The following is a 45,735-nucleotide window of genomic DNA, read 5'->3' as shown; positions in this document are numbered from 1 at the left end:
CGAGGGCGCGTCAGACCGAGCCGCTTGGCGGCTTCCTCCTGAGGAATGTCCCAACGCTGGACTGCCTTACGGATTTCGTAGAGCAGCGCCGAGCGCGCCTTGAGATTTGCTGCCTCTTGTTCGGTGTCCGCCAGGGCGTCCCAGACGTTCTCATAGATTTCTACGTTCATCGTTCTGCCTTCCATCGTTTTAGCCGTTGAGCCGCCAGATCGAGGTCTTTTTTGGATGTGGCCTGTGCCTTCTTGTGGAACGCATGAAGCACCAAAACGCGGTCCTCCAGGGTTGCCAGATAGATGACGCGGAACGCTTCCGATGCCTCCCGGACTCTGATTTCCCTGACGCCGGCCCCCACGATCTGGATAGGCTTCCAGTCGTCGGGATCGTCGCCGCGCTGGACAAGTTCGAGCTGCCAGCCGGCCTCTATCCGCGCATCGTCAGGAAACGCTCGAACATCCGCCCTACTGCTTCCAAGCCATTCAATCACCTTCATCGAGGTGCACTGTATCGGTTTTGATACAGGTTGGCTAGAGTGAAAATCAATCGCATTTTACGGACCAGCAATCAGCTCACGTCCCACCAAGAACCGGGAGGCGCAACGAAACGGTTCGATGCGCCCGCCATCGGATTAGGGGCGCTTCGTCTCGTTCTCACACTCGACATAGGCACCGAAGGCACAAATCGCTCATTTGTATTCAACCGAATTTCACGTCCTAGCGATCGCCGTGCCGTCTAATTTGATCCTGCAGCGCCTCAACAGCGGCTGACGGTGCCCCTTCGACAGCTTCGCTATCCACTGACGGTGACAGGGAACGAGCGCCCGCCTCCACTTCCTGATCGAGCGATGCGAGCAGCGCGGCGATCGACGTGGACTTGTTTCCCGGCCGGACTTGGAATTGCAAGACACTCGCCTTGCCTTCAGACGCACTCGGGTCGGACGTCTTTGATGCTGCCTGCGCCGATCGCCGGCCAAGGGTGGGAAGCGGCCGCGGCGCATCATCGGCCGTCTGATCGGTCCGCTTCGGCTTCAACTCCGGAACTTCAGCGGCGACCTCGCTCTTTGCTTCAGCCTCACCGCCTGTTGGAAGGCCTGAGCTTGGCAGCGCCTGTGGTGCGTCCGCGCTGTCGCTCTTTACTTTCGGCTTTAACGCGATGGGATCAACCCTTTCAGCCGCCGCACAAGTCGCAGGCGGCACCGCATCGGCATGGGCTGTATCGCCTGAAACCGGCGCTTCGACGGTATCGGGTTCCCCCAACTCGAAAGGTGCCGCTGGCGCGGTGTTAGCCGCCGCTTCGACGTCCGCCATCGAGCGCAGCGGAAGATCCTGCCATCGTGAGAGAGGGGGAACCTTCAAGCGCCGGTGCCGAAATTCCCGGTAGGTCGCCTTATAGGGAGCGTCCTTATAATAGGTGATCTTGCGCACCAGGAAACCAGGGGAGCTTGAGACCAGAACCACGGCCTGATTCGCCGGCATTTGCCGCAGCTCCGCCGCCGTCCGGAATGGCCTTTCCTGATAACTTAAACTCTTGTCTCGGCCCCCAAATATACCTTGACCAGCCCTGATGATCGGTGTGGCCACCTCGATCGTGGTCGGTCCCAGCATTACAGAGACATGTTCCGAGGTCTCCACGTCGTTCATGCGGATGAAAAGCTTCACCTGACACGCGGACACCGTGGTCTGCCGCGTCGCTTTTCCATAGACTTCGTCAAGCTGGGCAAGATCCTGCAGGATCAGGACCATGCGAAAGCCATAGCCCGCGTTGATCGCCAGCTTGGAAACGATAGACTCCATTTTGCCGAGCTGGCGAAACTCGTCGATCATCACCAGGACCTGATAGGGCTCGTCCGGGCCTGGCGAGGAAGCCATCAGCACATCATGGATTTGCTGAACCAGGAGTTTGATGATGGGCCGGAACACGTCGAGCTGCGCCACCGAGCAGCCGATGAAGAGAGCCGTCGGGTCCTTGCGAAACTTCGAGATATCGAAATCGGTCGACGCCGTAGCGGCTGCAACGAGATCGTTGGTCCAGGGGCTGAGAGCCGCCGTCATGTTGAAGTAGGCCGAGTTTCGCGTTTCCTTTTCCAGCGCAATGAACTGGTTGAGCCCGTGCACGACCCACGAAGGCAGATATTTTTCCTCGTCATTGCGGATATTCGTCAGCACCCTGAGAAAATCCACGCCGGTCGAAAGAAGCATCGCGACGGCGCGCAAATGACGCTGCCCCTCATAGCGTGGTGACGTCAGCACATAGCCGATCATGGCCGAAAGCAGCTGCCGGCCGGCGCGCGCCCAGATCTCGGAACTTCCTGTCGCCTCGGGGATGATGAAGGAGGAGACCACCGCGCAGTCCGTCGGCATGCGCGCATCGCGCCGGATGAAATCCAGCGGATTATAGCGATGCGAATCCTGCTCGCCGGGCGAAAAGAAAAAGACCTTGTCGCCGAGAGCCTGCCGGTGTGCACCGAACGCCTCGAAGTTCTCCCGCTTCGGATCGAACCACACCGAGGATCCTCGCCACATATAACCGTTCGGAATGACAAAGCTGACGCCCTTGCCGGATCGGGTCGGCCCGACCACCAAGACGTGCGCGGGATCGTCCGAGCGGATCGTCGCCCCACCCATCTTGCCGAGGATCAAGCCTTGCTTTGCCAGCAGGTTTTTCCTTTCGGCGTCCATGATCGTGCCGAACCGCGCATCGCCGTAGTGCTTTGGCTTGCGGTTGATCAAGCTTGCAAAGATCAGGCCGACGCCGATCGCCACGACAGCCGCGACCGCGATCGCGCCCCGAATGATCGTCTCGCCCTGCGTGGGATGATAGGCCAGGCGCTGGCTGAAATGCTGCCAGGCAACGAACAGGCCGCTTAGGCTGCGTTGCGCGTTCTGGTATTTTAAAAGCCCCCAGCGCGAGGCGCCTTCAGAGGGGAGGGCGGGGTTCCACCGCCATGTCGCCACCATCTCGTAGGCTAGGCTCCAAAGGGCAAAGAAGGCGGCAAGGCCGATGAGGCCGAGGAGAAGCCTATAAGCGAATACGCGAGACATGGGGAACCTTTCTGGCGGCTCTCCATTCGGTCATGCGGTTGAACCAGATCGCCGAAGTTCCGCGCCAGCCGCCCCGGCGCGTTTGTTGGATCACAATCGGCAGGACCGACCGCACGTAATCGATGATCTCTGCCTTGCTCAGCCCGAGCCCAGCCTGCATGACCATCAATGCCAGCTGCTCAAACGCACCGGTCGGGCTGTCCGCATGGATCGTCGTGATCGATCCGGGATGACCTGTGTTGACGGCGCGCAAGAACGAATAGGCTTCCGCTCCCCGGATCTCGCCCAGGAAGATTCGATCCGGCCGCAATCGCATGGCGGCTTGCAGCAGCGTTTCAACGGTCACGTGCGCCAGGCCCTGGTCGCCCTTTGATGCGACGAGGGGCAGATAGTTGGGCTGGTGTGGTTTAACCTCTCGCGTATCCTCAATGGTGAGGATCCGCTCATCCGAAGGCACCTCGTGCAAAATCGCGTTCAGAAACGTCGTTTTGCCCGACGATGTGCCTCCTGAAAGCAAGATCGAATACCGTTCCCGCACGGCCAGGCGGAGGAAATCCTCGATCTTGCCGGCGTCGAGATATTCGCAAAGGGCGCTGTCGGTCTCGCTCAATTCGCCGGGATCCTGGACGGAGATCGTATCGAACGACCCCCGCTTCCGGTAATCATCAAGGCGCATATCCTTCACGACCTGCTTGCGGATCGCGAAGGCGCCTCCTGTCGGCGTCGCCGGCGCAAGCACGCCCTGGAAGCGTTCGCCGCCGGGGAGGGCGGCTGAAAGCAAGGGATTTTCCTCGCTGATCGATTGCGAGGATGACGCCGCTATACGTTCCATGAGGTAAGTGATCGCGGCGCGGTCGAGCTCGGGGACGTCGAAGGGCTCCATATGTGTCGAGCCAACAATTTCGACCCACACAAGTCCAGGCCCGTTTGCACAGATTTCGACCACGCGATCGTCGTCGAGCCAGCGCCGCACCGGCGCCAGTGCCTTATTTAGGAAGACGGTTCTTTGCTGCCCGCTCACGTCGTATCTCCGTCAACGCCTCGCGTACCGGGTCCGGATAGAACTCCGAAAAATCGAGGTCCCGGCGGACGAACACCATGATGCGCGACCCCTGATCGACATGGATCGTGGGCGCGATATTGATCGAATTGCGAAGCGCCTCTTCGGCAATGCGGTTGAGGCTTTGCGAGACCTGTTGCGCGCCGATCTGACGGGCGCTCTGCAGGTATTGGTTGGGCTGCGTCTGGTTTGTCACCGTCTGTCCGGTCTGCGGGTCCGTGTAGGTCTGGTTGGTGTTCGACCCATTCTGGTCGTTGCCGAGGTTGGCGATGAATTGCGTCGCACCGCCCACGACACTTAGAAGGATCGCCGAGCCGAACCGCTCGAAATAATGGTTGTCGACCTCGCCCGGCATGCCGCTGCGACCGAGCTCGTCGGTGCCCGTCGAACCGAGCTGCACCGACATGCCGTCCGATCGAAGCAGGCGTGTCCACACTATGAACACTCGCGTTTGGCCGGTTGCGAGGCCACTGCGATATTCACCGATAAGGCGGGAGCCAGCGGGGATCAAAACCCTGCGACCGTCGAAGGACCACACATCCTCCGACACGACGGCCCGAACCATACCGGCAAGATCGCTCTGGATCGCGGTCTCGAGTACGCCCTTGATCATCGTCCCTTGGGCGACCAGAGCGTCCGTGCGCGGGTTCATCGTGGCCTTCGATGTATCCGCTCCGCTCTGGCTCGCCCTTGCCAAAAAACGCCGATTGGGGTCCTCCTCGCCCTCGCCTGCGTTTCCGGCCGCCGCTGCATCCGTACCATTGCCGCCCAATGCTGACGCACTGCCAAGCGCATCGCCGCTATCGACGACGAGCTGCTTGGCGCGCAAGCGCTCCCATTTGCGGCGCTCCTCTTCTTCTTGCCTGCGCCGTTCTTCCTCAGCCAGACGAGGGGCCTCGGAATCATCCTGCACCTGTGGTGGAGCTGCAGGCGGTTGCAAGGCTGGTGGAGGGGGAGGCGGAGCCTCGACGGTCGACGGCGGCTGTGCCGGCGTCGCCGGCGGCTCTTCGGGAGCTGTCGGAATTTTCAGGGTGCCGTTATCAAGCTGGGGGCGCGGCGTATCGAGCCCCGGTGCGGGAAACTGTGTGGTGTGAAACTCCTCGCCATCCGACGCCGTCAACAGCGGCTTGTCTGGCGCACGCGTCGCCGCATAGATCATCCAGCCGGCGAAGACCACCGCACCCAGCGGAACCGCGATCTTGAAGAATGTGCTTGCCCCGAATTTTGGCGCGGCGACCGCCGTGCCTTCCTCAGCGAGCATTCTGTACTCATTGGGAGATGGCATCGGGTCCCCTCACTTTCCGAACAGTCCCACCGCCGACACGCTGCGGTTCGTAAGGTTCAAGCCCGGTCGGTTCGTTCACATTGTTCAGTCTCAGATTGAAGACGCAGGTTGCTTCGGTGCCGTTGCGCAGGGTCCATTGGTAATTGACCTTGTCGACGACGATGTACGGGCCCTCGCGGCGATAATTCACAAGGGTCTCATTGCGCTCGCTATCAACGACATGGATCGCCGGCACTTCCCTTGCTGGATCGAAGCGGAACCAGGTCTTCACACCGTCGTCGTAGATCACGAGCGGCTTATTTGCCGACGACCCCTTATAGGCATAGGACGAGTTGGCGTTTTCGGCCTTGAAACCCTGCCGGTTCGGCTGCGCCGCCCGAGCCCGGGCTTCGTCCATCAGCGCCGCGTCCGACGCCTCTTCGGGATAGCGAAACTTGATCACATAGACCTGTTGTGCAACCGGCCGAAACTCGCCGTTGAGGAAGAACACATAGCTGCGCTTGTTCGTCAGGACATTGAGATTCCCGCCCGCATTCTTCTCGATCGGCTTCACAAAGAGCACATTGCCCTTCTTGTTGGGTTCGATGCTCCAGGCCGGGACGTCGCCAGCGCCGAGGGTTTCGATTTTCTCGTCATCGCCGAATTCGATCATCGTCGAGGCGCCATAGCTGGCCGGCACCGACACCACATCGTCCTTCTGATACCAGACGAAGCGAATGCGACTGTCACGAGATCCCGCCCGAGGGGTCTGTTCGGCAAGGGCCGACTGAACCGCGCAAATGCCGAGCCCGATTGCCATCAGGATGCCGGCGACCTTCATTGCGGTGTCTCCGCGGTGGGTGCCGGCGCCGTCTCCTGATCGCGCCGATATTCGAGTACCTGGAAGCCGAGCGGGTTTTCAAAGCGGATCTCGTTTTTTGCCGGCACGCCGGTGTAGCGGAACCGGATCAACGACACCCAATGCCGCTGCACGGTGTTCGCCTGGCTCTTTTCCTCCGTCATGAACCGGACCAGGGCGGTCCTTTGATTGGGAAATGTCACGGACTTCACGGTCACGGCCACGACGGTGTTTCGCCCGTAGAGCACGACGGGGTTCGTCACTTTGTTCGCCGGGCTGAAAAGCTCGACGAGCTCCCTCGAGGCATCGCCGGCGCTCAGCAATTGCGCGAGATCGAAGTTGTCCTTCAGCGCCTTCGGATCGTAGGTCTCGCGAGCCTTCACATAACGGACGATATCGAACATCCCCATCGACTCGTCCTGCTGCAAAGGACCGTCGGCCAGCGGCCGCTTGACCTCGACAAACCCGGTGGATTTGTCGACCACCACCATGTAGGGCTCATAAGTCTTGAGCGGCAGCGCAAGGATCAGCGCGCCCACGGCTGCAACGGCAATGACCGAGGCGACGCTTGCCACGCACCACGCCAGAGATCGCGACCAGCGATTGCGTCGCGCGATATCTTTTTCCCAGATTGCCGCATCCACGTAGTAGGGCAAGGGGGACTCGGTTTTCTTCGCCGGTCGCCCAGCGCTTTCCTTCACATCGCTCATTGGTGCCCCAAACCTATCCGGGATCCGTCAGCTTTCGGGAAAGCCGTGCATATTCCGCTGAATTCTCATACCTTCTCTGTGCGAGGCTCACGCGCGCCCGCTCGCGACCCGCCAGGCGTTCCTGCCGCGTGCTCCAGCCCAAGCGTCCCATCAGCCTGCGCTGACCGGCTTGGCCCATCGCTGCGAAGGCGCCGCCGTAGAAGCGCCCAAACGAAGGTGTTCCAATACCAATTCCGCCCGCGAGCGAGGCGGCAACGTTGGTGATCTGCGACAGCAGCAGCACACCGACGAGGCAGATCAGGATCAGCGGCGCGGCTTCGGTCAAGGTCGTTGTCGCAGCACCATTCGACCGGTTGACCGCGTCGAAATAGGTCTGGGTGATCGAGATGAAGAAGGCACAGAAGGCGTAGACCAGAATCTGCACGCACATGTACTGGACGATCGCGGTTACCCAGCCGGCGAAGAACCGGGTCGTGTAGCCGAACAGCATAAGAATGATGAACACTGGGGCGAGTGCCAGCAAAAGCCAAAGAAAGATCTTCGACAGGATGATGAGGAAGATCGCATAGCCGATGAGCAGCGCGCCGACGACAAGGATGATCGCCGCCAGTACGTAGCCGCCGAAGTTCAACACGCCAAGGCTCTTGATAAAGGCGGCGGTGGAATTGGCGAGCGAATCCCAGATGTTTTGCAGGGCCGTCTGCACGGAGTTGACGGAGTTCAGCCCGGCCGATGTCCCGGTCACATTGGCCGAAACGCTCGTGAGAAGGCTGTTCCCAATCGCGGCAGGTGTCTCATTCGCGAACGAATAGGCATATGTTTGAAAGTCCCCCCAGCTCGTCGCCAGAGCGTAGATGACGAAGGCGCGGAACAGGCGCCAGATCATCTCTTTTCCCGATCCCGTCGAGGTTCCCTGCCAGATGCTGATGGCCCAGACTATCACGTACAGCGTCAGCATCAGGCCGGCGACGCCCCCCTGTCCGCCGCCGGTCAGGGCCGACGCCAGGTTCTGGTAGGCTTGCGATACATAGTTATTGCCGAACTTGTCGACCTGTTGCAGAAGCGTGGTGATATTGAAGTTCATTTTTTCGACGTCCCACCTGGAAACAAAGATGGATCGCTATTGAGTGCCTTCATCGGACCGCACTCGAATGGCTTCTTCGCTTCTGTTCCTGGTTCGTGCGCCGCGAACGCCATCGGCTGCATCGGTCCCTCGTCGCGCGAGCATGGAGCCTTGAGCGGCTTGTGGCCACACCCCGAGGTCGCGACAGCGCCAATGATGGCGGCCGTTGATAGAAGAAAGCGCACCGTCATCGGCCGGACTTGTATTCGAGCCCCCGCGAGGCCTGCGTGATCAGGTTCATACGATCGATGTTTTCCTGATTGGCGGCCGCCGTAGCGGTATTCACCGCGCCGATCAGTTCGTTCACGGTCAGACCCGTTTGCACCATGATCTGGCTGTTCTGATCGATCGAGCCCTTGATGTCCTGCGCCGTGCCGATCCGTTGAGCGCCCGACTGAAAAGCGCTGGAACGGGTCTTCACCCCATTTTGCGAGGAGTCCACCAGCCCGGTAACAGTGGCCGCGACGTTCACCAGGGCGCTGTAGTTCTTATCCATCTGCGTCGTCTGGCCATTGATCAGGCCCGAAATGGTTTTCACCAGCTGCAAGCCATTGATCATGTTCGAAACGATGCCCTGCGATCCATTGCCGAGGCCGGCGAACGACAACGAGCCGCCCGAGATCACGCTACCAAGCGAAGGCGCGTCCCCCATGGAGAAGCCGCCATTGCCCAAGGCCATCTGCGCGAGCTGGCCGGCCTGGCTCGACCGGTCGCCCGTGACGGCCTGCAGCGTCTTTTGGGTATAGTTCATGATGTTGCGGTCGGTGCTGAGGATCTCGCTCGTGGCCGATGCAATCTGCCGAGCCTGTTCCAGATTAGCCTCGTCGATCGTAGGCACTTGCGCAAAGGCGATACCGCCAAGGCCAAGCAAGAGTGCCGCTGTTAACGGAATTCCACGCATAGCGCTTTCTCCTATTGAGCCTGATATTGCTTGACAGCCGACATCAGTTCGTCGGTCGTCATTGTGACGGGGGCGCTGTTGGCGTCCCTTTGGATTTGCGAAAGCACGGGCGAGACGTTTTCAACCGTGTCGGTCGTGCGCGGCGCCGTGCATGCGCCGTCCGTCGACGGGCAGCATGGGTTGCCGGCCGTGCCGCCGCCGCTTGTAGCCCCGGGACAGCTTGTCGAGCCACCCGAGCCAGGCGGCGGGCCCGAGCCAGGCGGCGGGGACGCGGGAGTGGGCACCACCAGGCCGGAGGATCCCCGACTTGTCAGTGTGGCAGTGCCGATGTTCCGCACGTTGAAAGCTTGGGCGAAGAACCCTGTCGCCTGGATCACCTCGTTGAAGGTCAGCCCGCCTTGGGCGCGGATTGCGCTGTTGCTGTCGAAGGCTTCCATGACCGTTTTGTCAGTCCCGATATCCTGACCCATGGTCTCGAAGGACTGCTTATTGGGAGCCACCGTTGACATGCTGCCATTCATGCCCCCTAGAATCTGACTGGTGATATCCAACTGGCCCCTTTCACCGGCATTGCCGCCGACAGCGCCAGATCCCGACCCGGTCGAGGCGAACGCCGAAAAGCCCTTGATGTCCGGATTGGCCTGTTCCAAGGACGCCTGGCCACTCGCCGGATCGACCGAAGCCTTCGGGCTCTTCACGTTCTGCGCCTTTTTGGGCGTCGTCACCGAGCAATTGACGCCCTGCGTGGCGGACTTCGTGTCCTCCTGGATGAGCTTGATCTGAACCTTGTCGGCCTTGTCCTCGCTCCGCTGCGACAAGATCGGGCTGTCAGAAACCGGCACGGCCGCCATCGCCGTCGATCCCGGGAAAATCGTCACAAGGGCGGCCATCGCGCCCATAATGGTCTTCATTCCGGGTCCCTCCCAAGAAAGATTGGCAACCAAACCTGCGGATCGTCGCCGACGCGCGCGCGCAGCGCGTCGAGCTCCTGAACCGTCTCAATTCGACCGGAGAGGATCTTGATCGCGTCAGGCATCGCGCCCAGATTGAGGCGCGCAATGACGCTGTCCTGATCATGCTTGATCAGGAATTTGCGTGCTTCGGGCGGGGTTTCGCGGATCCATTTGATCTCGCGCTCAGACAGCCCGAACGCCCTGTGCGATTCCTCGTCGGCCTTCGGGTTGGGGAAAAAAATATTGGTCGGCGTCTGTTCGATCAGCGTGTTGGCAATCGACGACTTCACAATATCCGCCGCAGACTGCGTGCCGAAGCCGATGATGCCATTCAGCTTACGAATGGTTTTCAGCTTGTCCTTGATGAAGTAGCTGAAAATATCATTGTCCAGGAGCTTCCAGCCTTCATCGAGGAAGATCATGACCGGTTGCCCGTCAAGCAGCTCCTCGATGCGATGGAAGATATAGAGCAAGGCCGCCGTGCTGGTCGTTGCGTCGCTCAACACGCTCGTCATGTCGAAGCCGAAAATGGACGACATCGAAAACGAGTCTTCCGCGTTGTTGAACAACCAACCGCGCTGATCCGGCCTCATCCATGGCTGCAAGCGCGAATAGAGATCGTCATCGCCGGCGCGCATCGCACCGCGCAACAGCTCGGCGAACTCCTCCATGGTTCGACCTTCGGGCGGCGCGCTCGCCACCTGGGCGATCGCGTTGCGGATGACTTGCTCCTCGCGCGTCGAGTGGGCGTGTCCGTCGGATCGACGCAGCATGAAGCTGAAAAGCTGGAAGAGGAATTCGCGATTGCGCGGCGTATCGGGCAGGCGCAACGGATTGAAGCCGGAAGGCTCCCCGGCCTTCAGAACCTCATAGCGGCCGCCAAGCGACCGCACGAAGATATCCAGGCCACGATCCTTGTCGATCATCACCAGCTTGGGGCGCGGCGTAATGCGCTGCGCCTGTGCCGCGAGAAAGCCGAGCAGCACCGTCTTGCCCGAGCCCGAGGGACCGTTCAGGGTGAAGTTGCCGAGGTCTCGAACATGGAAGTTGAAGAAGTAGGCCGTTTGCGACGTCGTCTCCAGGACGCTTATCGGCGTTCCCCAATGGACCCCGCCAGTCCGGCCGCTCGGATAGTTATGGAAGGCCGAGAAGCCCGCCATGTTCTTCGATGAGATCATCGACTTGCGCGCCACATAGGCGAAATTGCCAGGCAGGGTGGCCCAGAACGCAGGTTCACAATTCAGGTCCTCGCGAACCCACAGGGCGGACACCTCCGTCAGCGCCGTGCCGACATCGGTCACGCAGCGCGCCACGTCGTCCATGGTTTTCCCGAGGCACAGCACCGTCAGATGATGCAAGCCATAGAGCGCGTCCGAGGACAGAAGCTCATCGCGCGCTTCACCGAGTTGATCGGCCACGATCGAGCCGGCTTCATCCGACATGTCGATCTTGCGCCCGACCCGCTCCATCTGGGTCAGCGCCTGGGGCTTGTCGATGATGGCGAAGGATTGCGTCACGATGAATTCGTGCGGCACCTTCAGCATGGGGTTGAGCATCCCTGGTCCCGTAATGGAGGGGTACTCGCCGACCGAAATGATGGCGCCGTATCGCGTTTCGCCAGGGAACGCCCCGCGAATTTCCAGCGCATTCGGGCCAAAGAACAGCCGCTTCGTCGCTAGCGCCTCCGCGAGTTTCATGCGCGGCAGTGCCATCGGCCGCGGCAATCCGCCATTGACGAGCTGCACCAGGAATTCCAGCGGTTCGGAATGCCAAACGTCACTGCGCTTGACGACGGTGAGAACCCGCGCGCCATACGCCTGCAGGCTCTCTCGGACGGCTTTCATCACGTCCGTGAGTTCGATCAGCGCCCGCTCCTCGCTCGAAGAGCGACCGTCCGCAGCCCTTCGTCCCGAAAGCTTGCGGATCACGAGATCCGCGGTCCCGACCGTGCCTTGCAGCTCGCGCCGCACGATCGTCAGGTAGATGTCGTTCACAAACATGCGCTGGGTGCGCAGGGCCGCCGTGTAGCGCTGGTCCAGCTCTTGGCAGAACTTATTCTCGAAGCTCGACTCGATCGCCGGCTTCACCTCGCGGCGCAGGATATGCGAGTAGATCGCATAGCGGGAGTTCGCCAACCCCCGAATGAGATCGTTGCGGCCGAGCAGGCGCGAATTGATCTCGGCGATATCGATCGTCTCGAAGCACAGTCCGCTCATGTGAACGAAGGACATCAACATGCCGTCCTGCGTCTTGATCACCTCGTCGGACATATGCCGCGAATAGGGTATGTGGGCCGAAACCGGATTCTCCCGACGAGACACGGCCCCGAAACTCAGTTCATCGCGAAGAGCCCGTGCGATCGCCACATCACACCCGGTAACTGCGCGCCCCCCAGAAGCTGGCGCTCCGGGGCGGCATCTTTCGTGAACGGATGAACATGATCTCGATGAACATGGGATCGCGCATGATCGCGATCCTGGTAACCGCATAGAGCGGCACGCAGATACAGAGCATGATCAGATTATGGGTTGCAAGGAACACGACAGCGGTCAGCACGCCGATGAACCCCGCTAGCTCGTAGGGGATGCCGAGCACCGTCGGCGCTCGGGTCAAGCCCTTGACCAGCGGAGTGATCAACAGTCTGGGCTCGCCAGGATCGATCCGGCCGTCTGCCATGCCGATCACCTTCCGACCGCGGATTGAAAGAATTCGACGATCTGGGCCGAGCCGAAGACCAGCACGATACCCAAGACCCAGCTTCCGGCCACAAACCATGACAGGCGTGCCGCCCAGGCCATGAAGCCCATGAAAATGCAGAACAGAACCGCCAAAGCCGTCGCGATCGGCCCGGTCAAGGTCTGCACCAACGTCTGCAGCGTGCTTTGCACCGGCTGGAGATTTCCGCCCCCAGCCATCGCCTGCGTTGCCAAGAGCATGAGCGGCATCGCCACACCAGTGCTGCGTGCAGCAAACATCTTCCACAAGGTCATCAAAGCTTCTCCTCAGTCAAAGTTTTGCACCATCCCGCCTTGCCAGGCCGGCGCCGTCGCTTCGCGAGACGTCATTGTGCTGCCATTGCGGGAGTTGGTGCGGGATGTCGGATCATTTCGTTGATCGGCCGCGGCGGCCGCAGCCGGTTGAACGCCGGCCAGGTCAAGGCTCACCGGCCCGGCGGGCATCACTGCCTCAGACCCGACCGATGGCCATTGGTAGAAATCGTTGATGACGTTGGCGACGTAGCCAACCGTCTCGGGGTAGGGCGGCACGCCCTTATATTTGAGAACCGCGATCTCGCCGGCATTGTAGGCGGCGAGCATGTATATCGGGTTCGGAAATTTGCGATGCAGATCCCGCAGAAAGCCGATCCCACCTTTAACATTGTCCGCTGGATCGCAGATATTGACACCGTAGCTTACCGCCGTGGACGGCAGAAGTTGCATCAGGCCATAGGCCCCTTTGGGCGATAGCGCGCCGGAATTGAAGCGGCTTTCGGCCCGGGCAACCGCGAGGACGAGGGGCGGGGCAAAGCCTTGCTGGCGCGCGACCGCTTCGACGATCCGCTGTCCTTCTTCCTTCGACAGGGCAGCGACGCCGGGGCATGGGTTGTCAGCCAAGGTCGATGTCACCGTAGCGGCCGCGCGGTCAGCACCTCCCGCCGCACCGATCCGCTGCACGGCCTGGCTTTCAACCTGGTAGGCCGGCATCACCCGGCCATTCACGTCGACGGCAGCATTAACGCTGCGCGTGGCAGGTGCCGTAACTCGGTCCTGGAATTTCTGCGAAGCTTCCTGTGCAGACGCCGCTTGGCACGTCGCCAGGATCGCACCCGCTGCAAGTGCCGTTTTGCGGGATCGAATCATTAAAATAATCCTGCACCGTTGCCGATTCTCTTATGCTGAATTAATACAATGAATCGATGAACTGCAATCGCGAAATTGAGGCAGGCACAATGAAAATGAGCAAGGTTCTTCCCGTCGTGGCGTTTTTGCCGACCTTGGCGGCTCTGTCGCCGGCGCCGGCCCATGCTGATGATTTTGGCTGCAAGGTCTTGCTGTGCATCCTCAACCCGCAGGGTTGGGCGAGCGTCGGGGAATGTGTGCCTCCGGTCGAGCGCGCTTTCCGTATGGTCGCGCATGGGGAGCCCTGGCCCCAGTGCCCCGAGGCCGGCAGTTCCGGTCGTATCGGATATGAGAAATTCAAACCCTGCCCAGACGGCACGATCGCCGTCTCGCCCGAGACGGAATCAAGCGGGAGCGACAACAGCTCTCGCTCGCAAACTGTCTACAAGCCCGACAGTAACGGCGCTTTCTGTGCTGCGCGGAATGCAACGAATGCCTCTTGGGGCACGAACCCGAGAGGTTCGGGTTACGGTGCGCGTCCAACATCGGCCGTGACGCGGCGCGAGCAGAGGACGGAGCCAAACTATCTCGATCTCACGACGACCGACGGCAAACAGCGGTTCTGGTTCAATCTGAGCAGGTATCAATAATGAAACCCGGCTTCGCCGCCGCCGGCATTCTCGCGGCCGTCCTCGCCAGTGTTCCGGCACTGGCCGAGGACAAATCCAATCCCTGGTTTCCGATCCCCGCCACAGCATCGTTCAGCACCGGCGACAGCTGGACCTATGCCGGTGAGACCCACCGTCTCTACGGCGTTCAAGCCTGCCTGCGAGGCACATATTTCACAAATAGGGCAGGGGGGCATGTCGATTGCGGGGAGGCAAGCCTTGCAATGCTCGTCTCTCTCATCCGGGATCTCAAACCTCAATGCTACACGGCCGCCTGGCAGGCCGCGACCAAAACGCGCTTCGTCGTTTGCGTCGCGCAGCCTACTTCAGGATCCGCGGCCGGTTCTCGCATCGATCTCGGCACGGCGCTGATCTCGACCGGCTGGGCGTTCGCGGCTGTCACTCCGAACGGCGCTCCGGTCCATGCTCCCTATATCGTCGCGCAGGAGGTCGCTAAAAAGCAGCACCTTGGTCTGTGGCAGTTTGACGACGTGCCCGATCCGAATTCCATCATCCTCCGCGATATCCGAAACGCATCTAACCAGGCTGGTCAGTCTTCGAATCCGCCTGCAAATCGATAACCGGTCCCCGGCGCGTTGGATCATACTGTACATTCTGCGGAGGCCATCGCCGGACCACGAACGCGACGGCAAGCGCAATCGCCGAAATCAATCCGAGACCAATAGCCGCGATCAGCCCCGGCTCTCGCCAAAACGATAGACTGTCCCACTGGTTCAAAAGCCGGGCGCCGGACAGCACCAAAATGAGGACTGTTGCGATGACAATGCCCGTTCCCGGATCCATGTCGAATTTCTTCAGTATCGCTTTCTCCTTTTCGCACTCCCTGGTCACGGCCCCGATCAACGATCGCTTCCAGCGCAAACGCCGGCGCCAGGCGCAAGCCCCCAGGCGAAGCCTGCCCTACGGGTGCGCCAGCCGTCGCCCGCGCTTCGTCGCTCTCACGGACCCTCGCCAACCGCATCCAATGATTGCCGTTATCTTGTCTTTCGCTTGTTCACGAGTTTTGTTTCCTGGCTTGGTCCGATTACAGCGGCAGCCTCGCACGCACTTCGGCTTTTCAGTTGTTCGGTCGATATTCCAAAGCCCGCCTGCCGGTCGGAGGCGAAAGCCGCTGCTGTTTGCCGGGTAGCGCCGGCCGGGGGCCGCTTGCGTCCCAGCGCCAGGTCTCGAGCTCGCAGCTTGAAATCAGATGGTCGAATTCCGCCCGTACCGCCTCCTTGGCATCGTGCGGTACGACAAAAAGCGCGGTTCCCTGTTGGTCAACGTCGGTCAGAAGACCGAAAGCCATCGGCACCGCCGGCTGCACGTTGTAGCGCAACGTTTTCACAAACCGCCGATGCTCCCCGGTCAGGACCTCGATCAATTCCTTTTCGTCGTTGTGCTGAAACGGAATCCAATTCTCCGTCACGTTCATAAAGCCGATTTCGTCGATCGACAGAATGCCGGACGGCATCTGCATGACCGTTGCGATGGTGATCAGGCGCGAATTTTCGTGCAGTCGCCACAGGTCTAATTCAGCTGCAAAGCGCTTCGGCACTGCATTGAACATTTTCTCATCCAGGAAGAGCGGCGCGTCGGGCATATGCTTGATCGACAGCTTGCCACCAAACCGGGCGGGATCCAGCGATTTCACAATTCCGATCACGATCTTCTTGTGCTTCGCCCTAGCTGCCGCCGCGAAAGCCCGCTCCCGGTCCGCTGCCAGGCGATCCTTGAGTTCAGGCGAGTACATTGCCGGCATAAACAGCAGCTCGCGCAACTGGAACTTCTGGCTCGACTTTGCATCGGCCGCGCCCCAAAGAAATTTCCGGACCAACCCCCAATTTCTTTTTCCCACAAAGCCAGGCGCCATTAATGTCAGCTCCGCCTCTTCCCAGAGATAGTCAAGCAAGCCTCGCAGCGTGAGCTTCTTCGGATCGGCTTTCACGGTGTGGCGCGCAGTCCCCTCGCCGGATGGTCCCTGTCGCGCCTTGCCTTGTGTCAGTGCGAAAGCCAGCTTCAGCCGCGCCGTCTCCGATGCAGGATCCTCAATGATCGCTTGACCCAGGATCTCCGCCTTTCCTGACAGGACAAGGGGCAGTTCATAGCGATCACAGTCTATCGCATGGTCCTTGCCGGTGTTCGGCATGCGCTTGACGATCAATTCCTCGCTGACGGTGGCAATGTACATCGGCGCTCCGGGATGGCGACACAAACACAAGACACGGGCCTGCTTGTCCCGCGCCTGACGCAAGAGCGTCTGAATTTCCGGATGCTGTGGGCCAACCGTTCGACCCAGAATAGCAAAGTCACTCATAAGGATGCCATCCGACTTTAGATCGTGTACCCTATGATTAAATCATTGAACCGATGTCTCATTCAACCCCTTGGGTATCAACGCTGCTTCCCATGGATTGACGTGGTTAAGGCGGGGTCGTCGCCGCGTCAGAGGGACCGTCCATTCCACCGCCTCGCTTTCGCTCCGAACAAAGCGACGCTCATGGACTGCGCGGGCCTAACAACCCGTATTCGACCCCAGAGATGGGGTGGTTGCCGCGCTCCCCAGACGGTAAATTACCGGTCTCCCTCAACCCGTCGGGCCGTATCGCCGACAGGTTGGCGGTCTGCAAATCCTCTTGGCGAAGATGCACGAAGTAGCGGCCGTCTCGACTGCCAGGCGCCAGTGGTCGTAGACGATGAGCTGGCAGTGGTATTGGGCGCACGAAGCCTTTTGGAACTCGGGACGTCGCCTTGCGCAAAGGCGTCTAATCATTTGCGTTACCGTATCAGGCGGATCGCAGACCTGATGAAACCGGCGGACGGTCTGTGCGCGTGATTTAGCGGTTGCTGGCGCGTTGGGACTGTTAGAGTTTGAAGCGGCCAAGGCGCCGATCGTTGAGGCGGTACTGCCAGATGAGGTTCGGATCCTTGGGGTTGACGCCGGATGTCGACCAAGGGGAGCGATCGGGCTTTGCAGCGTCATGTAAAGGAAGATCGTCATCACAGCGCGACAGCTGTAACGAGGAGGGAAGACGATAACGTCCGAGTTTGCGCGTCAGAAACGCGATGACACAGACGGCGGTGAGGGACAGGATCAAGAAAGCAGTGGAAAAGCTGAGCATGCGAAGGCCGGCTTCCCGATCGGGCAGGGCGAAGAAAGCGAGCACGCCGCCGGCGAAAATTGCGAACGCGAACCTCATGAACATGAGAGAGAGAGCCTCCTATTTCGGTGTTGATCATTATAATATCACAGATCAGGCGTCATTATAATGATCAATAGAGATAGGATGGCCCCTCATGGATCAAGCGTCTTTCGACGGCGGGCGTCATGGTGCCGCTTTTGGCGGTACCGGCTTCAGACTGCGGCGGATTACCCGTCGCCTTTTCCAGCTCGAACAGGGATAGAGATTGGATCCTCGCCGGCTCCGCGGGGCCAAGCCTTGCCGTTGGTTTTGAGCGTAATCGGCAAATGCAAATCGTGAGCTGCGCAGCCGCCTAATATCGTTACATAGCCGGGAAATCATCCACGCTCTTGAAACAGCGGCGTCGAGGTTTCGCTTCTGGTCGACCTGAACCAGGTCACTCGAAATGGTATGGGGCAACAATTGCAGGGCCTGCCTGCCGAGGGGGCAGAGACAGGGTTGTCCCTCCGCATGATCATTTAATTATTCATTTTCAACAGGGGCATGCAGATCGAAATGCTATCGTGTTTGGAATGATTTTAGCGGCGGCCAAAAGCTATACGCCGTCACTTTACGGGAGTATGGGGCGATGCGCGACACTTTAATATGCTAATGAGTCATCGTTTCGGCTAACAGCTTGAGCACTAGACATTTTACAAAAAATGGCCGTCATATTCCGACCGATAAGCAGGAGTGCAACCGTGCCGATATTTAAAAACAAGACAGAAGACAGCGATGGTTGGCTTTCGATCCTGCTCGCGCTGCGACTTCGCCAAATCGAGAACGAGTACCCGGACTATGCGAGTTTTGCCGACGCTACGGGGCTATCGCGCGGCACGCTCTACCAGTTGCGGACGGGGAAGGGGAACCCGACATTCGTCACCCTGGAGCGGCTGGCACGGCATCTGAAGGTCCCGGTGTGGACGCTCATTGGTCGGACTGGTGACGACGACAGCGTGAAGCGGGACATCGAGACGTTCGGCTTCAACTTCAACGAGATTGCGCGGCATATCGAGGCCACGCGTGCTGTGAAGCGCTCGATGACGGAGTTCAGTGGTGTACCTTCTTTGAAAGAGGCAGCCAGCCTCGCTGGGGCAACCTCCGAGAAGAAGCGGCTGCCTCCGGCCAAAAAGGGACGAAGGACAAGCCAGTAGCATATAAGAAAGTAGAAGCTGCTAAACTACCAGCGTAGATTCATTTGCTACGATAGGCAGAAAATATATCTTATATTTCTTTGACTCGCATCAGGAAATCCGCCAGCGTCGATGTAATGTTATCATTTTGCTGAAGGGTCCACGATGCAAGCGAATATCTGGCAAGTCGTAGGAGACGACGCGCTTTATAGGGAGGCGGCAGCGTTCGTCGATTGCCACCCGAAACCATGGGTGGAAGAGGTTTCGGAATTTCTGCGGAAGAAAGGCAAGCCCGAGGCGATCACGTTGGTGATCGGACAGTTCATCGTGGCGGCTCTGTTCGAAGGACGATACGCGGATCTGCTGTACTGGTCGCTGGTTGCGGCCGAAGTGAACTGCGTTGTGATGGAGCAATGGCCTGATGATGTGCGCCAGGAGCTGGCGAGCCATCTGAAACGGGGATTTGGAAAGCTCTCGTCGCGAAATCTCTCCCATTGAAGGCGGCGGGCCGACGGCGTGGCCTTCAACGAGAAGATGGGGTTACACCTGACCAGAGGCGACATTGATATCGTTGCCGGTCGGGCCTGGAGCGGCAGAGGCGAGTTTTGTGTCGCCTCCTGTATTGAAATCCCCCGGCCCCAGGCACGCGGCCGTGTCACCTTCTTGGCAGCTGGCGTCGGCCATGGAGCGTGCGTTCTTCGCCATATCGCAGATCGTTGTCCCGTTGATATCGGAGAATCCGCTACAGCGGCCTGAGCGAACCATCTGCTGGCAATTGCCAGTCCCCAATTGAATACAGGCCGCAATAAATGAGCCATCGACCTTCTGACCGTCGAAGGTCCCCATCTGGATGAGCTGCTTGACGGGCGCGGAGTTATAGCCGTCGTTTGTAAGCTTGGCCCAGGTTTCGACCTGAAACTGGAGGGATTGGCAGCCAAACTCGGAACGCGACATGCCTGCGTAGTTTTTGATGTTGGTGTTGTTCAGCTGGAAAATGCCGGTGCAGCAAGAGCCATTGTAGACGCCTTTGTTGCCGCCGGATTCGAAGCGACCGAGGCCGCCAAGGCTGCACGATGTGGTTTTCAGCTCGTCGTGCAGGGACGAATTCTTGACGGCATCTGTGATGTCCTGTGCGGAGTAGTCGGTGCGCTCGCAATATTGTGCGCCGGCTGCATATGCTGCCGTCACCGAATTGCAGACTAGAAGGCCGGCCGCAAGGACGCTGCTGAGTTTGGAGTAGAGACGATACATAGGAATGCACCTCATGGAAGCTTGGCGCTGGTTGTGCATCGAGACCACTCCTTGCCGCCGACGAAGGAACGAAAATGGATCTCTTTGGCGTTCGCTTTGACGTCGATTTCGGTTCGATCGTTACGGTTGGCCTGGGGTCGATCGTCATCGGACAGATCGACGTAGCAGGCTTCCGCGCGTGCAACGATTTTGCCGCTGTCTGGATCAATGATGCGCGCCTCGCATAGGTCAGGCTCTATGGAAGAGCCGGCGTTGTTTGCGCCGGTCTCGCATTTGCGGGTCGAGGCGATCGAGACGATGAAGGTATGCGATCCGACTTTGATGGGCTTCGACAGGATATCCAGTGGCGGTATCTGCCCGGCCGGAATGGTTCTGTGCAGCTCGTCACGCCAATAGGCGGCATTCGAGGCGATGATATCGGACCATGCGGTCTGTATGGCCGGCTGCGCGTCTGTGGTCGTGAGCGACTGGTAGCCTAGAGGCTCCCATGCGTGTGCGGAGATGGCAGACATTGGGATAATCGCGAGGGCGGCAAGCGTGGACATGGTAAACCTCCTGACACCGCCGTGGCCGCCGCCAGGAGCCCCGGTCAAGGCCGCGCATCGCGCGTCGTGAGGGAAGCCTTGATCCGCTGGCGATGGCCGGTGGCAGGCTGGTGTACTGACTAAGGTCAGGTTTTCCATGTCGATCATGGTTGCGCTCCTTCCGAGTATCGAGGTTGCCGGAAACACGCCGGGCATCGCGACTTCCCCTAGGGTTGCGGGACAGGGACCCGGAATTGGCATTCCGGGGCGATTTCACCTTGGAATACGATGCCGGCGCGAATGCTTTTGGCCTGAACATCATATGCACCCATCGCACCATTCCGAGCGAGGTCGGGGCGCACGTTGTTCGGTTGCGCGCCATATTCGATGAAACAGCCGGAGCCAGCATCAGCGACCGTTGATCGGCCGTTCTGGTAGATCGCCAAGCGCATGGGGCATCGTTTCAGCGTGGCGTTGCCGACAGGATCGGCGCGGATCGGCGAGCAGCCGGTGAGCGTGTGCAGGACCGAGAGGACGACGGTTTTGGTCGGGCTGCGAACGACGATGTGACTCTCGGAAGCCGGCGCGTTGGCGACCGCAAAGCGCGTATCGCCTTTGGCCGTGTAGGCGTCGTTGTTCTTCTTCAGTCGGTCGGCCCATAGGGAGGCGTAGGGCACAGCCTCCGAGTTCGGGAGCTCGAGATCGGCGTAGGCGACGGCGCGCCAGGCGTTCGGATCATGCGTGAGCGACTGAGCCGAAGCGTCGGACGCCAATTTAAGGGCAGCCGCGACTGCGATAAATGTCAGGCGTCCATGCATTCCTTGCCTCGCTTTTACGCCCTATGATTAAATCAATGTTGTGATGATTGTCGAGCGTGATATTTGGATGCGACAAGAAGCCCGGCTATCGGGGCTGGATGAATTGCGAGGCCTGGCGATCGGGCTGGTGGTGCTGTCGCATGTCGGGCCGGTCTTCGGAGAAGGCGGGACGGCCGCGGCTCTGCTGTTTGCGCCGGCATGGAGCGTTGGGGTCGACCTGTTCTTTGTGATTTCCGGCCTGGTGGTGGAACGCTCATTGCGAAGCCTGCGCCTCGAGCGGGGAGCGCTCGAGGCGGCCTTCGCCTTCTATGTCAGGCGTGCTATGCGCATCGTGCCGCTGGCCTGGTGCGTCGGCGCCATCCTCTCGATCGGGTTGATCCTGCCGGGAAGCGGCGTTGAGCCTGCAGACGCGAAGGCGGCATTCGCCTTCATCTCGAATGCGCATTGGGCGCCCTGTTTCGGGGGCGCCACAGGATGCGGGAACGCCTTTGCGTTTGGGCCATTCTGGTCGATCGCCGCCGAAATGCAATTTTATCTACTGGCTCCGCTCCTGGTGTTCTTGCTACCGCGGTGGGCGCTCGTCGCGCTAGCCGGACTCGTTCTCGTGGTCGGGACGTTCACGCTGCGGCCATGGGGCGGGACGCTTTGGACGTTCCGCATCGATGCAATCGCGGTCGGGCTGGCGATCGGAGCAACCATGGGCACAAGCGCATGGCCATGGCTGGCGGAAAACCTGCAGGCGATCGGTAACATGGAAGCGGCGTTCTGGATGACGGTCGGGGCCTTCATGCTGGCGATCTTGCCGCCGGCGACACATGGCGTGGCGACTGCCGCACTGGCGCTGACGTGCGGGTGGATCGTGACAAGGGCGACCTTGCGGAATGGTTCTGTAAACTGGCCAGGGCGGGTTCTGCGCCGCCTGGGAGACATTTCGTATGCGCTCTATCTGTTCCATCTGCCGGTGCTGGCGCTGTTCAACTGGTCCCTTGGCCAATTCCTGGGCGCTCCGGCGACGGCAACGTTCTCGATCGCGATTGCGATCGGGCTGTCTCATGTACTGACAGCGGCGATCGGAGATCCGCTCCGCCAGCTTGGCCGCCGATGGTCAAATCGAACAGTCCGGGAGGTGTCGCCGTGACGGAAGAAAATCGTCAGTGGTCGCTTGGTGGTGAAGATGTCAATCAGATTCCGCGAGGAGCGAGGGCGCTGGCGGAGCAGCTATTGACCGAGACCGACGGCGATGCCGTGGCAGCGCTCGTCGCGGCATGCTGCGTCATTGGAGCCATGCGCTCGGCGGTATCGAGGGGTATGGTGCGCAACGGATCGCCGTCAGGGATCAATATCGCGCAAGTGCTGGACGTTTTCGTACGAAACGAGCCCCCTGCAGAAGAGCAGAGCCTAACCGATAGATGACCTCGACCGTGAAGTGGCTGCGATGTTGGGAGGCTGTGCGGCCCGCCGCTCGCTCCCCCAGAATGCTGAACGCACGATACCAGCAGAATCTTCGTGGGCGACCGTCGGCAATGCCGAGCACTAACACTGATTTCGCCAGGAAAGAGATTGAACTAGAGCCTTGCGAAACGCTTTGGCCGAACGACAGATCGATCTCGCATAGCGAGTGCCTTTGAAATAGTCGCTCGCCTGGCCTGTTCTTCCTAAAAGAAAAGTGCGGGAAGCATGATTTTGGCCGGTGAGCGATGCGGCCTCCGTGCTGAAGGTCGCCATGACTGCTGGCGCGACCACACGCAATACGCTCGAAGTCGCCGAAGACGGCCGTCGCCATCTTCGAACTGGGATCTGCACAAAAGAGGCGTGGTGGTGAATCGGCAGGCTGGGTGACGACACATCCGGAGCGTCGTAAAAGCCGCTCGCAGCGTACCTCTCATACGCCGCGGACAATCTTGCCGATGCCGGCGCCTTGCCGTTGGTTTGGCCGTCGGCTTCTGTGCGCGTCTGGCCAGCCGACACGCGGCAGTGTGACGGCCGCCGCTTAGTAGCGGTTGCCGAACCAGCCCTTGCTCTTGGGTGGCGAGGGTTCCTGATAAGCCCACGGGACGGATTTGTAGGACGGCCTCGGGTCTTGGACGCGCCAAGCCTTCTGCCAGTAGTAGAAATTGAGGGGTACTCGGGCGAGCACGCGACCATCGGCAGACAGGAGGTCGGAAGCGCAGGCGACGACGGGGCCGTCGTAGTGTTGCACGCGGCCGGTATAGCCGTTGAGCGCTCCGGGCCGGCACGCAAAGACACGAACGCCTGCAGCGATCGTGTCCGGGGCTTCCGCAGGGACGGAGATCGTCTTGATGCCTTCCTCGGTGATGAGCGTGCGCACAGGCACGGAACTCCAATGCGAGCGGCGCAAGGCGTTATTCGCCTGAGCTTCGGTCGGGTAGCCGGTTCGCTGGGTAATGACCGGCGGGAAGCGGCCCCAGTTGGGCGCATATTCTTGCCGGCCGCGACTGACCCGATCGGGCTTCCAATAGGAGTCCGTAACCGAAACGGGGCCGGCCGAATGTGAAGCATCCGGCACTCGCTCGGCGCAACCGGCGAGCAAGGCCGCGGATGCGACGAGGTGGAGGATGTGACGAAAAGAACGCATGTCGTGCTCGGAGGTCATGGGTTTGCAGGTGAGGATTTCCGGCGGAGCCAAGGCATCTGGAAGGTGCTGGCCCAAATGCGGTGCACGAAGCAAAAGTTGATTGCTGGTTCCCATGGGTCACTCCTCTTCAGATTCATTGAGTCAGTAAACTATCTTGCAAATCGCTGTGCAAGTGTCTCTGACTCATATCCCGCGAGGGAAGAGGGTGCCCGTATCCGGATCCGCGCCCGAGGGGCCGGGTAGGGCCTCTGTGTCGAGTTGACGCGGGGCCGTCAGGCAATCGATACTCTGAATGCGCGCTATGCCACGGCGGTCGCAGCGGCATCCGCTGGACGAACTCAGCGGCTTCGTGGGCGGCCTTGCCTGATGTCGCTGCGAGCCTTTCGAAGCCGCTGTTCGAGCGCCAAATAGCGAGCCGTGATCGAGTTCAGCTTTGTGAAAAACTGCCTGCTCTGCGCAGGGTTGCCCGGCGCAGGCGGAGGGAAGAAAGCAAATAGAGCTTCCCGGTCAGCGTCCAATTGTTCTAGCTCCGAGCAGAGACGCCAAATTTCGTGGTCGTCCGTTGCGGAACGCTGATGTGATGCACGGCGGTTGGCACGTGTGGAGTTAGTCTGCCGAGCCACATCGTTTGAGGAAGGTACAATCGTATCCAAGGCGTTTCCTCCACGCCGGGTTGTGGTCATCCAATCTGGAATAATGCGGGTTGCAACCTATGTATACTGGCGGTTTTGCCTGTCACTTTTGACAGGTCGTGAGACGCCGGAATCCAGCGAGGAGCAACCTAGTTGGATAGCCGCGCGATTGGCTTGGAGAGGCACGTCGATAGCAAGAAGGTAAGCTGGATATGGCGCAATTTGACTCAAATTTTCACGACATGACGGAGGGTATTCGCGCAGTTGCCTCTCCTGCGGACGCAGCGGACCTTCTGAACACAATTGTCGAGAGTTACGGCCTTGAGACGGCGGCCTTTCTTACCGTCAGGCCGGTTTACGAGGAACCGAGTAAGCCGTTCTATGTGACCACCTATTCGCCTGAGTGGGTGAAACGCTACATCGAGAAGGATTTTTTCGAGATCGATCCCGTGCTTCGCTACGGGCTGCGTGCTGTGACATTGGTTGATTGGAAGGAGATCCACCTATCGGACAAAGCCGTGCGCACGTTCTTTGGTGAAGCGAGGGAACATGGTGTCGGGAAGCATGGCGTCACGTTCCCGGTTAGGGGTGTCGACGGCGACCGCGGCATTCTGAGCGTGACGAGCAACGAGAACGCAGCGGCGTGGCAGGCGTTCCTCAAATCCGAGGTTCGCGACCTCCAGCATCTCGCCGGCGAATTTCACAACGCTATCGGTCGAATCCAAGGAAGGCGACTCCATCAGACGGTCTGCTCCGATAGAGAGATCGAGTGCCTGAAATGGTACGCGAGGGGAGAGAAGGTCAAACGGACCGCAGAGATACTGTCGCTATCCCCTCGCACGGTCCGATTTCATCTTGATCTGGCACGGGCCAAGCTGGGTGCCAAAAGCTTGGCCCATGCGGTTGCGATCGCGGCCGAGCGCGGCCTTTTCTTTCAAAGACTGTTCTGATCGGTAGCCAAGCGCTTCGCGGAAGCCGCCGGCAAACTCGTTCCGTTTCGTGAAGCTGGGAATGATAGAATGACTGGATCATGGGAAAGAAGGGAGACGTCGCTCTGGACAACCTGATCAGGAAGGCACCGCAGGGGGAGAATGCTGGCCAAACCAAGTGTCCTATTCGCAAACCACACGATACCGCTTGCCGGGCTCGCTGATGTTCTTGCAGACAAGCGGCTTGTGTGGCTCGGAAGAAGAGAGCGGAGGACTTGCGGCCGGCGATGCCCGTCGGTTTGATGTCTTGAGACTAGCCGTACGGCGCGGTTTGAGCCCTTCCGGCTCCTGTGGTGCAACCGGAAACACGCTGGTTTCGATCTGTTGCCGCCGCAGGCGTAGCGGCTCTTTGTCAAAGAATCGCCTGGCATCAAGCGATCTCGGAATAATCACCGTACCATCATCGCTGTGCGCACAGCCGCTGCCCAACAGTAAGGCCAGCCCCAGGAAAACAGGCAGTATCCGTCCAAACATAAGCATAACCCTTGGCGGGCAAACCCCGGCTTGCGGGTCGCCGACAACCGGCGCAATGGACACGAAGAAAGGGCGGCATCGATGCCGCCCTTTCCGTATCTGAGGGCTGAATGGGTTGGATTAGAAATCCATACCACCCATACCACCCATGCCGCCGCCGCCCATGCCGCCCGGCATGCCGCCGGCGCCAGAGTCCTTCTTCGGAGCCTCCGCGATCATGGCTTCGGTCGTGACCAGCAGGCCGGCGACCGAGGCCGCGTCCTGGAGAGCGGTGCGCACGACCTTCATCGGATCGACGATACCCATGGCGATCATGTCGCCGTATTCACCGGTCTGGGCGTTGTAGCCGAAGGTCGCGTCCTTGTTCTCGAGGATCCTGCCGGCAACGATCGAGGCTTCAGCTCCGGCGTTGGCCGCGATCTGACGGGCCGGAGCCTGCAGCGCGCGGCGCACGATGGCGATGCCAGCGGTCTGGTCGGAGTTGGCGCCGACCGCCTTGATGCTCAGCGAAGCGCGCAGCAGAGCGACGCCGCCGCCGGCAACGATGCCTTCTTCCACGGCCGCGCGGGTCGCGTTCAGGGCGTCATCAACGCGGTCCTTCTTTTCCTTGACTTCGACTTCCGTCGCACCGCCGACGCGGATCACGGCAACGCCGCCGGCGAGCTTCGCCAGACGTTCCTGCAGCTTCTCCTTGTCGTAGTCCGACGTGGTCTCTTCGATCTGCTGCTTGATCTGGGCAACGCGGCCCTGGATCTCGGCCTTCTTGCCGGCGCCGTCGACGATGGTGGTGTTCTCCTTGGAGATCGACACCTTCTTGGCGCGGCCGAGCATGTTGAGGCCGACGTTCTCGAGCTTGATGCCGAGGTCTTCCGAGATGACCTGACCACCGGTCAGGATGGCGATGTCTTCCAGCATGGCCTTGCGGCGATCGCCGAAGCCCGGCGCCTTGACAGCGGCGATCTTCAGGCCACCACGCAGCTTGTTGACGACCAGCGTGGCCAGAGCCTCGCCTTCGACGTCTTCCGAGATGATGAGCAGCGGCTTCGAGGTCTGCACGACGGCTTCGAGAACCGGCAGCATGGCCTGGAGGTTGGAGAGCTTCTTCTCGTGCAGGAGGATGTAGACGTCCTCGAGCTCGGCAACCATCTTGTCGGCGTTGGTGACGAAGTAGGGCGAGAGGTAGCCGCGGTCGAACTGCATGCCTTCGACGACTTCGAGTTCGGTCTCGGCGGTCTTGGCTTCCTCAACCGTGATGACGCCCTCGTTGCCGACCTTCTTCATCGCTTCGGCGATCATCTTGCCGACCGACTCGTCGCCATTGCCGGCGATGGTGCCGACCTGGGCGACTTCTTCGGAGGTCTTGATCTTCTTGGCGTTCTTGGTGAGGTGGGCGACGACTTCGGTGACGGCCAGATCGATGCCGCGCTTCAGGTCCATCGGGTTCATGCCGGCGGCAACCGCCTTGTGGCCTTCCTGGACGATCGACTGCGCCAGAACGGTCGCGGTCGTGGTGCCGTCGCCGGCGATGTCGTTGGTCTTCGAAGCAACTTCGCGGACCATCTGCGCGCCCATGTTCTCGAACTTGTCAGCAAGCTCGATTTCCTTGGCGACGGTGACGCCGTCCTTGGTGATGCGCGGGGCGCCGAACGACTTGTCGATGACGACGTTGCGGCCCTTGGGGCCGAGGGTGACCTTCACCGCGTCGGCGAGGATGTTGACGCCGCGCAGCATGCGCTCGCGGGCATCACGGGAGAATTTTACGTCTTTGGCAGCCATGTTTTACTCCTGGGCGTTTCGCCCGAAATTCAGATTGGATGGTGCGGATGAAAGGCGGCGGCGTGTCAGCCGATGATGCCCATGATGTCGGATTCCTTCATGATCAGAAGGTCTTCGCCATTGAGCTTGACTTCGGTGCCCGACCACTTGCCGAACAGGATGCGGTCGCCTTTCCTGACGTCCAGCGGAACCAGCTTGCCGGCTTCGTCGCGGGCGCCGGAACCGACGGCGATGATCTCGCCTTCCTGCGGCTTTTCCTTTGCCGTATCCGGGATGATGATCCCGCCGGCGGTCTTGGATTCGGATTCGACCCGACGAACGACCACGCGGTCATGAAGCGGGCGGAACTTCGACTTTGCCATTTTTACTTCCTCGATGAGAATGGTGAGAACAGTTCCTCCGTCCGGCGGCGCCGGACAAACCAATAGCTGCCCAGCGATGCCGGACCAACTTAGCACTCACCTATGGCGAGTGCTAACAGCGCGGGGGATAGGCTCCTGGCATAGGAGAGTCAAGACGCTCGTGAGGCGATTGCAGCAGCCGGTACGATGATTTGCCCGGCTGTCCTATCGCCGCCGAGGCGACCGCACCGCCAGCAGCGGCCATCGTTCGGCGAGCCCGTAGCTGCCGGTCAGCTCGAGACCGAGATCACCGAAAGATTTTGGCGTCACAGATCGGTCGAAAAACGGCGTTTCTGCGAAGCAGCAAACCGAGCCAGCCGGCGGCTTGGCAGCCCCATGACTGAAATGGGGTGCGGGCGGAACACACTACTCAGCCGCCCGGATCGATGATGCGAAAACAGGCCTAATATTCCGTAAACAGGAAGGCTAGCGACGCCTCGTGGATGTTAACCGTCTGCATGTCGTTCACCATTTGACCTTAGTCCGATGAACTTAGTTATCTTACCCTCTTCTACACTGGGGATGGGAGCTCGAAGTCTCCGCGCCGGAGCGAGCACTCTGCGAGCTTCTTGACCTTCTCCCATTCCGGGAGACCTTCCATCAAGCGGACGTTCTAACGGAGTCGTTTCGCACTCTGAGCCTGAAGCGGGTTCAGGCAGTGCTGGAAGCATGCGGCTCCGTGAAGGTGAAGAGACTGTTTCTCTGGTTCGCCGAGCGGCACGCCCATCCGTGCTTCGGCCGGCTCGATCTCAAACGTATCGACCTTGGTCGTGGCAAGCGCCAGATCGTGGTCGGGGGCGGCTGGACAGCAAGTATCAGATCACTGTACCGGAAACACTCGATGCCGGCGTCTGAGGCTCTTACCGCGCGCAAGTCAGCCTCCTCGTTCGGGTCCTGCCACTGATTGCTGAGGAAGCTGTCTTTGCATTGAAGGGTGGCACGGCCATCAATCTCTTCGTCAGAAACCTTCCGCGCCTGTCAGTCTGATATCGATCTGGCCTATCTGCCGGTCGAGGATCGCGCGACTTCCCTCGCCAATATCGACGCTGCGATACGACGCATTGCTGCTCGAATAGGGAAGAATGTGCCGCGTAGCCGCACCCAGGTTGTGCCGTTGCACAGTGAAGGCGCTGCCACAAAGGTGCTGATTGCCTCCCTCCGACGGTGTACAGATCAAGATCGAGGTGACGCCTGTCATTCGTGGCTGCGTTTACGCGCTTCAGCTTTTCGGCAATGGCATTAAGAATCACGGCGCAGAACCCCAACAATCGGAGCGCCCTTTCATCATCCAAATCTCAAATCGTAGTTAACACGAAAAGTTTGCGACAAGCGCTAGTCTTCGACATAGGCCTCATTCGGCACGTCGTCTTTCGGTCAAACCATCCTCAATCGCTTGCCGGATCGGTCCGGCCGCATCTCGAATATCGGATTGCATGGCAGCAGCTGCAATTTCCGGGTTTCGCTTTCTAAACCCACTGACGACTTCCAAATGGCGAGTATGGCCTGACTTTGACAGAACGCCACTTCTGACGATGTTCAGCATCGGGCCGTAACGCATCCAGAGCAGTTCTATGAGATCGATAAGTTCCGCGTTGCCGCAGCTTTGATAGACGAGGAAATGAAACTTTTGATTGAGGCGGAGGTAAGCCTTGATGTCTTCATGCGGCACCTTCGCGTCCATCTCTGCGTTAATCGCTTCCAGCTCCGCTACCAGTTCGGTTCCCTTTGCCTCTACAGCCAAACGCGTGGCTTCCCCCTCAAGCAGTAGCCGCAAGGGGAGAAGTGCATCCATCCGTTCAGTTGTCGCATCCGGCACACAGAGCGTGCGGCGGGGCGGTGCTTCCAAGGCGCGCGCGGAAAGCAGTCTGTTCGTCGCCTCCCTGATCGGCATCTGACTGGTACCGAATGCCGCCGCGAGTGTCGGCAACGTCAGTTTCTGACCAGGCACGAATTCACCAATCATAAATAATTGCTTGAGTTCCTTGTAGATGAAATCGTCATCTTGAACCGGTCGTCTTTCCACGAAACTTGGAAGGCCTGCGCTAGTAGGGGCCATTTGATTTCCTGTCAGTTTTATTGGCCGCCCGAACGGCGAGTAGCCACTAGTTTCAATGTCGCTTGACCACCGAGTTTGTATACCGCCTGCCACCACAACCAGGCGACCTAAAGACCAGGTCAGTCGTTCTGTGGCACGGCCTGACCGCCGCCGATCCAAAAAATAATTTCTTCCCTCCATCGAGTCAACTCTTGATCAGATATCAGTAACATGATCTGATCAGATATCATATTAGCTGAAAGGTGCCTTTTGCCTGACCCGAACGTGCAGATTGAAACGCCTATAAAGACTGTGGCGATTTTGGGCGCCGGCCTGATTGGATGCAGCTGGGCCGCCATGTTTGCGGCATCGGGGCGGCGGATACATCTCTACGACAGCCACACAGATGCTGGGGCCAAGTTCGCCGAGTTTTGGGAAGCGGTTAAGGATACGCTGGGCGAGATCGGGCTGAAAAAAACGACGACGGCGCCCGAATGGCTGGTCTTCAATTCGGCGGCGGACGCTGTGGCCGGCGCCGATTTTGTTCAGGAGTGCATTCCCGAGAGGCTGGGTGCGAAGCGCCAGCTCTATGCCGAGATCGAGCCGGCACTGCAGCCCGGAACGGTTGTCGCCACGAGTTCGTCCGGCCTGAAGCTTTCGGACCTGCAATCGGGCTGGCTGGATCCCCGCAACCTGATCATCGCCCATCCGTTCAACCCGCCGCACATCATCCCGTTGGTCGAGCTCTACGGCAATGATGCGACGATGCCGGAAGCATTGAGTATCGCGCGCACCCTGTATGAGAGTTCCGGGAAAAAGACGATCACGCTCAAGCGCGAGATCATGGGCCATGTCGCCAATCGCCTTCAGGCGGCCCTATGGCGCGAGGCGATCCATCTCGTGGCCGAGGACGTCGTCAGCGTCAGGGATGTCGATACCGCCATCAGCGCGGGACCCGGCATGCGGTGGGCGGTGATGGGGCCGCACATGCTTTTGAATCTGGGCGGCGGCCCGGCGGGCATCCGCGCCTATTGCGAACAATTCCGTGAAAGCTATGCGCTCTGGTGGGAGGATCTGGGCAAGCCGGAGCTTACCCAGGAGACGATCGGCAAGCTGATCGACGGACTGAAGGAAGAGATTGGCTCGCGCGACTACGACGCTCTGCGAAAAGAGCGCGATGCGAAGCTTGTCGCGCTCCTGAGCGCCATCAACAAGGTCGATGCCGGGCATAGCGAAATAGCGGCTGCCTGAGCCGGAACTCGAATTTTGGCGCTCGGAAACGGCACTTTGGAGCAAAGATGAAGCGTAAAGTTATAGTGACCTGTGCAGTGACCGGCGATGGTCCAATCCATCCGCGGTATACGAATTACCCGGTTACCCCTCAGCAGATCGCCGACGCTTGCCTTGAGGCGGCGCAAGCGGGTGCGTCCGTGGTTCACATTCATGGCCGTAATCCATCAACCGGACTTGGCGACCGTTCTCCAGAAGTCTTTCGCGATATCGTGGACCTGGTCCGGAAGCGGAACCCCGGCGTTCTGATCAACCTTACGACCGGGATGGGAGCGACGTTTGTTCCGGATCCCGGCGATGAAGCTCTTGCGCATCCGACCACCGATGTCGCCACGGCGGAAGACCGCGTTGGCCACGTGAGGGACCTCAAGCCGCAGTTGTGCACCCTCGACGCGACCACGATGAACCTCGAAGGCGGAATTGCCGGTGCTCCGGACTGCATTTTCATGAACACGCCCGGCAAACTGAAGGACATGGCCGAGCTGATCCGAAGTGCCAAGGTCAAGCCCGAAATCGAGGTGTTCAATCCGGGCGATATCCTGTTGGCGCGCAAGTTGATCGAACAAGGACATATCGACGAGCCGCCGCTTTTTCAGATCTGCCTCGGCGTCAAATGGTCTGCTCCGGCCGATGCGAAGACGCTGCTCTACATGAGGGACCTTCTGCCGGCGGACGCAATCTGGAGCGCCTTCGGCATTTCCCGCTGGCAGATGGAAATGGTTGCCCTTTCCACGATCCTGGGCGGCCACTGTCGCGTCGGCCTGGAGGACAACATCTATCTTGAGCGCGGCGTGTTCGCGACGAACGGGCAACTGGTCGAGCGGGCGTGCCGGATAATCCGTGATCTGGGATGTGAGGTTGCGACTGCCGACGAAGCACGGGAAATCCTGGGTGTCTCCTGAGCCGAACGGAGAGTTTCAGTGAATCGAGAAGAAACCTTACCATCGCCGCAATAGAGGAAGCCGTGGCGCAAGAAAAATAAAAAGATGCTTCAACAACATCAACAAAGGGGAAGAAGATGACACAGAAAATTACAGGATCTTTTACGCGTCGCCGTATTCTGCGCGGCAGTGCCGCGGCTGCAATCGGCCTGACTCTGCCTGGCACTATCTCGTCCAGAGGCTTTGCCTCCGAGCCGGACAGGATCAAAATGGGCATGGCGATGCCTCTGGAAGGCGAATGCGCCCAGTGGGGCATTCCCATTCAGCGTGCAGGCCAAATGTGGGCGGATGAGCACAATGCCAATGGCGGCATTCTCTGCGGCGATGGGCAGAAGCACAAGATCGACTTCTCGGCTTATACCAATGTCTGCTTCCTTCCGAACGAGGAACTGAAGGCGTTCCGAAGCGCCGTCCTCCAGGACGGCTGCAAGTACATGTTCCAGACCTACACGCCTGCTTCGCGAAAGGCGATCGCCCGATTCGCGACAGAAAATCAGGTTCTTACCAATTCCTACGGCGGCGGGTTCCTCGGCCCCGACTTCCCCTACCTGATGGGCGGCCTCACGGGTTCCCCCACCGCATTCCTCGGGCTTGTGTCTCACGTCGTGGAGAAAAACCCTGGTGTTAAGCGCGTTGCGCTGATGTTCACAGACAATTCCTTCGGGCTGGCTGGCCAAGGCTACTGCGCAGCCGGATGTGCGCCTTTTGAAGCCCAAGGGAAGATTGAGGTCGTCTACAACGATGTTTTTGATCCCAATACGACCGACTACTTCCCATTGTTGGGCGCAGTCCTCAAGACCAAGCCAGATGCGATTTTCTTTTCCGACCTTCCTCCCGGCAAGCAAGCGATCCTCCTGGAAGCGGCGCAGTCGCTCAACTATAAGGGCATCTGGATGTGCCACTCCTGGGATTTGCCGCAGATCGCGCAGCGCGTGAATTTGGCTGATCTCGAGGGTAGAGTTGTTTGCGGATTTGGCGTGGACGCCTCGGAGGCGAGTTACTCCGCCAAGGCACATAAGATGTACCAAAGCTACGTCGAGAAGTTCGGTGCTGGTGAGTGGATCGGATTTGCCGGCCTTACTTACTCTGCCATGGCCACTTTGGACCAGGCTTTTGCCGAGAGTTCCACCATCGAGCCGAAGGATGTGATGGAGACCCTCTATGCCATTAAGAGCATGGACCACCCGATCTACGGGAAGTCGGCATGGTCAGGAAAGGACATCTTCGCGGTCGACCACCATCTGCTTACGCCGACACCAAAGTACGTCATAAAAAATGGTACTTTTGCCCTTTCCGGGGTCACCGACGACTTTGGATGGTGGAATGAGAATAAGGCCGCCGCTCTGCCTGTTCTTCAGAAGTACAAAATGACCGAACTGTGACTTCTGTGTCCGTAGTCAGACAACGTCAAAATCAGGCGCGCTTGCGCGCCTGATAGCTTGTGCTTATTCGCACTAAGGAGAACCCGATGGCAAGAGACGACATTCTCATCCCACCGTACAAGACAGAGTTATTCGCCGCACCCATCGCTTCCGAGGAAATAGCAGGGATACCTGGCGCACTGGATGTCGGTTTGGAACAGGTCGACCCCGTAACCTTTTCGGTCGTGCATGCCCGCGTGGAAGGCATCATGACGGAGATGACGCAAACGATCCTTGCAACCGCCCGCAATCCGATCTTGCACGGCGCCAAGGATTTTACTTGCTGCCTGCTCGACACGCGCGGTGCATCCATCCTTTCAATGGTGGACTGCATTCCTGTGCACGTGGGAACAATGAGCCCGCCGTTGCGCTTCATCATTCGCGTCTTTGGGAACGATATTCGCGAGGGCGACGTCTTCCTCAACAACGCTTCGTACGCAGGTAATTCCCACGTCGGCGACTTCACAATGTTTGCGCCCATCTTTTACGAAGACAAACTCGTAGCGTGGGCTTGTTCAAAGTGCCATCTGCTCGATATCGGCGCGCACCTTCCCACAAGTATGGATCCGTTCGCCAAGGATATCTACGAGGAAGGCTTCCATTTCCCTGGCGTCCGCCTGTGTCGAGATCACAAGCCGATAAACGACCTCGTGCGCTTCATCGCTTACAATTTCCGCTACTCCCAGCAGTGGCACGGAGATTTCCTTGCCCAGTTGAGCTCGCTCTGGGTGGCCGAGGCGCGCATCATCGATCTCTGCAAGAGGTTCGGCTACGAGACGTTCAAGGGTTGCCTGACTGAGGCGCTGCGTTACGGCGAGCGGGCGATGCGCGAGGAAATAAGGAAGCTGCCGAAGATCACCGTCACGGAAACGCTGAAAACTGAATGCTTTAAGGGCTATATTGACGAGCCTCTTGAATTCAAGATGACCCTGACCATCGACCCGGATGAAGGTTACATTGACTTCGACTACACCGAAATGCCGGACCAGATCGATTTCAGCTACAATCTTAGTTACGCGACCTGTCGCTGCTCAGCCATTCAGGGAACCTTGCCAATCCTCTCGCCGGATCTCCCCTACAACAGTGGCGCGCTGGACCGTATTAGGGTCAAGCAGCGCGAAGGGTCGATCGCTGGTATTCCACGTTGGCCTGTCGGCACAGAAGTTGCAACCGTTGGCTTGAACGACGAAGTCACCAACCTCGTTTTCAAAACCTGGGCAAAGGTTCTGCCGCATCGTGCTCTCGCTGGCATGGGCGAACATCCTGCCGCGAACCACACAGGGGCCGGTGTCGATCCGCGCAAGAACAATCAACCCTATGGGCATCTGCACTACCTGGCCGCCAGCGCAGCAGGGGCTACAGAAGGTTTCGATGGTCTTCCGCACATGTTTGGCCACTGCATCATGGGCAACATGGGCTATGAGTCGATCGAGATCCACGAGCAGTCGCTGCCTCGCATTGTCTGGGAAGTGAAAGCCGAGCCCGACTCCGGTGGCGCCGGCAAGTGGCGCGGCGGGATTGCCATGTCCCACCGTCTGCAACCGATCGGTCACGACATGCAGCTGATATACTGCGGCACGGGCCATACGTGGCCCGCGTTCGGGCTGTTTGGGGGGGAGGGCGGCACGGTGGCAGATCACTGGCTGCTCGATTCCAATACGCTGAGCGAGGAAGCTCATCTTGAGAACATGGGCGAGACGATCTGCCGTCGTGATCAGCACTGGTATGCCAAGACCGGTGGCGGTGGCGGCTTCGGCAATCCCCTGGAACGCGATCCGGAGAAAATTCGCGACGACGCGCGAGACGGGTTCATTTCGCTGAGCGCGGCGCGTGAGGTTTATGGCGTCGTGCTGGATACCAAACCCGAACTCTACGCCGTGGATGTAGAGGCGACAGCCGCCCTTCGGGCACAGATGGGCGCGCGCGCCTGAGAATGGATCGAGGTACAAAATGAAATATCGTATCAGTGTGGATGTGGGGGGCACCTTTACCGACCTGGCCATTGCCGATGCCGACACATTCACCCAGCTCGGTAGTCACAAGTCTCCAACAACGCCGCAGGATCGATCGGTCGGAATCCTCAACTGCATGGCGCTTGCCGCCGAGGAGCTTGGCCTGACGCTCGATAAAATGTTGTCGAGAACGTCAGTCTTCTGCCACGGGTCGACAACGGCGACCAACACAATCCTCGAAATGAGCGGCGCAAAGACGGGACTGATATGCACCCGCGGGACCAAATACATACTCTGGCGAGGGGAAGGTCGGCGGCAGACGATGTTCAACTACAAGATGGAGCCCAACCGACCTCTCATTCGCCCATATCTGAGCAGAGAGGTGACAGAGCGCATCAACGCGCAAGGTGAAATCATTGTTGCCCTCGACGAAGAGGAAGTTCGCAAGGAGGTTCGCCAGCTCAAGGAATGGGGTGTGGAGGCGATTGCGGTCTGCACGATGTGGTCCATTGTCAACGACTCGCATGAGAAGCGTATCGGCGAGATCATCAAGGAAGAATGGCCGGAGGTCGATTTCTGCCTCAGTTCCGAAATCCAGCCGATCATACGAGAATATTACCGCACGAGCTGCGTCGTGCTCAATGCGATGCTCCAGCCGAAGATTTCGCGATATCTGAACAATCTTCAGGGCAAGCTGGAGCAGAACGGCTTCAACGGTGAGACCCTTATCGTCGTGTCAAACGGCGGTGTGGTCCCCATCTCGGAAGTCGCCAAGAAGCCGGTGTTCATGCTGTTCTCGGGTCCGTCGATGGCCCCTGAAGCGGGCTACTATTTCAGCGAGATCGAGGGATCGAAGAACTGCATCACCGTGGATATGGGTGGCACAAGTTTCGACGTTTCCACAGTGCTCGATGGACAGATCACCACCACTAAGGATGGCCGTATTCTGAACTATCCGACCGGGGTGGCTTCGATTGAGATTGCGACGCTGGGTGCGGGAGGCGGCTCGATCGCGGCGCTCGACCGCGCCGGTCTGATCACGGTTGGTCCGCGCAGCGCTGAAGCGATTCCAGGGCCGGCCTGCTACATGCGTGGAGGCGTAGAGCCAACAGTGACGGACGCGTATGTCGTGCTTGGCTACATTCGGCCCGAGTACTTTCTCAACGGTCGCATGAAGATCGATCGTCAGCTGGCCTATGATGCAATCAAGAAGGCTATTGCGGACCCTCTGGGCATTACAGTCGAAGACGCAGCGCTCGGGATCACCCAAGTGGTGAACGAGAATATGCTCGGCGGCATTCTCGACATGACGATCCGTCGTGGCGTCGATCCGCGAGAATTCGCTATGGTCACCGGCGGTGGCGCGACGTCCGTTCCAGTGGCGTTCCTTGCCCGCGAGATGGGTATCAGCAAGGTAGTCATCCCGCGTGAGACCTCTGTTCTTTGCGCCTTCGGCGCCAACAATGCCGCTATCGCGATGAGCGAGGTGGTCTCGAAGTACAGCGATACCGGCAAATTCGACTATCAGGGCGTGAATGAAGCCTTGTCCAGCATCACCAACAAGGGTGCTGCATTCCTGACCCGCATGGGCGTGAAACCCGAGGAGCAAAATTTCGAACTCTTTGCTTCTGCGCGTTACCCGATGCAGACGACAGAACTGGAGATCCCAATCAGGCTGGAGAATGGGCGCATTACGCCCGAGGTTCTCGAAAACATTACCCAGATGTTCCACGAGGCCTATCTTGCCCGATACAAGACGAACGATCCGGCATCCGACGTCGAGTTCCTGATGTGGAGATGCATGGCCACTTTCGAGCGCCCGAAGATCGTGCTCGCTCCTCAGGAAAGGACGAGCGAAAGTTCACGGACCACTTTCCTCAGCAGCGGCAAATCATACTTCGGGGGCGGAGAGGTTGTCGAAACTCCCGTATTTGACGGCGCCAAGCTCAAATACGGCATGAAGGTTTCCGGTCCAGCTTTGGTGACGCTTCCCGACACGACCATTGTGGTTCCTCCGTTTGCCAATCTGGAAACCCGAGAGCTCGGATATTTCGTCATGACCGTGGAGACCGAGATCAAGAGCAGCTCCTCTAACGCCAAGGGAAAGGCTAAGATACGGGAACTGGCTCCAGCGGAGTAACGGACGACGCCCCGCTTCGGCTTTTTCCATGGCGGGGGTGATCGCAGGCTGGAACCTCCGGAGTGGTCATGCTCGACATTAACATCACCCAGGTACTCTTAAATTTCATAGCGCTCAGTTCATTCTACGGCCTGTTCGCGGTCGGCCTTGCGCTTGTATTCGGCGTGATGAAAGTGGTGAATTTCGCCCATGGCGAATTCTTCATGCTTGGCGGTTACACCATCTGGCTGCTGCTGGTGGCCTTCTCAGGGCTACCGCCTTGGATGGTTTTCGTAGCAGCTCTGATCATCGGTCCAATCATCGTCGGACTGGTTGGGGCACTGTTCGAGAAATTGATATTCGCGCCTACCTCGCAGGATGCGTTCGGTGGCTTTATCGCTTCTCTCGGCCTTTCCTATGTCCTGCAGGCCCTGGTTGCTCTCAGCTTTGGCGTGGTTTCTAAAAGTTTGCCGGTCGTGATTCCGGGGCAATTGGAAATCGGCGGTGGCATTCTGACGTATCAGCGTCTGGTCGTTATTTTGTGCGCTGCCGTTATGATGACCTGCCTGTGGTATTTCCTCAGCCGCACCAGAGGCGGTCGTGCCGTCAGGGCCGCATCGCAGAACCGCTCGGCGGCATTGCTCCAGGGTATCAACCTCAAGCGCATTCGCCTGGTCACCATGGTGATCGGCGCCGGTATGGCTGGCATCTCCGGTGTTTTGATGGCGAGCATCATTAACGTAGGTCCTTATATGGGGCTCGAGGCCATCTGGAAGGCTTTCATTGTGGTGATCGTCGGGGGGCTCGGCAGCATCTCCGGTGCAATCGTTGCGGCGATGCTTTTCGGCTTCATCGACAGTTTCGCAAGCGTCGTGGGCCTCAGCCAGTACATTGTGATCATAGACACCGTCATCATGCTTGTGGTTCTGGCGTTCTTTCCGCGCGGTCTGCTCGGCCGCGAAGCGCCGCTCCTCGAGCAGGCACCGGCCAAACATCTTGAGTTGCGGCACTGGCTTGTTCCGCCCGCAATACGCGCGGCGACCATTCCGGTATGCGCGGTGCTGCTGGTTGCCTATCCTTTCGTGGCTTCGTCTTATTATGTCAGCGTCGGCATCCTGTTCCTCATCAACGTCATCCTGGTCGTCAGCTATCGAACGATCACGACCATGGGCGGCTGGTCCTTCGCTCACGTCACGATGCTTGCCATTGGCGCCTATTGCGTGGCCTTGCTGCAGACAGACTTTGGCATTTCATTTTGGATAGCGCTGCCGCTTTCAGGCTTGGCGGCAGCGGCAATCGCGCTCGTCATCGCATTCCCGGTGATGCGTACACGCCAGTTCTATTTCTTCCTCAGCACCTTCGCTGCCGGCGAAGCGATCCGGCAGTGCTTCATTCAGTTCAAGAAGCCTTTCGGAGGGATCGAGGGGATCCCGTTCCTGTCGCCGCCCGAGAGTGTGTTTGGCATCAGTTTCGGCAACACCAGCAACTATTATCTCCTGGTTCTGGTGGCGGCAGCGCTCTGCGTCGGGCTGCTCTACATCGTGGATATCGGCCGCACGGGCCGCTCGATCAAGGCGGTGGCGGAGAATGAGAACCTGTCCATGGCAATCGGTCTCAACACTTGGGGCCTGAAGACCTTGGCCTTCTGCATCGGTTCCTTTTTCGCCGGCATCGCAGGCGCCTTTTACGCCGGCTACAATGGTTTTGTCGCACCCACCGACTATACTCCCCAGTTCATGTTCAAGATCATTGCAGCAGTCATCATCGGTGGAAACCGCACATATTGGGGGCCCATTGCGGGATTGGTAATTCTGACCGTCATGGAACAGGGCTTGCGCGACAGCGCCCAGCTCATTCCGCTGATCTGGGGCACAACCATCATCCTCGCCGTCCTGTTCGTACCGCAGGGGCTGGAAGGACTGGTTGGACGTCTGCTGACGCAGCGCCGGAAAAATATCGCTGCGGGCGAGGAGAGGGCGACCAATGCTTCGCGTGCATGAACTGACGAAGCAATTCGGCAAGGCGGTGGCTTTGAACTCGGTGTCGCTTGAAATCGGCAGTGCTGGGGTTCACGGGCTCATCGGTCCGAACGGGTCAGGAAAAACAACGTTCTTCAATCTGGTCACTGGCTTTCTCTCGCCAACATCAGGCCGTGTAACCTACCAGGATAAAGACATCACGGGCATGCCACCTCACAAGATTTCCCGGCTCGGCATTGCGCGTACATTCCAGAACAGCAGCAACTATTCGAACCTGACCGCCCGCGAGAACCTTGCGACAGCGACGCGGAACAGGATCGGCACGAACTGGTTGCCGAGACTTCTGCATCTCAGATCAGCTCGCGCCGAGGAGTGGGAGCACCGAAATCTGGCGGATGCCATTCTCGAAAGGTTCGGCTTACGTGAATTTGCCAACGTGCCTGCGGCCGACCTGCCGGGCGGAACCCAGAAGATTCTTGGTGTCGCCATTGCGTTTGCGTCTGGACCACGTCTCCTGATGCTCGATGAACCTCTCGCCGGCCTCAATTCCGGAGAAAAGGTGCAACTCATGGAGATCATACGCGGACTGCGCGATGAGGGTTTGACGCTGCTTCTCATAGAGCACGATATGAAGGCCATTATGCAGGCCTGCGACCAGATCGCGGTTCTATGCTACGGCGATCTGATTGCCGAGGGCACGCCCAACAAGATCAGGCGCGATCCTGCGACCATCCGGGCATATCTCGGCGAAGAGGCGGCCTGATGCTGACCGTCGATAGTCTCACAGTCGACTACTCAGGAATAATCGCGCTGGACGGCGTTTCCCTAAGAGCCCAGGAGGGAGCCATTACGTCCCTTATTGGCGCGAACGGTGCTGGCAAGTCCACTGTTCTGAAGTCGATCTCGGGCCTATTGTCGCCTCGCATCGGACAGATCGGCTTCAACGGAGAAACGATATCCGGGCTGGCGCCCGACGAAATCGTGCGCAGAGGCATCTGCCACGTGCCGGAAGGACGGGGGCTTTTTCCCTACATGAGCGTGCTCGACAATCTGCTGGTCGGCGCCCATCTCCGCAGGGACCCGGCCGGGATCCGCGACGATCTGGACAAGGTGTTTCACTATTTCCCGATGCTGAAGGATCATCGTTACCGCATCGCCCGCAACTTCAGCGGAGGACAGCAACAGATGATCGCGATCGGGCGCGGTATCATGGCGCGTCCCCGCTTCTACCTCTTTGACGAGCCGTCGATCGGGCTGGCGCCGTTGATCGTCAGGGATGTTCTGAACACCATCGCAAGAATGGCTCGCGACGAAAAATGCGGCGTGCTGCTTGTCGAGCAGAATGCCAACCTCGCCTTGGACATTTCTTCCGATGCCTATGTAATGGAGCTCGGTCACATCATCATGGCTGGAGATGCAAAAGACCTGAAGTCCAACGAGGACGTCAAGAAGGCCTATCTGGGAATTTAGAAAAACGGTGTGGTGGTCGACTGCGCTACGATGACCTTGCGGAGAAGCCTACAAAGGCTTTGGACGAGGCAATACAAGAAGATGGTTTCCCGCCCGCGACAGCACATTGGGGCTGATGTGTGACAGTGGTATGTGCACTGCAACAATCTGGTGCGGCGTGCCGGCTCGGCCGCTCCAGATCGGCTTCGCGCGGACGTGCCAGTGATCGATTGGGTTACGGGTCATGACGTGCCGTCATGGCCCCTGCCGACCTCGCCTTTGCCGAGAACGGTTTCACATCGGCCCGGCGCCGGCCTTGAATTTCCCGGGCGCGCTCCGGGCCGCCACGATGGTGGCATCGACGATATGCCCGCCCATCTCCAGGTAGCCGGCCTTGCTGAGGCGCTTGTCGAAACGGGCGAACAGGTTGTCCCCCGCGCCGGCTGTGTGAGATGCTCCCGGAACAGCCAGATCGTCTTGGCGTCGGCACCCTGTCTCCGAGACCCAGCCCGAGGAAGCGCATGAAGGATTTGTCGGTCCTGGATCTGGAACTCGGCCTTGTCGTTAGACAGGCCGTAGAGCGCCTGCAGAACCATGATCTTCATCACCGGATCGTAAGGCGGCTGGCCACCCTTCGCGCCATCGGAGCGCTTCAGCGCCTTGCCGAGCGGCTTGCGGGAAAACCTCCCACGGCACCACCGCATTCAGCTTCTCCAGCGGATCGCCGGCCTCGCTCAGCCGGACATATCGCTCGTCAATGTCCCAGAAACCAGCCTGTCCCCGCATCCACTGCCTCCGCGCAAACCAACGCGTCGAGTGAATCAAAATCAAAGGCGAGATACTTCGAACTGCCTCCGCGGCTCCGGCAACGAATTCGACTTCGTCCCCGTGGTCAAACTGTTCACGCGGGATGCCGGCGCGACCTGGCTTCTGACCGAAATCGATCCGGATGACCCGGACCACGCATTTGGTCTTTGTGACCTTGGCTTAGCGGCCCGGAGATCGGTAGTCTGAGCCTCTCAGAGCTCGCTGCCGTTCGTGGCCGCCTAGTTCGAGCATGACCTGTATTTCAGGCCGGACAGGCCGCTGTCGGCCTATGCCAGCGGGGCTCCATCGCCTCGGCCGCATCCAGGTGTGACGTTCGTCACGATGCTCAACGCCATCCTTACGGGTGGCGTTGAGTGCCGAAGGCGATAGCGGCTAGACCTCAGGCCCTGGCCTTACGTTTCGTCGCAGGTTTTTTGGCTGGAAACGGCTTCCTTCCCAAGCCTAGCGACTTTGCCAAAGCCGAACGGGTCGCCGAATAACTCGGCGCCACCATTGGATAGTCCTTCGCCAACCCCCATTTCGCCCGGTATTCATCAGGCGTCAGCCCATGACTGGTCGCAAGATGGCGCTTAAGCGACTTGTATTTCTTACCGTCCTCGAGGCTGATGATGTAGTCCGGAAACACCGACCTTTTGGGGTTAACTGCCGGCTTGGGCGAGGGTTCTGGTATGGGAGATGGCGGGCTAATATTCGACAATGCCGAATTCACGCTCGCGATCAGATCCGGCAATCCGGACACTGGAACAGCGTTCTTTTGGACATAGGCGGCAACGATATCGGCAGTAAGTTCAATCATATTATTGTTTGGTTCCCCGGGCATCGACGTGCTCCTTCAATCACCATATTCTCATATCCGTCAAAGAGACGATATGCGCCCAACCTATGCCATTTGGATTTTGTCCAATCAAGTCGGATATTTGGCATTTCTGTATGACGCAGGGGCAAAAGCGAACTTTCGTTTGGTGGCAAAGCGTAGCCACGCCAAACCAGCCTCCCGGTTAGTGCGGACCAAAGAATGTTGCAATTGCCTCGAATGACTATAGTCTATATGGATCAAAGGCGGGGTCCGGATTATAGAAAGTGAGATATCACGGAGTAGAGATCGAAAATGCCTGTTAAAGCTTCTGCTGTTTCTACCCATGTCCCTTGGTCTGACCACCTAACTGCTTACGATCGAGAGCATCAGCCCATCGATTTGAAGCTCCTGGAAGCGTGGTTCGACGAAGCCAGCGTAGAAGAAATGGCGGAAATTTTGGGTGTCGATCCGTGGGAGGAGCCAGTTCGCGCCCGCGACGCGGTTCGTAGCCATCTCGATCGAGTGGTGTGGCTGTTGACTACGGGATCCAAGGAGCTTTTCAAATCCTTGCCGCAAAAGTGTCCATAGAATCGGCACGAATTCTTTGCCAGTTGATGGACCAAATGCGCGGACGGCGGCTCGGACGAAGAGCGGTGAAGCTTCCGCCATCGTCCAGAGCTCTCCGATAGTTCGCCCATGCATTCGTCGAGCTTCTCCAGGCGAAGCTTCGCCCTGCGAAGTTCATGTCCGGCTTCGAAACGTCGATGGCGTCCCAAAGGTGCGGTCGTCATGAGGTCGAGCTCCAGTTCGGACCCAACACTTGCATTTTATGTGAACACATCAGACGCAACACTTGCATTTGCTGACGTGTCAGGTGAAGAGCTGTCGGCAATGGCGACGAAGTTTAAACAAGATTTTTGCCAATAGCAGCTTGGCGGTGAGTCTCTAGACTTGGAATGGGGGGACGGATGCGACGTTTCGCAAATAGCTTCTTTGCAGGAATTATCTTGGTGTACGGCTTCTCCGGACAGGCATACGCCGGGTCCGCGAAGTCGACGCCGGGTTCGGTGACACTGCCAGCCTTGGGGCAATGCATCAGCCACCGTGACACGGCCCAGAGGCTGGAGTTGACCGGGCGCCTCGCCAAGGACCAGTATCTCTACGTTCTGTGGGGAGAGATCGATGACGGCAGCATTCAGAACTATGGCGAACCCCAGCTTGTTACGAGTCTCAACCCGCAGGAAGCCATGAGGCCCGTAAAGGTGTTCCTGATCGACGCGAATAAGTACAGCGAAGGTTGGTACGCCTACCTGCCGCCTGCCAAGGTCAAGATGGCGATACAGTATTACAACCGGGGTTATACGCCTTCGGAGTTTCAAGTGACTCTGTGCGCGGGTAATAGCCTGACTGCCTCGCCGCCGATACCCGCGCTGGTGCCGTGAGAAGAAACACAGCGCGTGTGGCCTAGGTAGAGAAGCTTCGGTAGTGTCCCAGATAGCTTGTATAGCGCTATGGATGCCATAGCATGACCTGTCAAAATCTGATCATAGGGGGTTTAGTATGATATTAGGCTTTCGACTTACCTTAACTTTGGCCGCAGTAACCTTATTGGGCGGCGCTGCTCATGCGGAGGAAGCTGGACCAAATACGGCGCACAGTGGGGACATCTCTCTCTCTCTCTTGCTACGGCTCCGGCGTCATGAGAATGTCAGCAAGCAATAAAGGGACAAGTTACGGCGTCTCCTGCTCTGGTTATTGCGAATGGGTTCTTGAAGATGGAACATCTCGCGAGATGGATATTCCATTGTTCACGTTTGAGCCCAAGGAACAGGACAAGATGCTGTATAACGTCGACAGCGGCGGCTTTATATCAAAGAGCCAAAACGCACGAGTGAACTGCATGAATTAGCTGAGGCGCAAGCTCAGGCTTAAAGATGGGCGAGACGCCATGCGATTCTGATGTTAAGCCGCCAGTGGCAGACTTCGGATCCAGGAAGTGCTCGGCATCCGGGTTTGTCTTGGCTTGATTGAAGTCCATGTTGGCGACTCCAAAGATGGGAGCGCCGACGATTAGAGTGAAAGCAATGATTTTGTCGTTCGATTGATTAAGTGGTTTGGCGTCTCGCTATTCCTTATTGGTGTCAAACGTAATTGTTGGCGGAGGGCTGCTTATGCCGTAGGGTATAAGGGTGAATACCTCTCTCGGCCGTCCTCTAATGACCCTCGCCGACTTGGCGCCTAAACTAGTCTTCCCTGCAGCACCCCAAAAGCCATGCTGGTCTATCCTCGAGACCCTAATTTCCGGCAAGCCGAAACGCTCTAAATTTAACCTGGCTACTTTAGCGATGATAAGGCGCTTGGCATGAGGCGGACAGGCGAAGGTGGCGCCGGCCAGGAGCGCAGCTGCGAGGTCGCAGCGGCTGCGGGACGGCGGCTGGGATGTGGATAATTAGGCCTGGCCTATTGCGGATTACGCCAGCCGGCGCGCACCCTGGCTACCATGGTGGCGGAGCATGTTGAATTGGCGTTGTTTGAGCAGTCGCTCGGCAATCGCGAGGGCCTGCATCAACCGTTCGGTGATCGTGTGGCTGACGCTGCGGAGAAAACCGCAGGATCGGTTCTATTCGACATACGTGTCGACGGCGATATCTGCGTTCAGCGGATGGCTGGGATTGGATATGGCGAAACCGGCACAGCGATAATCGTAATGGAGAAGAGCGGACAGCTTAGATGC

Annotated in this window: 44 protein-coding genes and 4 pseudogenes; 19 read left to right on the top strand and 29 right to left on the bottom strand. The window is 58.9% G+C overall.

The genetic code is table 11. The features are described from left to right. The 14 genes from ACFFNA_RS40850 to ACFFNA_RS40785 all read right to left on the bottom strand — a co-directional run. A partial coding sequence (locus tag ACFFNA_RS40850; protein ID WP_378925654.1) for a helix-turn-helix domain-containing protein occupies nt 1-170 on the bottom strand: 170 nt, incomplete at its 3' end. After that, nucleotides 167-490 (bottom strand): type II toxin-antitoxin system RelE/ParE family toxin, encoded by a 324-nt coding sequence (locus ACFFNA_RS40845; protein ID WP_378926156.1) that lies wholly within the window; start codon nt 488-490, stop codon nt 167-169. The genes ACFFNA_RS40845 and ACFFNA_RS40850, both read right to left, overlap by 4 nt. 220 nt (nt 491-710) lie before the next feature. Beyond that, a complete protein-coding gene (locus ACFFNA_RS40840) occupies nt 711-2,954 on the bottom strand; it encodes a type IV secretory system conjugative DNA transfer family protein (RefSeq protein WP_378926155.1) in 2,244 nt (747 codons plus the stop codon). A gap of 61 nt (nt 2,955-3,015) precedes the next feature. Further along, on the bottom strand, nt 3,016-4,059 hold the full coding sequence (gene virB11, locus ACFFNA_RS40835; protein ID WP_378926154.1) for a P-type DNA transfer ATPase VirB11: 1,044 nt from the start codon (nt 4,057-4,059) through the stop codon (nt 3,016-3,018). Beyond that, the gene (virB10, locus tag ACFFNA_RS40830) at nt 4,025-5,257 is read right to left on the bottom strand and encodes a type IV secretion system protein VirB10 (RefSeq protein WP_378926152.1); all 1,233 of its coding nucleotides are present in this window, start codon (nt 5,255-5,257) and stop codon (nt 4,025-4,027) included. The genes virB11 and virB10 overlap by 35 nt, the downstream gene beginning before the upstream one ends. Before the next feature lie 109 nt (nt 5,258-5,366). Next, nucleotides 5,367-6,203, bottom strand: a complete 837-nt coding sequence (gene virB9, locus ACFFNA_RS40825) for a P-type conjugative transfer protein VirB9 (protein ID WP_378926150.1) — start codon at nt 6,201-6,203, stop codon at nt 5,367-5,369. Further along, on the bottom strand, nt 6,200-6,931 hold the full coding sequence (locus ACFFNA_RS40820) for a VirB8 family type IV secretion system protein (protein WP_378926148.1): 732 nt from the start codon (nt 6,929-6,931) through the stop codon (nt 6,200-6,202). The genes virB9 and ACFFNA_RS40820 overlap by 4 nt, the downstream gene beginning before the upstream one ends. Before the next feature lie 13 nt (nt 6,932-6,944). Beyond that, entirely contained in the window at nt 6,945-8,015 is a 1,071-nt protein-coding gene (locus ACFFNA_RS40815) for a TrbL/VirB6 family protein (protein ID WP_172235066.1), read from the bottom strand. A gap of 226 nt (nt 8,016-8,241) precedes the next feature. Then, nucleotides 8,242-8,925: a type IV secretion system protein gene (locus ACFFNA_RS40810; protein WP_378926146.1), complete on the bottom strand. Its 684-nt coding sequence runs from the start codon at nt 8,923-8,925 to the stop codon at nt 8,242-8,244. A gap of 41 nt (nt 8,926-8,966) precedes the next feature. After that, nucleotides 8,967-9,854: a hypothetical protein gene (locus tag ACFFNA_RS40805; protein WP_378926144.1), complete on the bottom strand. Its 888-nt coding sequence runs from the start codon at nt 9,852-9,854 to the stop codon at nt 8,967-8,969. Nucleotides 9,855-9,862: 8 nt separating this feature from the next. Next, nucleotides 9,863-12,229 (bottom strand): VirB4 family type IV secretion/conjugal transfer ATPase, encoded by a 2,367-nt coding sequence (locus ACFFNA_RS40800; protein WP_378926143.1) that lies wholly within the window; start codon nt 12,227-12,229, stop codon nt 9,863-9,865. A gap of 46 nt (nt 12,230-12,275) precedes the next feature. Continuing rightward, nucleotides 12,276-12,584, bottom strand: coding sequence for a VirB3 family type IV secretion system protein (locus ACFFNA_RS40795; protein ID WP_095204906.1), 309 nt, complete (start codon nt 12,582-12,584; stop codon nt 12,276-12,278). Nucleotides 12,585-12,589: 5 nt separating this feature from the next. Next, nucleotides 12,590-12,898, bottom strand: a complete 309-nt coding sequence (locus tag ACFFNA_RS40790; protein WP_023819752.1) for a TrbC/VirB2 family type IV secretion system protein — start codon at nt 12,896-12,898, stop codon at nt 12,590-12,592. Nucleotides 12,899-12,910: 12 nt separating this feature from the next. Next, nucleotides 12,911-13,612 carry a lytic transglycosylase domain-containing protein gene (locus ACFFNA_RS40785; protein WP_378926140.1) on the bottom strand — a complete coding sequence of 234 codons (702 nt, stop codon included), beginning with the start codon at nt 13,610-13,612 and terminating at the stop codon, nt 12,911-12,913. 251 nt (nt 13,613-13,863) lie between these two features. Here ACFFNA_RS40785 and ACFFNA_RS40780 point away from each other — a divergent pair, with 251 nt between their 5' ends. Together ACFFNA_RS40780 and ACFFNA_RS40775 are read left to right on the top strand one after the other, a co-directional pair. After that, on the top strand, nt 13,864-14,397 hold the full coding sequence (locus ACFFNA_RS40780) for a hypothetical protein (RefSeq protein ID WP_378926138.1): 534 nt from the start codon (nt 13,864-13,866) through the stop codon (nt 14,395-14,397). After that, nucleotides 14,397-14,996: a thermonuclease family protein gene (locus ACFFNA_RS40775; protein WP_378926136.1), complete on the top strand. Its 600-nt coding sequence runs from the start codon at nt 14,397-14,399 to the stop codon at nt 14,994-14,996. Before ACFFNA_RS40780 ends, ACFFNA_RS40775 begins: the two co-directional genes overlap by 1 nt. Here the strand turns inward: ACFFNA_RS40775 and ACFFNA_RS40770 are convergent. The 3 genes from ACFFNA_RS40770 to ACFFNA_RS40760 all read right to left on the bottom strand — a co-directional run bounded on the left by ACFFNA_RS40770 (nt 14,953) and on the right by ACFFNA_RS40760 (nt 17,537). After that, the gene (locus ACFFNA_RS40770; protein WP_378926134.1) at nt 14,953-15,279 is read right to left on the bottom strand and encodes a hypothetical protein; all 327 of its coding nucleotides are present in this window, start codon (nt 15,277-15,279) and stop codon (nt 14,953-14,955) included. The two genes, ACFFNA_RS40775 and ACFFNA_RS40770, sit on opposite strands and share 44 nt — an antisense overlap. Before the next feature lie 214 nt (nt 15,280-15,493). Then, entirely contained in the window at nt 15,494-16,732 is a 1,239-nt protein-coding gene (locus ACFFNA_RS40765; protein ID WP_378926132.1) for a DUF1173 family protein, read from the bottom strand. A 547-nt stretch (nt 16,733-17,279) separates the two neighbouring features. After that, the gene (locus ACFFNA_RS40760) at nt 17,280-17,537 is read right to left on the bottom strand and encodes a hypothetical protein (RefSeq protein ID WP_378926129.1); all 258 of its coding nucleotides are present in this window, start codon (nt 17,535-17,537) and stop codon (nt 17,280-17,282) included. A gap of 722 nt (nt 17,538-18,259) precedes the next feature. Here ACFFNA_RS40760 and ACFFNA_RS40755 point away from each other — a divergent pair. Both ACFFNA_RS40755 and ACFFNA_RS40750 read left to right on the top strand, forming a co-directional pair. Continuing rightward, nucleotides 18,260-18,751 (top strand): helix-turn-helix domain-containing protein, encoded by a 492-nt coding sequence (locus tag ACFFNA_RS40755; protein WP_378926127.1) that lies wholly within the window; start codon nt 18,260-18,262, stop codon nt 18,749-18,751. 144 nt (nt 18,752-18,895) lie between these two features. After that, entirely contained in the window at nt 18,896-19,228 is a 333-nt protein-coding gene (locus ACFFNA_RS40750) for a hypothetical protein (RefSeq protein ID WP_378926125.1), read from the top strand. A 42-nt stretch (nt 19,229-19,270) separates the two neighbouring features. On the opposite strand, the gene ACFFNA_RS40745 is transcribed toward ACFFNA_RS40750, so the two are convergent. From ACFFNA_RS40745 to ACFFNA_RS40735, 3 genes are read right to left on the bottom strand one after another with little or no spacing between them, the layout of a single operon-like run. Then, the gene (locus tag ACFFNA_RS40745; RefSeq protein WP_378926122.1) at nt 19,271-19,981 is read right to left on the bottom strand and encodes a hypothetical protein; all 711 of its coding nucleotides are present in this window, start codon (nt 19,979-19,981) and stop codon (nt 19,271-19,273) included. An 11-nt stretch (nt 19,982-19,992) separates the two neighbouring features. Further along, on the bottom strand, nt 19,993-20,673 hold the full coding sequence (locus ACFFNA_RS40740; protein ID WP_378926120.1) for a hypothetical protein: 681 nt from the start codon (nt 20,671-20,673) through the stop codon (nt 19,993-19,995). Between the two features lie 59 nt (nt 20,674-20,732). Further along, entirely contained in the window at nt 20,733-21,323 is a 591-nt protein-coding gene (locus ACFFNA_RS40735) for a hypothetical protein (protein ID WP_378926118.1), read from the bottom strand. Nucleotides 21,324-21,390: 67 nt separating this feature from the next. Between ACFFNA_RS40735 and ACFFNA_RS40730 the strand changes: the two genes are divergently transcribed. Next, nucleotides 21,391-22,461, top strand: a complete 1,071-nt coding sequence (locus tag ACFFNA_RS40730) for an acyltransferase family protein (RefSeq protein ID WP_378926116.1) — start codon at nt 21,391-21,393, stop codon at nt 22,459-22,461. Then, entirely contained in the window at nt 22,458-22,736 is a 279-nt protein-coding gene (locus ACFFNA_RS40725) for a hypothetical protein (RefSeq protein WP_172235078.1), read from the top strand. Before ACFFNA_RS40730 ends, ACFFNA_RS40725 begins: the two co-directional genes overlap by 4 nt. Before the next feature lie 577 nt (nt 22,737-23,313). Here the strand turns inward: ACFFNA_RS40725 and ACFFNA_RS40720 are convergent. Next, on the bottom strand, nt 23,314-24,033 hold the full coding sequence (locus tag ACFFNA_RS40720; protein ID WP_378926114.1) for a hypothetical protein: 720 nt from the start codon (nt 24,031-24,033) through the stop codon (nt 23,314-23,316). Nucleotides 24,034-24,763: 730 nt separating this feature from the next. Here ACFFNA_RS40720 and ACFFNA_RS40715 point away from each other — a divergent pair. Further along, entirely contained in the window at nt 24,764-25,501 is a 738-nt protein-coding gene (locus tag ACFFNA_RS40715) for a helix-turn-helix transcriptional regulator (RefSeq protein ID WP_378926112.1), read from the top strand. 633 nt (nt 25,502-26,134) lie between these two features. On the opposite strand, the gene groL is transcribed toward ACFFNA_RS40715, so the two are convergent. Beyond that, entirely contained in the window at nt 26,135-27,790 is a 1,656-nt protein-coding gene (groL, locus tag ACFFNA_RS40710; RefSeq protein WP_378926110.1) for a chaperonin GroEL, read from the bottom strand. 65 nt (nt 27,791-27,855) lie between these two features. Further along, nucleotides 27,856-28,152, bottom strand: coding sequence for a co-chaperone GroES (groES, locus tag ACFFNA_RS40705; protein ID WP_378926108.1), 297 nt, complete (start codon nt 28,150-28,152; stop codon nt 27,856-27,858). Nucleotides 28,153-28,777: 625 nt separating this feature from the next. On the opposite strand from groES, the pseudogene ACFFNA_RS40700 reads away from it, so the two are divergent. Continuing rightward, a pseudogene (locus tag ACFFNA_RS40700) lies at nt 28,778-29,095 on the top strand (type IV toxin-antitoxin system AbiEi family antitoxin domain-containing protein); the annotation flags it as partial. A 54-nt stretch (nt 29,096-29,149) separates the two neighbouring features. Here ACFFNA_RS40700 and ACFFNA_RS40695 read toward each other — a convergent pair. Together ACFFNA_RS40695 and ACFFNA_RS40690 are read right to left on the bottom strand one after the other, a co-directional pair. Next, the gene (locus tag ACFFNA_RS40695) at nt 29,150-29,389 is read right to left on the bottom strand and encodes a hypothetical protein (protein ID WP_378926106.1); all 240 of its coding nucleotides are present in this window, start codon (nt 29,387-29,389) and stop codon (nt 29,150-29,152) included. Between the two features lie 153 nt (nt 29,390-29,542). Next, complete coding sequence (locus ACFFNA_RS40690) at nt 29,543-30,247, bottom strand: GntR family transcriptional regulator (RefSeq protein WP_378926104.1); 705 nt, start codon at nt 30,245-30,247, stop codon at nt 29,543-29,545. 264 nt (nt 30,248-30,511) lie between these two features. Between ACFFNA_RS40690 and ACFFNA_RS40685 the strand changes: the two genes are divergently transcribed. The 8 genes from ACFFNA_RS40685 to ACFFNA_RS40650 all read left to right on the top strand — a co-directional run bounded on the left by ACFFNA_RS40685 (nt 30,512) and on the right by ACFFNA_RS40650 (nt 41,398). Further along, complete coding sequence (locus ACFFNA_RS40685; protein ID WP_378926102.1) at nt 30,512-31,477, top strand: 3-hydroxyacyl-CoA dehydrogenase NAD-binding domain-containing protein; 966 nt, start codon at nt 30,512-30,514, stop codon at nt 31,475-31,477. A 47-nt stretch (nt 31,478-31,524) separates the two neighbouring features. Next, nucleotides 31,525-32,418, top strand: a complete 894-nt coding sequence (locus ACFFNA_RS40680; RefSeq protein WP_378926100.1) for a beta-keto acid cleavage family enzyme — start codon at nt 31,525-31,527, stop codon at nt 32,416-32,418. A gap of 116 nt (nt 32,419-32,534) precedes the next feature. After that, nucleotides 32,535-33,839: an ABC transporter substrate-binding protein gene (locus tag ACFFNA_RS40675; protein WP_378926098.1), complete on the top strand. Its 1,305-nt coding sequence runs from the start codon at nt 32,535-32,537 to the stop codon at nt 33,837-33,839. Between the two features lie 86 nt (nt 33,840-33,925). After that, complete coding sequence (locus ACFFNA_RS40670; protein WP_378926095.1) at nt 33,926-35,809, top strand: hydantoinase B/oxoprolinase family protein; 1,884 nt, start codon at nt 33,926-33,928, stop codon at nt 35,807-35,809. 19 nt (nt 35,810-35,828) lie between these two features. Further along, a complete protein-coding gene (locus ACFFNA_RS40665) occupies nt 35,829-37,970 on the top strand; it encodes a hydantoinase/oxoprolinase family protein (RefSeq protein ID WP_378926092.1) in 2,142 nt (713 codons plus the stop codon). Between the two features lie 68 nt (nt 37,971-38,038). After that, nucleotides 38,039-39,949, top strand: a complete 1,911-nt coding sequence (locus tag ACFFNA_RS40660; RefSeq protein ID WP_378926089.1) for an ABC transporter permease — start codon at nt 38,039-38,041, stop codon at nt 39,947-39,949. Further along, entirely contained in the window at nt 39,933-40,691 is a 759-nt protein-coding gene (locus ACFFNA_RS40655; RefSeq protein WP_378926087.1) for an ABC transporter ATP-binding protein, read from the top strand. The genes ACFFNA_RS40660 and ACFFNA_RS40655 overlap by 17 nt, the downstream gene beginning before the upstream one ends. Further along, on the top strand, nt 40,691-41,398 hold the full coding sequence (locus ACFFNA_RS40650) for an ABC transporter ATP-binding protein (RefSeq protein ID WP_378926085.1): 708 nt from the start codon (nt 40,691-40,693) through the stop codon (nt 41,396-41,398). The genes ACFFNA_RS40655 and ACFFNA_RS40650 overlap by 1 nt, the downstream gene beginning before the upstream one ends. 318 nt (nt 41,399-41,716) lie before the next feature. On the opposite strand, the pseudogene ACFFNA_RS41355 reads toward ACFFNA_RS40650, so the two are convergent. Then, nucleotides 41,717-41,862, bottom strand: a pseudogene (locus tag ACFFNA_RS41355) (IS5/IS1182 family transposase); the annotation flags it as partial. Nucleotides 41,863-41,892: 30 nt separating this feature from the next. Next, nucleotides 41,893-41,973: pseudogene (locus tag ACFFNA_RS41350) on the bottom strand (hypothetical protein); the annotation flags it as partial. 220 nt (nt 41,974-42,193) lie between these two features. Between ACFFNA_RS41350 and ACFFNA_RS41345 the strand changes: the two are divergent. Further along, on the top strand, nt 42,194-42,391 hold the full coding sequence (locus ACFFNA_RS41345) for a DUF2958 domain-containing protein (protein ID WP_446685997.1): 198 nt from the start codon (nt 42,194-42,196) through the stop codon (nt 42,389-42,391). Between the two features lie 193 nt (nt 42,392-42,584). Here the strand turns inward: ACFFNA_RS41345 and ACFFNA_RS40635 are convergent, their stop codons facing one another. After that, nucleotides 42,585-43,025, bottom strand: coding sequence for a Ros/MucR family transcriptional regulator (locus ACFFNA_RS40635; protein WP_378926081.1), 441 nt, complete (start codon nt 43,023-43,025; stop codon nt 42,585-42,587). A gap of 339 nt (nt 43,026-43,364) precedes the next feature. Further along, on the bottom strand, nt 43,365-43,670 hold the full coding sequence (locus ACFFNA_RS40630) for a hypothetical protein (RefSeq protein WP_378926079.1): 306 nt from the start codon (nt 43,668-43,670) through the stop codon (nt 43,365-43,367). 299 nt (nt 43,671-43,969) lie between these two features. Here ACFFNA_RS40630 and ACFFNA_RS40625 point away from each other — a divergent pair, with 299 nt between their 5' ends. Further along, nucleotides 43,970-44,443, top strand: coding sequence for a hypothetical protein (locus tag ACFFNA_RS40625; protein WP_378926077.1), 474 nt, complete (start codon nt 43,970-43,972; stop codon nt 44,441-44,443). A 1,058-nt stretch (nt 44,444-45,501) separates the two neighbouring features. Beyond that, a pseudogene (locus ACFFNA_RS40620) lies at nt 45,502-45,735 on the top strand (hypothetical protein); the annotation flags it as partial.

The sequence above is a fragment of the Mesorhizobium kowhaii genome, assembly GCF_042431665.1.
In the GTDB taxonomy this organism is placed as follows: Bacteria; Pseudomonadota; Alphaproteobacteria; order Rhizobiales; family Rhizobiaceae; genus Mesorhizobium; species Mesorhizobium kowhaii.
The sequence above is the reverse complement of the archived record's forward strand: the minus strand, read 5'-3'. Positions and strand labels throughout refer to the sequence as shown.

Bases quoted from the DNA above. Each gene is read 5' to 3' on its own strand.
- ACFFNA_RS40655 (WP_378926087.1), top strand. From the start codon at position 39,933: ATGCTTCGCGTGCATGAACTGACGAAGCAATTCGGCAAGGCGGTGGCT.
- ACFFNA_RS40790 (WP_023819752.1), bottom strand. From the start codon at position 12,898: ATGACCTTGTGGAAGATGTTTGCTGCACGCAGCACTGGTGTGGCGATG.
- ACFFNA_RS40715 (WP_378926112.1), top strand. From the start codon at position 24,764: ATGGCGCAATTTGACTCAAATTTTCACGACATGACGGAGGGTATTCGC.
- ACFFNA_RS40675 (WP_378926098.1), top strand. From the start codon at position 32,535: ATGACACAGAAAATTACAGGATCTTTTACGCGTCGCCGTATTCTGCGC.
- groES (WP_378926108.1), bottom strand. From the start codon at position 28,152: ATGGCAAAGTCGAAGTTCCGCCCGCTTCATGACCGCGTGGTCGTTCGT.
- ACFFNA_RS40690 (WP_378926104.1), bottom strand. From the start codon at position 30,247: ATGGCCCCTACTAGCGCAGGCCTTCCAAGTTTCGTGGAAAGACGACCG.
- ACFFNA_RS40750 (WP_378926125.1), top strand. From the start codon at position 18,896: ATGCAAGCGAATATCTGGCAAGTCGTAGGAGACGACGCGCTTTATAGG.
- ACFFNA_RS40845 (WP_378926156.1), bottom strand. From the start codon at position 490: ATGAAGGTGATTGAATGGCTTGGAAGCAGTAGGGCGGATGTTCGAGCG.
- ACFFNA_RS40840 (WP_378926155.1), bottom strand. From the start codon at position 2,954: ATGGTGGCGACATGGCGGTGGAACCCCGCCCTCCCCTCTGAAGGCGCC.
- ACFFNA_RS40795 (WP_095204906.1), bottom strand. From the start codon at position 12,584: ATGGCAGACGGCCGGATCGATCCTGGCGAGCCCAGACTGTTGATCACT.
- ACFFNA_RS40785 (WP_378926140.1), bottom strand. From the start codon at position 13,612: ATGCCGGCCTACCAGGTTGAAAGCCAGGCCGTGCAGCGGATCGGTGCG.
- ACFFNA_RS40740 (WP_378926120.1), bottom strand. From the start codon at position 20,673: ATGATCGACATGGAAAACCTGACCTTAGTCAGTACACCAGCCTGCCAC.
- ACFFNA_RS40805 (WP_378926144.1), bottom strand. From the start codon at position 9,854: ATGGGCGCGATGGCCGCCCTTGTGACGATTTTCCCGGGATCGACGGCG.
- ACFFNA_RS40765 (WP_378926132.1), bottom strand. From the start codon at position 16,732: ATGAGTGACTTTGCTATTCTGGGTCGAACGGTTGGCCCACAGCATCCG.
- ACFFNA_RS40775 (WP_378926136.1), top strand. From the start codon at position 14,397: ATGAAACCCGGCTTCGCCGCCGCCGGCATTCTCGCGGCCGTCCTCGCC.
- ACFFNA_RS40625 (WP_378926077.1), top strand. From the start codon at position 43,970: ATGCGACGTTTCGCAAATAGCTTCTTTGCAGGAATTATCTTGGTGTAC.
- virB9 (WP_378926150.1), bottom strand. From the start codon at position 6,203: ATGAAGGTCGCCGGCATCCTGATGGCAATCGGGCTCGGCATTTGCGCG.
- ACFFNA_RS40760 (WP_378926129.1), bottom strand. From the start codon at position 17,537: ATGCTCAGCTTTTCCACTGCTTTCTTGATCCTGTCCCTCACCGCCGTC.
- ACFFNA_RS40630 (WP_378926079.1), bottom strand. From the start codon at position 43,670: ATGGCGGAAGCTTCACCGCTCTTCGTCCGAGCCGCCGTCCGCGCATTT.
- ACFFNA_RS40660 (WP_378926089.1), top strand. From the start codon at position 38,039: ATGCTCGACATTAACATCACCCAGGTACTCTTAAATTTCATAGCGCTC.
- groL (WP_378926110.1), bottom strand. From the start codon at position 27,790: ATGGCTGCCAAAGACGTAAAATTCTCCCGTGATGCCCGCGAGCGCATG.
- ACFFNA_RS40815 (WP_172235066.1), bottom strand. From the start codon at position 8,015: ATGAACTTCAATATCACCACGCTTCTGCAACAGGTCGACAAGTTCGGC.
- ACFFNA_RS40695 (WP_378926106.1), bottom strand. From the start codon at position 29,389: ATGACAGGCGTCACCTCGATCTTGATCTGTACACCGTCGGAGGGAGGC.
- ACFFNA_RS40665 (WP_378926092.1), top strand. From the start codon at position 35,829: ATGAAATATCGTATCAGTGTGGATGTGGGGGGCACCTTTACCGACCTG.
- virB10 (WP_378926152.1), bottom strand. From the start codon at position 5,257: ATGATCTATGCGGCGACGCGTGCGCCAGACAAGCCGCTGTTGACGGCG.
- ACFFNA_RS40735 (WP_378926118.1), bottom strand. From the start codon at position 21,323: ATGCATGGACGCCTGACATTTATCGCAGTCGCGGCTGCCCTTAAATTG.
- ACFFNA_RS40745 (WP_378926122.1), bottom strand. From the start codon at position 19,981: ATGTATCGTCTCTACTCCAAACTCAGCAGCGTCCTTGCGGCCGGCCTT.
- ACFFNA_RS40730 (WP_378926116.1), top strand. From the start codon at position 21,391: ATGCGACAAGAAGCCCGGCTATCGGGGCTGGATGAATTGCGAGGCCTG.
- ACFFNA_RS40720 (WP_378926114.1), bottom strand. From the start codon at position 24,033: ATGGGAACCAGCAATCAACTTTTGCTTCGTGCACCGCATTTGGGCCAG.
- ACFFNA_RS40670 (WP_378926095.1), top strand. From the start codon at position 33,926: ATGGCAAGAGACGACATTCTCATCCCACCGTACAAGACAGAGTTATTC.
- ACFFNA_RS40755 (WP_378926127.1), top strand. From the start codon at position 18,260: ATGGCCGTCATATTCCGACCGATAAGCAGGAGTGCAACCGTGCCGATA.
- ACFFNA_RS40650 (WP_378926085.1), top strand. From the start codon at position 40,691: ATGCTGACCGTCGATAGTCTCACAGTCGACTACTCAGGAATAATCGCG.
- ACFFNA_RS40820 (WP_378926148.1), bottom strand. From the start codon at position 6,931: ATGAGCGATGTGAAGGAAAGCGCTGGGCGACCGGCGAAGAAAACCGAG.
- ACFFNA_RS40680 (WP_378926100.1), top strand. From the start codon at position 31,525: ATGAAGCGTAAAGTTATAGTGACCTGTGCAGTGACCGGCGATGGTCCA.
- ACFFNA_RS40635 (WP_378926081.1), bottom strand. From the start codon at position 43,025: ATGCCCGGGGAACCAAACAATAATATGATTGAACTTACTGCCGATATC.
- ACFFNA_RS40780 (WP_378926138.1), top strand. From the start codon at position 13,864: ATGAGCAAGGTTCTTCCCGTCGTGGCGTTTTTGCCGACCTTGGCGGCT.